This window comes from Albimonas marina, assembly GCF_029223255.1.
Classification (GTDB): Bacteria; Pseudomonadota; Alphaproteobacteria; order Rhodobacterales; family Rhodobacteraceae; genus Albimonas.
Genome location: NZ_JARHUC010000007.1, coordinates 169,121 through 225,497, shown reverse-complemented (window position 1 = coordinate 225,497; position 56,377 = coordinate 169,121). Strand labels below are relative to the sequence as shown.

Sequence of the window (56,377 nt, the reverse complement as noted above, 5' to 3'; positions counted from 1 at the left end):
CCCGCATCCTTCATCGCGCCCAGCAGGCGGGAGAACTGCTTGGCCTCGTCCTCGGTCAGGCGCCAGCCCCACTTGCTCTCGGCCACCAGGTCGGGGGCGGAGGCGGCGGTGGGGATCATCAGAACCCCGAAGCGGTCCGCCATGGTCAGCGCCACGCGCGTCTCGCCCGAGGAGAACGGGCCCAGGATCGCCAGCACGTTCTCGTCCTGCACCAGCGTGCGCACGCCCACCGCGGCCTGCTTGGCGTCGGAGCCGGTGTCGAAGCGCACGATCTCGATCGGCTTGCCGTTGATGCCGCCGGCGGCGTTGATCTCCTCGACCGCGATGTCGAAGGCGTGCACGGCGGGCTCGCCCGGGCCCTTCAGGAAGCCGGTGGTGACGACGATGTTGCCGATCTTGATCGTGTCCTGCGCGAGGGCCGGCAGCGCCCCCAGCGTCAGGGCGGCGAGGCCGGCGGCCGCCGCGAATGTCTTGGCGCGAAGCGTCATGGCGTGGGTTCCCCTGTTGTGCGGTTCGTCTTGGTCTTGCTTGCTTATGCGGGCTCTGCGCCCAGGTAGGCCTCCGCCAGCGCGGCGTCGGCGGCGAGCTCGGCCGCGGACCCCTGAAGGGTCACCCGGCCAAGCTCGAGGACATAGGCGCGCGAGGCGATCTCGAGCGCCATGTGGGTGTTCTGCTCGACCAGCAGGATCGAGAGCCCCTCGGCGTTCAGCTCCTGGATCAGGGAGAACAGCTTTTCGACGAAGAGGGGGGAGAGGCCGAGCGACGGCTCGTCGAGCATCATCAGCTTCGGCCGCCCGATCAGGGCGCGGCCGACGGCCAGCATCTGCTGCTCGCCGCCCGAAAGGACGGTCGCCTTCATGTCGCGACGCTCGGCGAGGTTGGGGAAGCGCTCGTAGACCGCCTCGATGTCCTTCTCCACGCCGTTGTCGCGGCGGAGGTGGCCGCCCATCAGCAGGTTCTCGTGCACGGTCATCGAGACGAAGATCTGCCGCCCCTCGGGCACCAGCATCATCCCCGCCCGCACCCGGTCGGCCGAGCCCGCGTTGGTCAGGTCGCGGCCCCTGAAGCGGATGCGGCCGCCCGAGGGCTTCACCGCCCCCTGCAGCGCGCGCAGCAGGCTGGTCTTGCCCGCCCCGTTGGCGCCCAGCACGGCGACGATCTCGCCCTCGCCGACCGTCAGGTCCAGGGCCTGCACGGCGCGGGTGCGGCCGTAGGTGACGTCGAGCGCCTCGGTTTCCAGCCAGGCGTCAGGCATGGGCGGCCTCCTTCTCGCCGGCGTGGCGGGGGCCGAGGTAGGCCTCCAGCACCTGCGGGTCCTGGTTCACGGTGGCGGTCGGGCCGTCGTAGATCTTGCGCCCGAAGTTCAGCACAACGGCCGAGGTGCACAGGCTGCGCACCAGGCTCATGTCATGCTCGACCACCAGCAGGGTCACGCCGGTGGCGGAGATCTCCAGCAGGAAGTCGCGCAGGGACGCGGTCTCGGAGGCGTTGAGCCCCGCGGCGGGCTCGTCCAGCAGCAGCAGCTTCGGCTTCGCGGCCAGCGCGCGCACCACCTCGATCTTCTTGCGGATGCCGTAGGGCAGCGTCGCCACCACCTCGCCCGGCCGCGTCTCGATGTTCATCGAGGCGAGCAGGTCCTCGGCCTCGCGATAGGCGGCGGAGCGGCCGAAGGTCGAGACGGGGGTCAGGAACTCCCCCCAGCCGCGCTTGCGGGACTGCTGGCCCAGCATCACGTTCTCGACCACCGACAGGTGCGGCATCAGGCGGATGTTCTGGAAGCTGCGCGCCATGCCCAGCCCGATCCGGGAGCGCGAGGGGTAGGCGTCGATCGCCTCGCCGTCCAGCGTGACCGTGCCCACGTCCTGCCGGTAGACCCCGGTCAGGAGGTTGAACATCGTGGTCTTGCCCGCCCCGTTCGGCCCGATCAGGGCGACGCGGCCTCCCTTCGGCACCTCGAACGAGACCTCCGAGATCACGGCGAGGCCCCCGAAGCTCTTGGAGACGTTCTCGACCTTCAGAAGCGGCGCGGTCATTCGGCGGCCTCCGGCGCGGCCTGGGCGCGGGCGCGCCCGGGGTGGGAGATCCGCTCGAGCGTGGTGCGCGTGACCAGCCCCTCGGGGCGGAAGATCATCATCAGAACCGTGGCGACGCCCAGGATCACGTAGCGCCAGGATTCGTCGGGCGGCGTCGCCGCGCCCTCCAGCCCCAGCACCCCGAACACCGTCTCCTTGATCGCGGGCAGGCTGTCGCGCAGCGCCTCGGGCAGGAGGGTGAAGAAGGCGGCGCCGACCAGCGGCCCCCAGGCCGTCTGCGCGCCCCCCAGCAGGACGTAGAGCAGCACGTAGATCGAGAGCGAGGCGTTGAAGACCTGGATCTCGACGAAGCTGTAGGCGTGGGCGTAGAGCGCCCCAGACAGGCCCGCGAGCGCGGCGCCCAGCGCGAAGGCGGTGACGCGCACCATGCGCACGTTCACGCCCATCAGGTCGGCCACCACCTCGTCGTCGTGGACCGAGCGGACCACCAGGCCGAAGCGCGTGGACATCAGCCAGAACACCAGCAGGGCCACGATCACGGCGGCGGCGGCGGGCACCTCCCAGTCGATGAAGGTGGGCACCGGCAGGCCGGTGGCGCCGCCCAGCATCTCGGAGTTCAGGATCAGGCCCGCCACCACCTCGGCGAAGGCGAATGTGCCCAACACCAGGTAGACCCCCTTGAGCCGGAGGATCGGGAAGGAGATCAGGAACCCGATGATCCCGGCGATGATCACGCCGGCCGAGATGGTCACGAACAGGGGCTGGTCGAGCTCCATCGCCAGGTAGGCGGCCGCGTAGGCGCCCAGCGCCTGGAAGCCCGCGCCGCCCAGGTTCAGCTGGCCCGTCGCCACGGCGAGGAAGATGCCGTAGGCGAAGATCACGTTGATCGCGAGGATGGTGATCAGGCCGATCCAGTAGCCGCTCATCACAGCTTCCCCTTGCCGATCGCGTGATGGCCGAACAGGCCCTGCGGTCGGATCAGCAGCGTGATCAGAAGCGCCCCCCAGACGGTCGCCTGCACCGTGTCGGCGCCGGCCCAGTGGATCGTCATCATCTCGATCAGCCCGATGATGACGCCGCCCGCGACGGCGCCCCAGAGGCTGCCGAGGCCTCCGACCACCATCCCCGCGATGGCCTTCGAGCCGATGTCCTCGCCCATCTGCGGGCTGACCTCGCCGTAGTTCACCGCGAAGAGCGCCCCGGCGAGGCCGCAGAGCATCCCCGTCAGCATGAACACCACCGGCACCACGCGCCGCGTCTCGATGCCCAGGATGCCGGCCGCGTCCGGGTTCTCGGCGATCGCGCGCAGCATCCGGCCGACGCGGGAGGATTTCATCATCCACGCCAGCGCCAGCACCAGCAGCACCACCACGATCAGCGACACCACCTGCGGCACCCGCAGGTGGATCCCCGCGAGGCTGAGCGTCAGGTCGGCCGACGGCCCCGGAAAGCGCTGCGCGTCCGAGCCATGCTCGATCCGCACCAGGTTCTCGAGGATCAGCAGGAAGCCGAGCGAGGAGACCAGCGGGATCGCATGCTCGGTCGAATCGCCGTAGCGGGTCTTGAGGTAGCGGAAGGTGAAGCGCTCGACGATCAGCGAGGCGACGATCGAGGCCGCGATCCCCCCCGCCAGCGCCAGCGGCCAGGGCAGCGGGCCCGAGATCCCGAAGGGCAGCCCCCAGTAGGCCAGCGACCAGCCCACCATGCCCGCCAGCATGAACAGCGTGGGGATGGTGAAGTTCAGGAAGTTGAGGATCGAGATGGTCAGCGTGAAAGCCACCGCCACGGTCACGTAGACCGAGCCCAGCATCAGCCCGTTGGCGATCTGCTGCAAAAGAAGCATCAGGCCCGCGCCCCCTCGTTCCCCGCCGCGCGCGCCCGCGAAGCCGCGCCGCAGGTCGCCTGTGCGGAGGTCGCGCGCCTCGGCGACTCGCCCGCCGGTGCGCGTCGGCCCGTCGCAGTCGTCGGCGTCGGTGTATACAAACCCGAGACCTCGCGCCGGGTCGCCGCCGCGGCCGCGCCTCGCCGTTCCGTTGCGGCGCAGCACGCGCGCATGCGCCGGCGCCCGCCCTCGGCCCGCATCGCTTCCGACCCTGATTTCGGCCTCATCCGCACCGTTTCGCCCTTTCCGCCGGGGTTTTCCCGGCTCCTGCACCGTCGTCCGGAGCCTTCGCCGGGCCCACGCCCGCGCCACGGGGCGGCGGAGGTGTGCGCTGCGAAACGCCGGACATTCGCTGACAAGCGCAGTTGAAATGTCCTGACAACTTGTACACGGTGCGAACCGACCCCATTGGAGTCAAGCGAAACATTCGGCAGTCAGCGGCCCGGCGCCTCCCGCGCGGGCGCCTGCCTCCTGGGAAGGAGCCCGCCCCGTGCGCTACGATTTCGTGCCCATCGCCCACCGCAAGCCGCTGAAGTGGCCGAACGGCAAGCGCCTGGCGATCATCCTGACCACCAACTTCGAATACTGGGACCCCGCGCGCGAGGATCCCAAGCCCTTCTATCCCGGCGGCCCCGGCATCGTGGGCGGGGAGCTGGCGGGCGACGTCTACGACAACCCCAACTGGACCTGGCGCGAGTACGGCCAGCGCGTCGGCGTGTGGCGCATGTTCGACGTCTTCGACGCCGAGGGCGTGCCCTCGTCGTGCACCATGAACGCCAAGATGGGGCTGGAGCGGAAGGCCGTGGTCGACGCCGCCGTCGAGCGCGGATGGGAGATCGTGGCCCACAACTACGTGCAGACCGACCTGCTGACCGACTTCCACAAGGACCCCGAGCGCGAGCGCGAGGTCATCCGCGAGACTCTTCGTATTTGCGAGGAGACCACCGGAAAACGGCCCAAGGGGTGGCTGTCCTCGTCCCTGCGGTCCACGCCCAACACGGCGGACCTGCTGGCGGAGGAGGGGATGCTCTACTTCACCGACCTCCTGAACGACGACCAGCCCTACCTGATCCACACGAAGTCCGGGAAGCCGCTGGTCTCGGTCTCCTACACCTCCGAGGTCAACGACTTCACGGTGTTCATGCGCCAGGGCCAGACCTGCGACGGCGGCTTCCACGTGTTCAAGGAGGCGTTCGACTGGCTCTACGCCGAGTCCGAGCACTCCGGCCGCTTCCTCAACATCGGCCTGCACCCCCACGTGATCGGCCAGCCGTTCCGGATCCGGGCGCTGCGCGACTTCATCCGCTACGCCAAGCAGTTCGACGACGTGTGGTTCGCCACCCGCGAGGAGATCGCGACGTGGTATCTGGAGAACCACGAAAGCCACATCCCCACGGCCTGAGACCGTCGCCCGGCGCGGCGACGCGCCGGGCCCCTCTCGCGGAAGGAGTTTCCCCGAATGCTCACCCTCGGCGCCGCCACCATCGAGCGGATCGTGGACATGGACCCCTTCCGCTTCGGCCTGACCCAGATCTTTCCCGACGCCGTCCTGTCCGAGCTGGAGGACGCGCGGGAGTGGCTGGAGCCGCACTCGCTGGATTTCGCGACCGGCCAGGTGCTGCTGGGGGTGCAGAGCCACCTGCTGCGCATCGGCGGCCTGACCATCCTGGTCGACACCTGCGTGGGCGAGTGCAAGCCGCGCCCGAAACGCCCCGACTGGCATGACCGGCGCGACACCGGCTATCTCGACCGCCTCGCCGCTGCGGGCGTGCGGCCCGAGGAGGTGGACGTGGTGATGTGCACCCACCTCCACGCCGACCACGCCGGCTGGAACACGCGGCTCGAGAACGGCCGCTGGGTCCCCACCTTCCCCAACGCCCGCTACGTGATGGGCCGCGCCGAGCTCGACCACTGGACCGCCGAGGAGGCCCGCGCGCCGGGCGAGGCGAACCACGGCCTCTTCGCCGATTCCGTGAAGCCGGTGGTCGAGGCCGGCCTCGCCGAGCCGGTCGAGGAGGGGTTCGAGCTGACCGCGGGCCTGACGCTCTGCGCGCTGCCCGGCCACACGCCTGGCCAGATGGGGCTGGAGCTGGCGCATCCCGGCGGCACCGCGATCTTCTGCGGCGACGCCCTGCATTCGCCGGTCCAGCTGCGCAAGCCCGACTGGTCCTCGGCCTTCTGCACCGATCCCGCGCAGGCCGCCCTCACCCGCCGCGCGATGCTGGAACGCGCCGAGGGCGCCGGCGGCATGATCCTGCCCGTGCACCTGCGCGGCGCCATCGGCTTCCGCCCCGAGCGGACCGGCGACCACTGGCGCCCCGTCTACGTCTGACCCCGAAAGGAGCCCCCATGACCCTCCCCTCCCGCCCCGAAGGATCCCCGTCTTGAGCCGCGTCGCGGTGCTGGGCGGCGCCGGCGGCATCGGCCGCGCGCTGGTCGCCTCGCTGCTGGCGAAGGGCGACGAGGTGCTGGTGCTGGACCTGCCCGCCTCGCTGGAGGCGCATCCCCAGGACTGTCCCGGCATCGACGTCGACGTGACCTCGGAGGCCGCGGTCGCCGACGCCATGGCCGAGGTCGCCCGGATCTGGCCCGAGGGCGTGGACGGGTTCGTGAACCTCGCCGGCTGGAACGCGGTGATCCAGCCGGTCTCCGAGATCCCCACGGCGCATTTCGACGAGGTGATCGAGGGCAACCTGCGCGGCCAGTGGGTGGCGGCGAAGGCGATCCTGCCGCTGATGAAGGACGGGGGGTCGATCGTGCTGATCACCTCCGGCCTCGGCCAGTTCATCCGCCCCGGCTTCGGACCCTACGCCATGTCCAAGGCCGGCGTGATCGCGCTGACCAAGACGCTGGCGCTGGAGTGCGCGCCGAAGCTGAGGGTGAACGCGGTCGGGCCGGCGGTGGTCGACACCGGCTTCATCCGCGGCGGCGCGGGACGCTCGGATGAGAAGGCCGACTCGATCGTGGATCTCGACTTCCACCGGCGCGTCACGCCCCTGGGCCGCGTCGCCCAGCCCGAGGACGTGGCGGGACCGATCCGCTTCCTGCTGGGGCCGGACAGCGGGTTCATGACCGGTCAGGTGCTGTGGGTCAACGGCGGGGCCTACATGCCGTGAAGGCGCGCGGCCGCCGGGGGGGAGCCTCGCCGAGGCGGGGCTCGTCTCGGGGGGCGCTGCGCGCGGGCGCCTGGTGGGGGAAGGGGGGAGGACGCTCCTGACTCACCAAAGAACAGGCGCTTTGCGAGGGCAGCCGGCGTCGCGCCGGGGCGCCTGGATCGTCAGGCGTCGGGGCGGTTGATCAGGCGGTTGGCGGCGAGAAGGGCGCGCGCAGGGGCGGCGCCGGGGGCCGCGGCGAGGAAGCGGGGGCGCCACTCGGGCTTCAGGCCGTCCTTGAAGCGGCGCAGGCCGGTGAAGCTGTAGGTCCTGGCGCCATGTTCGTAGAGCGCGTGGGCGAGCTTCTGCCAGGCGGGGGCGCCGGCGCGGGGGCTGAGGCCGGAAAGCGGGGCCATGGCGAGGTCGAGCCAGGCGACGCCCTCCGCCTGCAGGTCCTGGCACAGGCGCAGGAACAGGAACTCCATGCACTTGGTCGGCACGTCGTCGAGGTGGCGCATCAGGTCGATGGCGGCCTCGTGGCCCGCCTCCGTCTCCATCAGCGTGACGAAGGCGACGATCTCGCCCGCGCGACGCACCACCGCGACGCGGCCCGAGAGGACCCAGTCCCGCGAGAAGGCGCCCAGCGAAAACCCCTTCTCGGCGGCGCCGCGGGCGGCGAGCCAGGCGCCGGAGACGGTCTCGAGGCGGTCGATCTCCCGCGCGGCCTGGTCCGGCGACAGGATCTCGGCGCTCAGGCCGTCGCGCTGGCCGAGGCTGAGGACGCGGCGGTGGGCCTGGCGCTTCGATCCCTCGAGGGTGAAGGCGGCGAGGTCGACGCGCGCCTGCTCCCCCATCTTCCAGAAGCCCAGGCCGGCCTCGGCGTAGAGGGACAGGCGCTCGGGGCCCACCTGGTAGAAGGCGGGGGTGGCGCCGGCGGCGCGGGCGGCCTCGATGAAGGACCAGATCAGCTCGGGCCACAGCGCCTCGGGCCCCACGGGATCGTAGAGGGCGAGCCAGGTCATGCCGCGGGGCGCGTACATGACGAAGCCCTCGCCGTCCTGGGAGAAGTGCAGGCGCTTGTCGCCGGAGAGGGCGAGCTTCGCGGCGGCGACGGGCTGGGCGGCCACGATCTCCCGCGCGCGGGCCAGCGCCTCGGCGTCCGGGGCGCCGCAGAGGGGGGCGCGGGGCGCGGGCAGGAAGCCCAGCAGCGCGAAGGCCGAGGCGACGCCGGCGCGGGCGCCGACGCTCAGCCCCTGGTGCGCCTCGGCCGCCGCGATCAGGGTCTGGGCCTGCGCCTCGACCCCCGAGAGCCGCCAGCTGAGCGCCCCCAGCGCGGTCAGCGCCAGCAGCGAGGCGACCGCGCGGGCGCGGCGGGAGGCGAGCGGCGGCAGGCGCAGCCGGCTCGGGCGGCGGAAGCGCGCACGGGCGAGCAGGAGCGCGCCCGCCAGCGCGAGATGCGCGAGCGCGAGGCCCGGGGCCGCGCGCTGCGCCCCCAGCGCCAGCGCGGCGGCGAGGGCCGCGGCCACCGCGATCCGCCAGGAGAGGTCGAGCCCGCGCGCGAGCCCCTGCGCGCAGGCGACCAGCGCCGCCCCCGCGAGACCCGCCACGGCGAAGGCGCCCGCCTGCTCGGCGGAGGGCGCGCGGGCGAAGACCGAGACGAGGCCCAGGACGAGCGCCAGGGCCGCGAGGCCCCGCGGCGAGGCCTCGCCCGCCAGGCGCAGGGCGGCGGCGACGGGGGCGAGCCGCGCGAGGCGGCGCGCCTCGCCCACCCCCATCGCGACGAGGGCCAGGCTCAGCGGCAGGACGTGGTAGATCAGGCGGTAGAGGACGAGGGCGGCGGCGGCCTCGGCCGGGTCGGTGGAGGACGAGAGGCCCGCGAGGATCACGATCTCGAAGACGCCGATGCCGCCGGGGGCGTGGGACATCACCCCCAGCGCCAGCGCCAGGGCGAAGAGCGGCAGGAAGCCCGCGAAGTCGATCGCGCCCGCGGGCAGCAGCGCCCACAGGACCGCGGCCGCGGCCACCGCCTCGGCCACGGTGACGACCAGCTGTCGGGCCATGGCCAGCCGGAAGCGGGCGGCGGGACGGGCCGCGGGGAAGGGCGCGGTCTCGGCGTCGGCCTGGGCGGCGGCCTGATCCTCGGGCCTTGCGGAGGTCTTGTCGGCGGGCGCGTCCGAGGGGCCGGCGGCGAGACGCGCGCCCCAGCGGCCGCAGGTGGCGAGCGCGCCGAGGGTCGCGCCGATCACGCTCAGCGCAAGAAGCGAGGCGGCCGGCGCGCCGATGCCCAGCATGGCGGCGGCGGGGGCGGGCGACCACAGGACGGCGGCCGAGGCGGTCAGCGCGAGGCCCATGCCGAAGGAGAGGGTGCACAAGGCGACGAGCCGCAGGATCTCTCCCGCGCCGACCCCCATCGGGGCGTAGAAGCGCCAGCGCACCGCGGCGCCGGTGACGGGGCCGAGGCCGGCGGTCTGGGCGATCGCGAAAGCGGCCGCGGCGCCCGGGGCCACCTTGCGCCAGGGGCGCGGCCGGCCCATCGCCGCGAAGCCGGTCCAGTCGTAGAAGGTCAGGGCCAGGAAGCTGAGCGCGGTCGCGCCCAGCGCGGCGGCCAGCCGCCAGCCGGGGGTCGCCTCGATGGCGTGGAGGAGCTGGGCGCGGTCCACGCCCTCGGCGATGCGGGCGACGCCGACGAAGGCCAGCGCCACGATGGCGAGGACGGTCGCGACCGCGATCCGCCGCCGGTTGGCTTTCAGCGCGGCGCGAAGCCCCGCGATGCGATCCGAAATGCCGGAGGTCGTCCCGTCGCCCGCGTCCGCGCGCGGCGACGCCTGGAAGCGCTCGCCCATGATCCACCTCGATCGTCGTCCACCGGGGACCGTCGAGGCCCCACCCACGGGCGACGGCATCGCAGGTAAAAATGAAGGAACCGTCCACATCGGCCGCCGGAACGACGGCGTGGATGGCGTCGAGCGCGCGCGAAAGCGGCCCGGCGCCCCGCCTGCCGGCGGCCGCGCGACGCGCCGCGACGCGGCCTCGCGCCCGGCGCCGGAACCCTGCGAGAGCGCCGGCGCCGGAGGGGCGAGCGTCGCGCAGGCCGCCCCAGGCGCTTGACGCCGGACGCTGGACCGGCCGACGGCGAGAGGCCTCGGGTCAAGCCCGTGGCGCGCCCGTGGCCACGGGCGGCTGGCGGGCGACTCGGTGGGGAGGGCGCGAGGCCGGACCGTCAGGTTGCTCGTGGCGGGCGGACGTGCTCCTTTCGAGCGGAGCCAAGGGACGCGCGAAAATGTGGGCCAGGCTGAGGAAGGTCCTGCCGTGGATCGGGGCTCTGGAGCTGACGATCTGGCTCGCGGCGACGGCCGTGACCCTCTCCGCCGACCTGCCCGGGTTCTTCGCGGTCGAGGGACCGCGCACGGAGGCCTGCTACTGGACCGACGCGCTGGTTCCGGGGGTGACCTGCGGCGCCGACGTGCCGGGCGGGGCCATCTGGGAGACGGTGTACAACCTGCCGCTGTTGGCGATCTACGTGCCGATGTTCGCGCCCTTCGCGCTGCTCGAGGCGGCCATGACCCCCGCCGACCTGCACGGTCTGGCGGTCGCGGCGGGCCTGGTGCTGGCCGCGGTCGCGATCGTGGCGCCGATGGCCGCGCTCGCCTGGGCGGGGATCCGCGGGCTGGCGCGGGGCGTTCGCGCAGGCGTCCGTCAGCTTCGCGGGGCGGGCTGAGCCGGATGCGGAAAGGGGCGCGGTCGGAACCGCGCCCCCTTGGAGTCTCTCAGCGCTCTCGGGGCGATCAGGCGGCCAGGCCGCCGACCTCGTCCAGCTTCTGCAGGTGGAAGTCGACGTCGCCGAACATGCGGTCGATGATCGACAGGCGCTTGAAGTAGTGGCCGATGGAATACTCCATCGTCATGCCCACGCCGCCGTGCAGCTGGATCGACCGCTCGCCCAGCGCCTTCAGCGACCGGCCGACCTGGGCCTTGGCCGCCGAGCAGGCGCGCGAGCGCTCGACCGGGTCCGGGTCGCGGGCGCACATCGAGGCGTACATCGCCATCGACTTGGCCAGCTCCAGCTCGACGAACATGTCCGAGGCCTGGAACTGCAGGCCCTGGAAGCTGCCGATGGCGCGGCCGAACTGCTCGCGCTGCTTGATGTAGTCGACGGTGAGGTTCAGCGCCTTCTCCATCGCGCCCACGGCCTCGGCGCAGAGCGCCGCGATCGCCTCGTCGGCGGCCTGGCGGATCACCGCCATGCCGGTCCCGGGCGCATCGCCCAGAAGCTCGCCCGCGGCGCCGTCCAGCGTCACCTCGGCGGCCTTCAGGCCGTCCTGGGTGTCGTAGACCTGCAGCGAGACGCCCTCGGCCTTGGGATCGACCAGGAACAGGGCCACGCCGTCCTCGTCGCGCACCCCGCCCGAGACGCGGGCCGAGACGATCAGCTTGTCGGCCGCGCCCCCCCACATCACCAGCGTCTTGGCGCCCGAGATCGTCCAGCCGTCGCCGGCCTTCTCGGCCTTGGTCCCGACATGGGCGAGGTCATAGCGCGCCGCCGTCTCGGAATGCGCGAAGGCCAGCTTGCAGGCGCCGCCGATGATCTCCTCGGCCAGCGCCTGGCGCTGGGCGTCGGTGGCGCCGTTGCGCAGGATAGAGGCGCCGATGACGGCGGTCGCCATCCACGGCTCGAGGCAGAGCGCGCGGCCCATCTCCTCCATCACGATCATCACCTCGACGCCGCCGCCGCCGATGCCGCCGTCCTCCTCGGCGAAGGGCAGCGCCAGCAGCCCCTGCTCGGCATAGGCCTCCCAGATCGCGGGGTCGAAGCCCAGCGGCTCCTTCATGTACTTGCCGCGGGTCTCGAAGTCGTAGCGGTCGGCCATGAAGCGGGCGACCATGTCTTTCAGGAGCTGCTGCTCCTCGCTCAGTTCGAAGTCCATCCGCCCCTCACAGTCCCAGAATGGCCTTGGCGATGATCCCGCGCTGCACCTCGGAGGAGCCGCCGTAGATCGTCACCTTGCGGTAGTTGAAGTAGCCCGGCGCGATCGCGTCCGCCCACTCGGGCCCGACGGAGGGCTCGTTCGAGCCTTCGCCCCCGGTGGACTTGGGGATCGCGTAGGGGCCGACCACGTCCATCAGAAGATGGGTGCAGGTCTGCTGGATCTCGGAGCCCACGAGCTTCAGCACCGAGGACGCCGGATGGGGCTTCTTGCCGCCGCGCACCGCGATGTCGGACAGCACGCGCAGCTGCGTCATCTCCAGCGCCTTGAGCTTCACCTCGGTCTCCAGGACCTTCTGGCGGAAGCGCGGGTCGTCCATCAGCGAGCCTTCGCCGACCGGCATCGAGGCCGCCAGCTCCTTGATCCGCTGGATCTTGGCCTTCGAGGCGCCGACGCGGGCGATGCCGATGCGCTCGTTGCCCAGCAGGAACTTGGCGTAGTCCCAGCCCTTGTTCTCCTCGCCGATCAGGTTCGACACCGGCACGCGCACGTCGTCGAAGAAGACCTCGTTCACCTCGACGCCGCCGTCGATGGTCTGGATCGGGCGCACGGTGATGCCCGGCAGGTCCATCGGGAACACGATGTAGGAGATGCCCATCTGCTTCTTGGGCGCGTCCGGATCGGTGCGCACCAGGGCGAACATCCAGTTCGCGTGCTGGGCGTAGGTGGTCCAGGTCTTCTGGCCGTTGATGATGTAGTCATCCCCGTCGCGCACCGCCTTGGTCTTCAGCGAGGCGAGGTCCGAGCCCGCGCCCGGCTCGGAGAAGCCCTGGCAGAACCAGTATTCGCAATCCAGGAGCTTCGGCAGGAAGTGCTTCTTCTGCTCCTCGTTGCCGAAGGTGTAGATCACCGGCCCGACCATCGAGATGTTGAAGCCCTGCGGCTCGGGCGCGTGGTTGAACTGCAGCTCCTCGAGGAAGATGTACTGCTGGATCGGGGTCCAGCCCGGGCCGCCGTACTCGGCCGGCCAGCGCGGCGCGGACCAGCCCTTGGCGGCGAGGATCTTCATCCACTCCACCATCATCTCGCGGCTGGTGCCGCGGCCTTCCTTCACCCGCTCGCGGGTTTCGGCGGGCAGGTTCTCCTGGATGAAGGACCGCACTTCCTTGCGGAAGGCCTTCTCCTCGGCTGTGAACTCGAGTTCCACGGGGGTTTCCTTTCCCTGTCTGTCGCGGAGGCGGCGTTCAGCCCGCCGCCCGCGCGTTCAGCACCTCGTCCCGCAGGGTCTTGCGGGAGTATTTTCCGACCGCCGTGCGGGGCAGCTCCTTGCGGATCTCGACGCCCTGCGGCAGCTCGTGACGGCCCAAGCGCGTGTCGAGGAAGGCCCGGAGCGCCTCGATCGTCAGCGGGGCCGCGCCCTCGCGCAGGACCACGTAGGCCCAGGCGCTCTCGCCGCGGTAGTCGTCGGGCAGGCCGATGACCATCGCCTCGACCACGTCGGGATGCTCCAGCACCGCGTGCTCGACCGCCAGCGGGTATACGTTGTAGCCGCCCGAGAGGATCAGGTCCTTCTTGCGGTCCACCAGGTAGAGGAACCCGTCCTCGTCCGCGTAGCCGATGTCCCCGGTCAGGAACCAGCCGTCGACGAAGCTGTCCGCCGTCTCCTGCGGGTTGTTGTGATAGCCGCTCATCAGCGTGGGCGACTTGATGCGCATCTCGCCGGTCTCGCCCGCGGGGAGGACCTTCCGCGGGTCGTCGACCGAGACGATCTCGATGCGGATGCCGGGGATCGGCAGGCCGATCGTGCCCATCTTGGCGTCGGGCGTGCCGGCGGGAACCATGGTGCCGGCGGCGCCGATCTCGGTCATCCCCCAGCCGCCGCGAAGGCCCAGGCCGGTCAGCGCCTTGATCCGCCGCCAGGTCTCGACCGCGAGCGGCGCGCCCCCCGCCCCGATGGTGCGCAGCGAGGAGAAGTCGCGCGTCTCCACCCCGGGCATGTTGGCGACCGCGATCCACAGCGTCGGGACCCCGCCGGTGGAATGCGGGCGCTTGCGCTCGATCGCGTCCACGAACTTCTCCAGCTCGAACCGCTGGTGGAGGATCAGGACGCCCCCGGTCGCGATGCGCCGGATCATGATCGCCGACAGGCCCATGATGTGGAACAGCGGGCTGATCGAAAGGCCGCGCTCCCCCTCCTCCACCCGCTCGGGATCGTGCTCCCAGGCGTAGCGGTAGAGCTGGGCGGCGGCGGCCAGCGCCTCGTGCGTCAGCACCGCGGCCTTGGGCAGGCCGGTGGTGCCGCCGGTGTATTGCAGCAACGCGGGGTCCGAGGGCGCGACGGGCACCGGCGGCAGGGTGGCGTCGGCCCCCTGCACCAGCGCGTCCCACGACAGCACCCGGTCGTCGGCGGGGACCGGGCCGCCGGTCCCGCCCCAGGCGGCGTCGTCGGCCAGCACCGCCCGCGGCAGCACGCCGGCCGCCAGCAGCTCCAGCGTTCGCTGGGCGAAGGGCGCCTGGGTCAGCGAGACCAGCAGCCGGGCGCCCGAGTCGCGCAGCTTGTGCTCCAGCTCGCGCACGGCATCCAGCGGGCTGAGGTGGGTGACGGCCGCCCCGGCCTGCAGGATGCCGAAGAAGAAGATCGGGTGCAGGACGGTGTTGGGCAGGTAGAGCGCGACCACGTCGCCCTTGCCGATCCCGATCCGCCGCAGCCCGGCGGCGACCCGCGCGCTTTCGCGCGCGAGGCCTTCGTAGCTCAGCTCCCGGTCGTTGTAGTCGATCGCGGTCCGGCCGGCGTAGCGGGCCGTGTATTCCGCGAACAGGTCGTTGAGGGTGGTCGACGCCGGCGCATAGTCCGGGTCGACCCCCTCGGCGTACCACTTCGACAGGGAAGCGGGCGCCCCCATCACGCCGCCTTCGCGCGCGCGGCCGCGTCGGCGGCGAAGGTGGTGTTCTCCTCCGCCAGCCGGGCCAGGTAGGGGCACGGGCGCAGCTCCTCGTCGCCGGTGTTGTCGGCGTAGACGTTCAGCCGCTCGGCGATGTAGGCGGGGCCCACGGCGTCGGCGTAGAACATCGGCCCGCCCTTGCCCATCGGGAAGCCGTAGCCGAACAGGTAGATCACGTCGATGTCGGAGGGACGCAGCGCGATCCCCTCGTCGAGGATCTTGGCGGCCTCGTTGATCATCGAGAACATCAGGCGCTCGAACACCTCCTTCTCGTCGATCTCGCGGCGCTTGATGCCCTGCTCCTTGGCGACCTTGGCGATCAGCGCGTCGACCTCGGGGTCCGGGATCGGCGTGCGGGAGCCTTCCTCGTAGAGGTAGTAGCCCGCCTTGGTCTTCTGCCCGTGGCGGCCCATCTCGTGCAGCGCGTCGCCGACCGGGTCCTTGGCGCCCGTCTCCTGGCGGATGCGCCAGCCGACGTCGAGGCCGGCCATGTCGGACATCTGCAGCGGGCCCATCGCCATGCCGAACTTGGTCAGCGCGCCGTCGACCTCCTGCGGCGAGGCGCCCTCGAGCAGCAGCTGGCGCACCTGCGCGCCGCGGGCGTGCAGCATCCGGTTGCCCACGAAGCCGTAGCACACGCCCACGACCACCGGCACCTTGCCGCCCTTCTTGCCCACGTCCATGGCCGTCTTCAGCACGTCCGGCGCGGTCTTTTCGCCCCGCACGATCTCGAGCAGGCGCATCACGTTGGCGGGCGAGAAGAAGTGCATGCCCAGGACGTCCTGGGGCCGCGAGGTGACCGCCGCGATCTCGTCCACGTCGAGGGTCGAGGTGTTCGAGGCCAGCACGCAGCCCGGCTTGCACTTGGCGTCGAGGTCTTTGAAGATCTTCTTCTTCAGGTCCATGTTCTCGAACACGGCCTCGATGACCATGTCCGCATCGGCCACGTCGTCGAAGTTCGAGGAGGGCGTGATGTTGGCCAGCGCCGCGTCCACCTGCGCCTCGGTCAGGCCGCCGCGGGCCTGGGTGGCGCGGTAGTTCTTCTCGATGATCTTCATGCCGCGATCGAGCGCCTCGGGGTTGAGGTCGATGATCGTGACGGGGATGCCCGCCGAGGCGAAGGACATGGTGATGCCGCCGCCCATGGTGCCGGCGCCGAGCACCGCCATCTTGTTCACGGGCCGGGCCTTCACGTCCTTGGTGACGCCGGGGACCTTGGCGGCCTCGCGCTCGGCGAAGAAGGCGTGGCGCTGGGCCTTGGATTCGTCGCCGGAGACGAGGTCGAGGAAGTACTCCCGCTCCTTCTTCATGCCCTCGGCGAAGGGCAGCGTGACGGCGTTCTTCACCGCCTGCGCGTTCACGGAGGGCGCCTTCAGCCCGCGCGAGCGGCGCAGGAGCTTGGCGGCGGCCTCGTCGAAGGCGGCCATGTCGGTCTCGGGCGCGTCCATCTTCGACAGCGGGCGCAGCGGGGCCTTCTCATCGACCAGCTTCTGGGCGAAGGCGACGGCGCCCTCGACCAGGTCGCCCTCGATGATCGCGTCGATGGCGCCCATCTCACGCGCCTTCTTGGCCGGGATCGGGTCGCCGGTGACGATGGGGCCCAGGGCCGCGACGGCGCCGATCAGGCGCGGCAGGCGCTGGGTGCCGCCGGCGCCGGGCAGCAGGCCCAGCTTCACTTCCGGCAGGCCGATCTTCGCGGTCGGCGCGGCGACGCGGTAGTCGCAGCCCAGCGCCACCTCGAGGCCGCCGCCCAGCGCGGTGCCATGGATCGCGGCGACGACGGGCTTCTGCAGCGCCTCGAACGCGTCGATCACCTCGCCCAGGCCCGGGGCCTGCGGGGGCTTGCCGAACTCGCGGATGTCGGCGCCGGCGTGGAAGGTGCGGCCCTTGCAGGCGATGACGACCGCGTCGACGTCGTCCGAGGCGGCCTTGAGCGCCGCGTCATGCAGGCCCTTGCGCACCGCGTGGCCCAGCGCGTTCACCGGCGGGTTGTCGGATTCCACGACGAGGACGCGACCCACCATGCGGGTCGACGAAATGGGGTCGGACACGAGCTTCTCCTCCCGGCTCATGAAGGCATCCTGCATGCGATTTCTGCATTGCAGAATTTAATTTTGCAGTTTGACGCGAAGGCTAGGAAGTGCTGAATTCCAAGTCAACCGGATTGCGCCGCCCGCACAAGATATGGGCGGACCCCGCGCGGCGCGACGGACGAAGGGAGGCGAGACCGGATGACCCACGAGCCGCCGAACGGCGCGGCGCGCGTCGCTGCGCGCCCCGTTTGCCGCCCTGTTTCCCGCCCCGTTTCCACACGCGCCCCCCGCCCTGCCCCGACCCGGCGGACCCGCCCGTGAGCGCCGACATGCCCGACCCCGTCGCCGAGCCGATTCCCGCCCCCCCGAGCCTGGGCTACCAGGACCGCCACGGGCTGGTGGTGGTCGAGAAGCGCGGGCCCGAGATGTTCGGCCATTTCGACATCACCCCCGATCACCTCAACCGCCAGGGGATCGTGCACGGGGGCGTCTACGCCACCATGCTCGACGCGATCATGACCTCGGCGGGGACCTACGCCGACGGCGCGGCGCGCCGGCGCCCGGCGGTCACCGTCTCGATGACGGTCAACTTCACCGGCCGGGCCAGCGAGGGGCGCGTGGCGCTCCGCTCCCGCCTGGTGCAGCGCACCTCGCGCAGCTTCACCGCCGAGGCCCAAGCCACCGCCCCCGACGGGACGATCCTGGCCCATGCGCTCGGCAGCTTCCGCTACTCCGCCCCGCCGGCCGAGCCGGCCGCGGGCGGCGCCTGACGACCCCAGGGAGGAGAGAGACGTGTTCGACATCAAGGGCAAGGTGGCCATCGTCACCGGCTCGACCAAGGGCATCGGCCTGGCCATCGCCTGGCAATTCGCGCGCTCCGGCGCGAAGGTGGTGATCTCGTCCCGCAAGGCCGACGCCTGCCAGAAGGTCCGCGACGAGATCGCCGACGCCGGCTTCGAGGCCATCGCCATCCCCTGCCACATCGGCGAGCGGGAGCAGCTGGAGAACCTCGTCGCCAAGACCGTCGAGAAATGGGGCCGCGTCGACATCCTGGTCTGCAACGCCGCCTCGAACCCGGTCTACGGGCCCATCTCGGAGCTGCCCGAGGCGGCCTGGGACAAGGTCATGGATAACAACGTGAAATCGCCGTACATCCTGGCGAACAACATCGTGGCCCCGATCATGGCCAAGCAGGGCGGCGGCTCGATCATCATGATCTCGTCGATCGCCGCGCTCCGGGCCTCCGAGACGCTGAGCTTCTACTCGATCTCCAAGGCCTCCGAGGCGCATCTGGCCAAGAACCTGGCGCTGCACTGGGGCCCCAAGGGCATCCGCGTGAACGCGATCCTGCCCGGCCTCGTGAAGACCGACTTCGCCAAGGCGCTGTGGGAGGACCCCGAGCGGCTGGAGCGGATCGAGAACAAGACCCCGCTGCGCCGCATCGGCCAGCCCGACGACATCGCCGGGGTCGCCCACTTCCTGGCCGCCGACGCCTCCGCCTACGTCACCGGCCAGCTGATCGTCGCCGACGGCGGCGAGACCATCTTCTAAGACAGGGAGCACCAAAATGCGTGAAGCCGTCATCGTCTCCACCGCCCGCACGCCGATCGGCAAGGCCTATCGCGGCGCCTTCAACAACACCCAGAGCCAGGAGCTGATCGGCCATGCCGTGAAGCACGCGGTCGAACGCTCGAAGGTCGATCCCTCCGAGATCGAGGACTGCGTGATCGGCGCCGCCATCCAGCAGGGCGCCCAGGGCCTCAACATCGGCCGCCAGGCGGTGATCCGGGCGGGCCTGCCCGACTCGATCGCCGGCATGTCGATGGACCGCCAGTGCGCGTCCGGCATGATGGCCATCGCCACCGCCGCCAAGCAGATCATCGACGACGGCATGACCATCGCGGTGGGCGGCGGGGTCGAGTCCATCTCGCTGTGCCAGAACGAGCATCGCAACGGCTTCCGCGCCGCCGATCCCTGGATCAAGGAGCATGTCCCCGCCCTCTACATGTCGATGCTGGAGACGGCGGAGATCGTGGGCGAGCGCTACAACGTCTCCCGCGACTACCAGGACGAATACGCGCTGCGCTCCCAGCAGCGCACCGCCGCCGCCCAGCAGCGCGGCGCCTTCGACGACGAGATCGTGCCCCTGACCTCGACCATGGCGGTCGTGGACAAGGAGACCAAGGAGGTCTCCTACAAGGAGGTCACGCTCGAGAAGGACGAGGGCAACCGTCCCTCCACCACGCTCGAGAGCCTCCAGGGCCTCGCGCCGGTGTTCAAGAACGGCCAGAAGATCGCCGAGGGCAAGCACATCACCGCGGGCAACGCCAGCCAGCTCTCGGACGGCGCGTCGGCCTCGGTGCTGATGGAGGCCAAGGAGGCCGAGAAGCGCGGCCTGCAGCCGCTGGGCTACTACCGCGGCATCGCGGTCGCGGGCCTGAACCCCGACGAGATGGGCATCGGCCCGGTCTACGCCGTGCCCCGCCTGCTGGAGCGTCACGGCCTGAAGGTGGACGACATCGGCCTGTGGGAGCTCAACGAGGCTTTCGCCGTGCAGGTCCTCTACTCCAAGGACAAGCTGGGCATCCCCGACGAGCTGCTGAACGTGAACGGCGGCGCGATCTCGATCGGCCATCCCTACGGCATGTCGGGCGCGCGCATGGTCGGCCACGCCCTGATCGAGGGCAAGCGCCGCGGCGCCAAGTACGTGGTCTGCACCATGTGCGTGGGCGGCGGCATGGGGGCGGCGGGCCTGTTCGAGGTCGCCTGAACCCATCCGGGACCACGTTTCGAGGGGGGCGCGGGCGACCGCGCCCCCTTCTTGCGTTCCGCCGGCCTCAGGCCAGCAGGAAGTCGGCGGCGTCGAGGTCGCTCGGCGCGAGCGCGCCCTCCGCCCCGTGGATCTCCAGCGTCTCGCCGTCCACGCGCAGGATCAGCGCGTCGCCTCGGCGGTGAAGCTCCAGCGCCTCGACGTCGAGGCCGGGGCCGAAGGCGCGCAGGTCGATGCGGTCGCGGCCGGGCTCGAAATCCTCGATCGCGTCGCGGGCGCCGTCGGCCGCGAGCACGAACACGTCCGCGCCCTGCCCGCCGGTCAGCCGGTCCTCGCCCGCGCCGTCCGTCAGCCGGTCGTCGCCGCGCCCGCCGCGCAGGTCGTCGTTGCCTCGCCCGCCGAGCAGCCGGTCGTCGCCCGCCCGCCCGCGCAGCGCGTCCTCGCCCGCGTCGCCGCGCAGCCGGTCGTCGCCGGGCGTGCCGGCGCCGGCTTCCTGCGGCGCCCGGACGGCCGCCGACGAGACGCCGACCCCCGCGCCCGCGCCGCCGACGTCCGCGCCCGCCCCGCCTCCGGCCGGGCCCGCGGCCGAGCCCCCAGCGGCGCCCTCGACGCCCCCGATTCCGGAGAGCTTCAGCTCGCCCTTCCACGTGTCGAGCCCCAGCAGACGGGCGCGCACCACGTCGCCGTCCGCATCCTCGAGCCGGGCGGAGACGGCGATCATCACCGAGTTGACAGCTTTCAACTTCTGGTTGAAGCCGACCGCCGCCGCCGACTTGAACGTCCCCTCCAGCCCCCGGATCGAGAGCTCGCCGGTCGGGCCCTTCACCGCGACGGCCGCCGGATCGACGTTCTCGGGCAGGTTTTGGCCGCGGAACTGGTAGACGCCGGTGCGCAGGTCCTCGCCGCTCTCGACGCCCTCGCGGGCCAGCGGGTCGCCGAAGGCGAGGGCGCCGTCGCGGCCCAGTTTGTCGAGCCGGCCGAGCTTCGGGGGCGTGAAGCCCGGGTCGAAGGGCGTGCCCTCGATCGCGAAGCTGATCTCATAGGCGGTCCTGGCGCGGACCGGGTCGAGGCGGCCTTCGGCACGCTCCCATGTCGCCCGGCCCGAAACCGTCACGATGCCGGCCTGCGCGTCGATCTCGATGCGCGGCGCCCCATTCGGCCGTCTGGCCATCTTCCCGAATCCTTGCCGAGAAATCCCCCCGGCGCGTGCTATCGGGCCTTCCCTACCGGCGCGCAAGCGGGGTCTTCAGCCGGCGCGGGCCGCGCGCACGATGTCGCGGGCGAGCGCCGCCGCCTCGGCGTCGTCCAGCGCCGCCTCGCCCCCGGTCAGCGCCTGCCAGCCGGGGAAGGAGAGCGCCAGCGCCAGCGCCGCGGCCATCCTCCGGCGGGGCTCCGGCGCCTCGGGCAGGTCCGGCGCCAGCAGAGTGGAGAGCGCCTCCATCCGCGCCTGGAACCCGGCCACCGCCTCGGCCATCGCCGGGACCGCGGGGGCGTCGCGCAGCACGTTCGCGATCATCGCCGTGTTGGCCCGGTAGAAGCCGTAGAGCGCGGCGAAGCCCGCCTCGCGCCGCGCGTCGGGGTCGGCGACGCCGGAGAGCGGCGCGAGGTCGGGCATCGGGTTCAGCTCGGCCCACAACGAGGAGCAGGCGGCGAACAGCGCCTCGTCGTCGGGATAGTGGCGATAGACCGTCGCCCGGCGCACCCCCGCATGTTCGGCCACGGCGCTGATCGAGGTGCGCGCCGGCCCCAGCGTGCCGTGCAGGATCATGGCGCTTTCGGCGATCCGGCGGCGCGTCTCGGCCTCCTGCTCGGCGCGGAGGCGTTTGCGGTAGGGGCGAGTTTCATCGGACATGCGTGTTCGATCAATATTGACAGGCGCCCCCGCGAGGGCCAAGGATTTCGATAGACACCACTGTACCTCGAAAGGAGAGGGCGATGGAAGACGACGCGAAGGCCCCGCGGGTGATCGGCCCGCAGGACGGGGAGCTGGGCTTCCTGGGCACCATCGGCGTGCGGTTCCTGGCCTCGGGCGCGGACACCGGCGGCGGGTTCAGCCTGGTCGAGCACCCGATGTCGCCGCGCGCGCTGGCGGCCCCCCTGCACCGGCACGTGAACGAGGACGAGTACAGCTTCGTGCTCGAGGGCCGCGTGGGCGCGCTGCTGGGGGACGCGGTGCGGGTGGCGACGCCGGGCGACCTGGTGTTCAAGCCGCGGGGCCAGTGGCACACGTTCTGGAACGCCGGCGACGCCCCGGCGCGGATCCTCGAGATCATCGCCCCCGCCGGGTTCGAGCAGTTCTTCAAGGCGCTGTCGGACATGGGCGGGGTGACCGGGGCGGATCCGGCCGAGGTCGCGGCCCTGTCGGCGCGCTACGGGCTGGAGATGGACTTCGCCTCGGTCCCCGGCCTGTGCGAGCGCTTCGGCCTGGTCTTCCCGGGCGAGCGGCTGACGCCCAAGGGCTGGTCGCCCGTCGATCCGCGCAGCCATCGCGCCCCGGCCTTCCCGAAGGCGCCCGAGCGCGTCGGGGCCTGAGCGCCTGACCGCCGAAACGCAGGGGGCGCTCGCCTGGCCGCCGGGGCGCAGCAGCGCCCCCTGAAAAGACCACGGGCGGGCGAGGCCTGCGCCTCGCCCGCCCGCGGGCCCAGCCAGAGCGCGCTCCGGTCGGGGAAACGGTCCGGGCCGGGAGGGTCGGGGGCGTGGGGCACCCCGACCCGGGCTGGCCCGGTCCGTTCGGCGCGTCAGAGCGCCTGCAGGTTGACCGCCGAGGACTTGCCGCGGCGCTTGTCGACCTCGATCTCGAAGCCGATCTTCTGGCCCTCGTTCAGGCCCTTCAGGCCCGAGCGCTCGACGGCCGAGATGTGGACGAACACGTCCTTGCCGCCGTCCTCAGGCTCGATGAAGCCGTAGCCCTTGGTTCCGTTGAACCACTTAACCGTACCCGTCATCATGGTGATGTCTCCTTCTACCGGGCGCCCATCCGCGCCGCGCCGACCAGGCCGCGACGACGAATCCAGAACGGCCCCGCCGCTGGGGAGCTTGGCGAGGCCGGAATGCGTCCGGGGCCCTGGACGGGCGCGGGAACGATCTCGGCGAGGCCGGGGGCCGCGAAAATCTGCAAGGGGGTCTTTCGTTCGTCGCGGCGGCGGCCCTCGGGCCTGCCGGCGACAGGTTGGCGTGCCGCGCGCACCGACGCGGTTCTTCGACCGGGGTTCCGGGGCGGCCTTGCGGACGCCTCCCCCGGGCCGGCGCTACGCCCGGCCTCCCGCTCTTGCGGCGGTGCGATCGGACGAGGGGCGCGGGCTTCGGAGGGGTCCCTGAGCCCGCAGCGCCTGCTTCCGAATTCTCACAGGTCGGCGTTTCCGGCAAGCGGTTTTGCACGCCCGCCGGGTCAAACGTCTGGTTTCTCACACGCGCGTCACGTCGGCGCCGCGCCGTTCGGGGGCGTCCGGGCGGAAAAACGCGAGTCGGCGACGAATCGCTCTGCAGCGGCTCGAATCAGCTCCCGCGCGCGGTTTGGAGCGCGCTCCACACCCGAACGGGCGTCGCGGGCATGTCGAAGTTCTCGACCCCGGCGCAGGCCAGCGCGTCGCGCACCGCCGACATTCCCGCCGACAGCGCCCCGACCGAGCCCGCCTCCCCCACGCCCTTGGCGCCCAGCGGATTGATCGCGGTCGGCATGCCCTCGGCGAAGGCGCAGGCGATGGGGGGCAGGTCCGCGGCGCGGGGCATGGCGTAGTCCATGAAGCTCGCCGACAGGACCTGGCCGTCGGGATCGGCGACCACCTGCTCGAACAGCACCTGGCCCAGCGCCTGCACCACGCCGCCCTGCACCTGCCCCTCGGCCATCTGCGGATAGATCACGTGGCCGATGTCCTCGACGCCCGTGTAGGCGGCGATGCGGCAGGCGCCCGTCTCGGGGTCGATCTCCACCTCGCAGACATGGCAGCCGTTGGGATAGGTGCAGTCCGACGGCTTGAAGGAGCCGCGCGCGGTCAGCGCCATGTCGCGCGCCTCCGCCGCGCGGGCAATCTCGGCCAGCGTCATGGCGCGGTCGGTGCCGGCGATGCGCACCGCGCCGTCGGCGTATTCGAGATCGGCGATCGCGACCTCCATCGCCTCGGCCGCGCGTTCCTTCGCGGCCTCGATCACCTTCGCCACCGCCTCGCGCACCGCGGGGGCGCCGGTGGTCATGGCGGCCGAGCCGCCCATGCCCTTGCCCACCTCCAGCGCATCGGTGTCGGCCTGCACGTAGTCGATCAGCTCCTCGGAGACGCCGAGCTGCGCGGCCGCCAGCCCGACCATCGCGGTCTCGAGCCCCTGCCCCGCCGACATCACCCCGACCGCGAGCCGGATGCGGCCGTCGGTCCCGATCGTCGCCTCGGAATGGTCGGGGGAGACGACGCCGAAGGGGCCGCCCGCGACCTCGATGCAGTTGGCCACGCCCAGGCCCCGCAGCAGGCCCTTGGCCTCCGACTCCGCGCGCCGCGCAGGGAAGCCCGCGAGGTCGGCCGCCTGCGCCGCCTGCTCCATCACCGCGGGAAAGTCGCCGCTGTCGTAGGAGAAGATGAAGCCGGTGTCCCAGGGCATCGCCTCGGGCGGGACCAGGTTGCGCCGGCGCAGCTCGACCCGGTCGAGGCCGAGCTCCCGCGCCGCCTGGTCGATGGCCATCTCGACGAGGTAGGTCGCCTCCGGCCGACCGGCGCCGCGGTAGGGGGCGGAGGGCGTGGCGTTGGAGAAGACGCCCACCACCTGCCCCGCCGTGACCGGCAGCCGGTAGGTGCCCGAGACGCCGCCGAAGTTCCCGATCGCCACCAGCGAGCGGCCGGAGACGTAGGCGCCCACGTTGGGCGTCAGGCGCGCGCGCAGTGCGGTGAAGCGGCCCTCTGCGTCGAGGCCCAGCTCCGCCTCCGCCAGCATGTCGCGCCCCGGCTCGTCCGAGAGCAGCGCCTCGGAGCGGGTGGCGGTCCAGCGCACGGGGCGGCCCAGGCGCAGGGCGGCCCAGGCGCAGAGGATCTCCTCGCGCAGGGGGCCGGACTTCATGCCGAAGCTGCCGCCCACGTCGGGGGCGATCACGCGGAACTCCTCGGCCGGGCGCTTGAGGATCGCGGCCAGCGCGCCGCGCATCGAGGGCGCGTTCTGGATCGAGGCCCAGACCGTCAGCCGCCCGTCCGCGCCGGGGGAGGCGACGCAGGCGCGCGGCTCCATCGTGGCGGCGGCGACGCGGCTGACGTGGCTGCGCAGGCGGGTCACGTGGGCGGAGGCGGCCAGCGCCTCGCCCGCCGCGGCCCAGTCGCCCTTGGCCCAGACGTAGGCGATGTTGCCGGGGTGGTCGTCCCAGACCAGCGGCGCGCCCTCGGCCCGGGCGTCGTCGAGGGTCAGGACGGCGGGCGTCTCGTCGACGTCGAAGCTCACGGCCTCGGCCCCGTCGGCGGCGGCGTGGGCGGTCTCGGCCAGGATCATCGCCACCGGCTCGGCGGCATGGCGCAGGCGGTCGGCGACGAGAAACGGGCGCGGCGTCTGGGTCCACAGCCGCTCCCCGGTCCCGTCGGGCTCGACGCCCTTCACCTTGGCGGGGACCGAGAACGGGTCGATCCCGTCGGCGGCGAGGTCGGCCGCGGTCAGCGCCGCGACGACGCCCGGGATCTCCAGCGCGGCGGAGACGTCGAGGTCGCGCAGCGCGCCGCTGGCCTGGGGGGCGCGGGCGAAGGCCACGTGCAGCGCGCCCTCCACCTTCACGTCGTCGGAATAGCGGCCCCGGCCGGAGGTGAATCGGACGTCCTCGCGGCGTCCGCGGCGCTGGTCGGTCATCGGGGAGGCTCCTTCGATCGGGGGACCGTCGGCGAATGGGAGGCGCGGGCCCGCAGGGCGCGGGCGCGGGAGCCGTCCGGTCGGCGAAGGTCGCGGGGGGCGGCCGCCGGGCGGATCCGGGGGCATGAAGGCACAAGGGGGCGGCGATGGCCAGAGCCTTCGCCGCCCCCCGTCAGGTCCGGGCGTCCTTCCCTAGCGGGAGAAGAACAGCTCGGGCAGGTAGAGCGCGATCGAGGGGAAGATCACGATCAGCGCCAGCCCCAGCAGCGTGACCAGCACGTAGGGGATGACCGAGGCGTAGATCTCGCCCATGCCGATGCCCGGAGGCGCAACGCCCTTCAGGTAGAAGAGGTTGAAGCCGAAGGGCGGGGTCATGTAGCCGACCTCCATCATGATCACGAACAGGATGCCGAACCAGATCGGGTCGAAGCCGTTGGCCGCGATGATCGGCAGGAACACCGGCAGCGTGATCAGCATGATGCCCACGGGATCGAGCACCATGCCCAGGAAGAACAGCACCGCCATCATGAAGGCGAGACCGCCGTACTTGCCGCCCGGGATCAGCTCGACCACGTCCGAGATCAGCGCCTGGGCGCCCAGCGCGGTGTAGGCCGCCGAGAAGGCGTGCGCGGCGAACAGGATCCACATGATCATCGTGGTCAGCTTCAGCGTCGCCTTGGCCGAGTCCGAGATGTTCTTGAAGGTCAGCTGCCGGTTCACCGCCGCCGCCACCATGGCGCCGAAGACGCCGATGGCCGCGGCCTCGGTCGGCGTCGCGAAGCCGCCGAAGATCGAGCCGAGCACGATGAAGACGATGAACAGCGGCAGGATCACCGCGGCCAGCGACTTCAGCTTCACGTCCCAGCCCGCGCGCTCCTCCGGCGGCAGGGCCGGGCCCATCGAGGGCTGAAGCCAGCAGCGCACGGCGATGTAGATCGAGACCAGCACGAACAGCAGCAGCCCCGGCCCGATGCCCGCCGCGAAGAGCCGGCCGACCGAAACCTCGGTCTGAAGGGCATAGAGCACCATCAGGATCGAGGGCGGGATCAGGATCCCCCAGCCGCCGCCGGCGTTGATCGCGCCCAGCGCCATCTTGGAGTCGTAGCCCCGCTCGAGCATCCGCGGCAGGGCGATGGTGCCCATGGTGACCACGGCCGCGCCGGAGATGCCGCACATGGCCGCGAAGATCGCGCAGATCGCCACGGTGCCGATGGCGAGACCGCCCCGGATGCCGCCCCACCACACGTGCATCATGCGGTATAGATCATGCGCCACGCCTGATCGTTCGAGCATCATCGCCATGAAGACGAACAGGGGGATGGCCACGAGCGTGAAGCTCGACATCGAGTCCCAGAGCTTCGAGGCGATCAGGTAGAACGCCATGTCCCCCCACTTCCACCACAGGAAGATCGAGGACAGGCCGCCGAGCACGAAGGTCAGCGGGGTTCCCAGGAACAGGAAGAACAGCAGCGCCCCGAAGAAGATCAGGGTCATCAGTTCGACGCTCATGCCTCGCCCTCCTCGCCGTGGGCCGGACCCTTGGTCGCGGGGGCGCCGTAGATGTCGTCAGGGATGGGCAGGCCCATCAGCACCCGCACGTCCGCGACGATGCGCACGATCCCCTGGAGGAACAGCAGCAGCGCGGAGACGGGAATGAAGAACTTCACGAACCAGATCTGCGGCTTCCAGGCCGAGTTCGAGCGCTCGAGCTTCTCGTAGCTCTCGATCGCGAGGTCGAGGCCCTGCCACAGCAGCACGCCCACGAACAGCAGGAACAGGAAGCAGGTGGACAGGTCCGCCAGCGCCTTCCGCTTCGGGCTGAAGTTTCCGTAAAAGATGTCGACGTTGACGTGGCCGCGCTCGGCCAGCAGCCAGCCGCCGGCGATGGTGCCGTAGACGGCGAAGACCAGCTGCGCGGTCTCGGACGTCCAGATCAGCGGGCGGCCGGCGAAATAACGCATGACCACGTCGCACAACAGCAGCAGGAACAGCGGGATCACCACCCAGGCGGCGATCCGTCCGATCCATCGGTTGAGCGAGGTGATCGCTCGGGCGAAGGAGGCGAACATGGGACCTCGGGAACTGCACGGTCCGGCGCGGGGCCGGAACCGGGTCGGCGGGGGGGACCGCCCGCGCCCCGGGGGGAACGGGCGGCGGATCTTCGGAGGCGCCCCTGGGGACCGGACGCCTCGGGCCGCGGCGCGCGGGCCGCTTGGGGCGCGGCTCAGCCGCGCTCGATGCCGAGCTGGGACATGAACTCGTTCAGCCGGTCCGCGGCGGTGGCGGCGGCCTCCGAACGCTCGGCCTCCCGCGCAAGGATCTCGGCCGAGGCCTTGGCCATGCGCTCCTGCACGTCGTCGGGGAACTGCATCACCGTCACGCCCTGGTTCTCGACCCCGTCCTTGATGGCGAGGGTCTCGAGGAGCTGGTACTCGGTGGTGCGCGCGTAATAGCGCTCCTCCAGCAGGGCGGTCAGGTGCAGGCGCAGGTCGTCGGGCAGCGCCTCCATCGCGTCGGCGTTGAACACCCAGGCGTCGGAGCTGAAGGCGAGCGCCGGCTTCATGTGATACTTGCACACCTCCCACAGCGAGAGGGTCTTGGCCCCCACCGCCGCGCCGTAATGGGCCCCGTCGACCACGCCCGTGGACAGCGCCTGGTAGAGCTCGGAGGTCGGCACGAAGCTGGGCGAGGCGCCCGCGGCCGCGAGGTAATCCAGAAGCGCGCCCGAGGCCCGCAGCTTGAGCCGCGAGAAATCCTCGGCGTTCTCGATCGGCGCCTTCAGGATCAGCTCGGTCGGGTAGGACTTCTCGGCCTTGTAGATGACGCCGTGCTTCTCGGTCTCGGCGCTCATCATCGCCTCGATGCCGAGGTTCTTCTGCAGATGGCTCTGCTGCCAGTAGTCCTGGAGCGTGCCCGGAATGCCGTAAGCGAAGGCCGAGACCGAGGAGACGTCGGCCATGTAGGAGGCCGAGGACGTCCCCGCCTGCGCCACGCCGCGCGAGACGATGTTGAAGATCTCCGGCCCCTTGGCCAGCTCTCCCGCGCCGAACAGCTGCCAGCGGAAGCGGCCGTCGGTGCGTTCCTCGAGCATCGAGGCGAGCTTGCCGAGCGAGCCGTCGAAGGACGACGAGGCCTTGGGCCAGACGGCCTGGACGCGCCATTCCACCTCGCCGGCCGCGATGGCGGGGCCGATCAGGGCCGGGGCGGCGAGCGTGACGGCCCCGGCGCCGGCGGCGCCCTTCAGCCATGCGCGGCGGGTGGCCGAGCGGGGCCCGGGGGTCGTGTTCTGGGTCATGGGTCTCCTCCCCTGGCGAACCGGTCTTCGCGCCGGTTGCGCATGACGCAGGCTCCGCCCGTCGCCGGGCGGAGCCGCGCCTGGTCCGCCCCGCGCTGCGGCGGGGCGGCGATCACGTCGGCGCGCCTCAGGTGTAGCCGAGGTCCTTCATCAGGGTCCGCAGGTTGTCCGCGCAGGTGGCGGCCTTCTCGGACTTCGCGGCCTCTTTCTCGATGATGTCGCTCGAGGCCTTGGTGAACAGCTCCAGCACGTCGTCGGGGAACTCCTCGACGGTGATGCCCTCGTTCGCCACGCCCTCCGACAGCGCCTTCGCCTCGAGGTGCATGTACTCGGCCGAGCGCAGGAAGTAGCGCGTCTCGATCGCCGCGTCGAAGATGGTGCGGATGTCGTCGGGCAGCGCCTCGACCGCGTCGGCGTTGAAGATCCACGCGTCGTCGGTGAAGCCGAGCGGCGGGCGGTAGTGATGCTTGCACACCTCCCACAGCGACATCGACTGGGCGCCCTGGGCCGCGCCCCAGTGGGCGCCGTCGACCACGCCGGAGGAGAGCGCCTGGTAGAGCTCGGAGCCCGCGATGTAGCTCGCCGAGGCGCCGGCGGCGGTCAGGTAGTCGAGCATGGTGCCCGAGGAGCGCAGCTTCAGACCCTGGAAGTCCTCGACCGAGTTCACCTTCTTCGACACGACCAGCTCGGTCGGGTAGGCCTTCTCGGCCTTGTAGATGATGCCCTTCTCGGCGAGCTCGGAGGCGAACAGCTCCTCGACGCCCATGTTCTTGATGTAGTGCATCTGCTCGAGCGCGTTGCGCAGCGTGCCGGGGATGCCGTAGGCGAAGCCCGAGCAGGTGCCCTCGTTCTCGTAGTAGGAGGCCGAGCCCGTGCCCATCTGCACGATGCCGCGCTGGGTGATGGCGAAGATCTCGGGGCCCTTGGCGAACTCGCCGGCGCCGAAGAGCTCCATCTTGAAGGCGCCGTCGGTCTTGTCCTCGAGGATCGAGGCCAGCTTCACCAGGCTGTCGTTGAACGACACGGACGCCTTGGGCCAGTGCGACTGGACCCGCCAGGTCACCTGACCCTGGGCGATGGCCTTGCCGATGAAGGCGGGGGCGGCGACGCCGATGGCGGCCGCGCCGCCCAGCATCCCGCGACGGCTGACGCCGCGCGATTCGTTGGTCATGATGTCCTCCCAGTATCGCGCCGCGTCCCGTTGCCTGCACGGCGCTTTGCGACATTCAGACCATCGTCCTGCCGGCCAGTCAACAAGGATCAAACAGCGGTTTCAAACTCGCCCCTCCCCGGGAGGGGATCGCGGAATTTCGTCGCGCGATGATAAGGTTGGCGAACAGTGCTCTGAAAACGCTGCGTCAGACGGCGGGCGCGCGGGATCGCGCGGCGCCGCGCGGCGGACGGCCGTCGGATCGATTTTCGTATTGATTTGAAACCTTGTAGTGGCGCGACGGTTGCCGGTCGCCAACGTCTCCGCACGGCCCCGGTCGGCGACGCGCCGCCGGGCCGTGGGGCGCGGCCGAACGCGAGCCGCCCCCGGGACGACCCCGCGGGGAGGCGCGGGGAACCGGCCCGAGGCCCCGGACGCCGGAGGGCCGCCCCTCCGTCCGGGGCCTGTCCGCCGCCCGCGTCGGGGGGCGGCGCGGGCCGGATCAGCGCAGCCCGTCCTCGCCGGTCACGTCCCAGGCCTCGAGCCCGCCCATGCGGCTGTGGACGCGCCCGCCCTGCGCCATGACCAACGCGAACAGGATTTCTCCGGCGCGGGGACCGTCGGGCAGGCCCACCTCCATCGCGTCGAAATGGGAGCGGACGTAGGCCGCGTTCACGTGGCCCAGCGGCACGTCGAGCCGCGCGCCCAGCCCGCCCACCTTCATCGCCGAGGGCACGATCGCCTTCGAGGGGCTGACCAGCCCGCGCATCGCGTAGCCGCCGGGCACGTGCCACAGGGCGCCGTGCTCGATCTCGCCGCCCTCGCCGACGATGGCGCCCTTGCCGTAGGCGTCGACCTTGTCGGGGCCGCCCATCGCCTCGACCAGCCGCTCGGACATCATCGCGCCCAGGGGCTTGAGGTCCTCCATCGCGCCCTGGATGTCCTCGACCCAGCGGCCCGCGAAGGGGTTCGAGACGATGGCCAGCATCGCCGCGCGGCGGCGCGGGGTCTCGGGGGCGGGGCCGCCTTCGTGGAAGATCTCCTCCACCGTCAGCGCGGTGCGGCGGATGCGGAACTCGGCCATTCTCTCGGTTTCTCCCCTCGGGTTCTTCAATCGATCTCGGCGGACGAGAGCGGGCCGCAGACCCGGGTCTCGTCCTGCAGGAACAGGGCGGCGGCCTGGATCAGGCCGCGGGCGCGGAAGCCCTCGGCGACGGCGAGGCCGGCGTCGAGCGCGCGGGCCGCGTCCTCGGGCGGCAGCTCGCCCACGGCCAGCGTCACCAGCCGCTCGCCCAGGTCGCTGTCGGGGTCCTCGTCGCAGGCGGGGCCGCGGCGCACGGCGGGGTGGCCCGGCAGGTCGACGGCGTTGGCGATCAGGGTGGCGGCGGCGTCGGCGAGGGCCGCGTTGGGGGCGAGGACGGTCACCGCCTCGGCCACGCCCATCGACAGGCTGCGCCCGCCCCGGCCGGAGGTGGCGATGCCCCGCGTAGGATCGCCGTGGCGCACCACGGCGGAGCCGGCGTTCCTCGCCCGCTCGCCCACCGCCAGCGCGGCCACCAGCTCCTCGCCCGGCGCGACGTGCAGGGCGACGTCGCCGCCGTCGTTGACGTAGGCCTTGCGCAGCGTGCGGCCGCGGGTCATCGCAGCGAGCACCTCGTCGGCCACGGCGCCGGCGACGGCGGCCATGGGGGTGACGAACCCGGTGGCGAAGGGCAGCGTGGCGGCCAGCATCCGCCGCGCCACCGCGCCCTCGAGCGGGGGCGGCGCCGCGGGGTCCAGCGGCGCGCGCAGGAGCGGCAGCTCGGCCACCAGTTCCTCGAGCAAACCGTCGAAGCGGCGGGCGGCCTGCAGCAGGGCCGCCTCGGCCTCGGCGTCGTCGCCGTCGGCCTCGATCACCAGGTCGATGGGGCCGTGATGCAGGTGCAGGCGGCGGCCGTCGGGCAGCATCCGGCCCTGGGGGCCGGAGGTCTGCGTGCCGAAGCCGCGGGGGACGTGGGGCTGGGCCTCGTCCCCGACCGGGCCGCTCATTTCCCCCGCGGCGGCCACGCCGGGCCGCCCTTCGCGCCGAGGGATCGCGAGGCGTCGCCATACTCGCCGCCGCGCGCCAGCACGTCCTCGACCGGGCGGATCGCGCCCTCGTGCCCGCCCATGCGGGCGTAGGCCTCGCGGGGCAAGGTGAATTCCAGCGGCGCCACCAGCGCCGGCGTCGGCACGTAGCCGAAGCTGCGCTCGGGCAGGGTCGAGACGTCGACCATCATCGTGATGCCTCCTCCCGGCCAGACGTAGACGGGCGCGCCGCCGCAGGTCAGCGTGGTCTCGGTCCCCTGGACCGAGCGCGTCAGCCGCACCGGGTTGCGGGTGACGCCGGCGCGCAACGAGCCGCCGGCGCCCCCCATGAACAACACGGTGCACAGCGCCGGCTCGCAGTTCTCGGCGATGATCTCGACCGGCTCGCGCAGCGCCTCGGGCAGAGGCGCGGGACGGGGGACGAGGTCGTCGTCGAGGACGAAATAGGCGTGTTGCTCGCCGGTGGTAGAGACCATCAGCAAGGTCAGCCCCGGACGGGCGCCTTTCTTCGGGTTCCAGGGCCCCAGGATCTTCAGCGGATCGTCGACGTTGGTGCCGCCCCAGCCGGTGCCGGGCTCGGCCACGCGGAAGTAGCGGCCGGGGGTGGAGCGCCGTCCCAGAATCTTGATGCCGGTGTCGGGCCAGCCGATCTCCTTGCCCGCCTGGTGCTCGGAGACGACGCCGGTGATGTGGTCGTCGACCACCACCACCTCGTCCACCAGCCCCTGCCACTGGGTCGCGAACATGCCGATGGTGGCCGAGCCGCAGCCGACCCGCATGCGGGTTTCACGCACGCCATTGACGATGGGGGCCTGGCCGGACTGGACGACGACGGTCTCGCCGTCGTCGATGGTCAGCTCCACCGCCTCGCCGTTGCACAGCGCCAGCAGAGTCTCGCAGGTCACCCGGCCCTCGGCCTTCTCGCCGCCGGTGAGGTGGCGCACGCCGCCGAGGCTCAGCATCTGGGAGCCGTATTCGGCGGTGGTGACATGCCCCACCGGCTCGCCCTTCGCGCGGACCGTCGCGGTCTCGGCGCCCAGGTGGCGGTCGGTGTCGATCTTCACCTTCACGCCGCAGTAGGAGAAGATCGCCTCGGTGACGACGGTGACGAGGTCGGCGCCCTCGACCTCGCGGCTCACGATGAACGGGGCGGGCTTGTAGTCGGGGTAGGTGGTGCCGGCGCCGATGGCGGTGACGAAGCGGTCGGCGTCGAGGACGATCTCGCCGTTCCAGTCGGCGGCGAGGAAGGGGACCACGCTGTCGCCGGCCGCGATCCGGCGGTCGAGCACCGTCAGCGGGTCGCAGCGCACGATCTTGCCGCCCAGGTTGGCGTAGCGGTCGCAGGCGCCGGTCTTGCCCTCGGCCACGTAGCACATCACCGGGCAGGCGTCGCAGCGGATCTTCTCGACCTTGCGGCGCGTCTCGGGGGCGGGGTCGGAGGCGTCCATCATGGCTCCTTGCTCCCGGCGGGGGTCGGGGCGGCGGGCCGCGGGAGGTCCCGGGTCGGGCCCGGGACGCGCGGGGGGCGCGCCGGCGCGCGCGGCCGGCGCGCGGCGCCCCGGGCCTGGCCCGGGGCCTCGCGCAGGCGGGCGGCGGGGATCATCGCCGGGCCCCCTTCGCGGCGTCGATGGCGGCCTTCACCCGGTGCGGCAGGGCCGGCAGGCGGTCGATCTCGGCCCCGCAGGCGTGGCGGACCGCGTTGAGGATCGCGGGCGCGGTGGGGATCAGGGCGTGCTCGCCCAGGCCCTTGGCGCCGTAGGGGCCTTCGGGGTCCGGCACCTCGAGCAGGATCGTGCGGATCGATGGCATGTCGGAGGTGGTGGGGATCAGGTAGTCGTGCAGGTTCTCGGTCCGGCCGGGGATGAACTCCTCCATCAGCGCCATGCCGAGGCCCTGGGCGATCCCGCCCTCGATCTGCCCTTCGGCGAGCATCGGGTTGATGACGCGGCCGAGGTCATGGGCGGCGGTCATCGCGATCACCTTCACCGTGCCGAGCGCGAGGTCCACCTCGACCTCCGCCATCTGCGCGCCCCAGCCGTAGACGGCGTAGGGGGCGCCCTGCCCGTTCGCGTCCAGCGGCAGGGTGGGGGGGTCGTAGGTCTCTTCGGCCGAGAGGGCGTAGCCGTGGGCGTCGACGGGCAGGCGCGAGAGGTCGCTGCGGTGGGTCTGGCCGGCCTCCTCGACGACGATCTCGCCGGCGCCCAGGCGGATCGCGGCGGCGTCGCCCATGTTCGCCAGGCGCAGGATCGCGCCGCGCAGGGCCTCGCCGGCCAGCCGGGCGGCGTTGCCGCTGACGAACGTCTGGCGGGAGGCGGAGGTCTTGCCGCAGTCGGGGGTCAGGGCGGTGTCGGGGCCGACCAGCTCGAACGTCTCCGGCGCCACGCCCAGCGCCTGGGCGCAGATCTGCGGGATGACGGTGTTCGAGCCCTGGCCGATGTCCGTGGCCCCCTGGTGCAGGCGCAGCCGGCCATCGGGCGTCACCCCCACCCGCATGGTGGAGGGGTTGGGCAGCGAGGTGTTGCCGCAGCCGTACCAGCACCCGGCGACCCCGACGCCGCGGGGGCGCTCGGGGTGGGCCAGCGTCCACTCCACCGCGCGGGTCTTCGCCTCCGCCCAGTCCTCGCGCAGCGCCTCGAGGCAGGGGCCGATGCCCACGCCCTTCAAGCGCTGGCCGCAGACCGTCGGCTCGTCGTCGCGCAGGGCGTTGAGGATGCGGAACTCCAGCCGGTCGAGGCCGAGCTGCTCGGCGAGGTCGTCGTAGAGCCGCTCCTGCACCAGCGCCGCCTGGGGGACGCCGAAGCCGCGGAAGGCGCCCGAGGGGGTGACATGGGTGTGGATCGCCCGCGCCTCGGCCCGGTAGTTGGGCGTGCGGTAGGGGCCGGAGGCGTGCACCGGCACCCGGTTCGCCACCGTCGGCCCCCAGGAGGCGTAGGCGCCGGTGTTGAAGTCGGCATCGAAATGCATGCCGCAGATCCGCCCCTCGGCGTCCGCGCCGAGGGTGGCGGTCATCCGGGCGGGGTGCCGCTTGGTGGTCGAGGCGAGCGACTCGCGCCGCGTGAACTCCAGCCGGCAGGGCCGGCCGGTGGCCAGCACGGCCAAGCCCAGCAGCGGCTGCACCGAGAGGTCGAGCTTCGAGCCGAAGCCGCCCCCTGCCGCGGTGGGGATGATGCGCACCTTGGCGGGGTCGAGGCCCAGGGTCTGCGCCGTGTCCTCCTGGTCCATCACCGGGGCCTGGGTGCAGGCCTGGATCACCAGCGTCTCGCCGTCGAGCCAGGCGCAGCCGGCCTCGGGCTCGATGTAGGCGTGCTCGACATGGGCGGTCTCGATTGTGGCGGTCGCGGTGACGGCGGCGGCGGCGAGGCCCGCGGCCGCGTCGCCCTGCGCCACGAAGCCCGCGGTCATCAGGTTGCCCGGCCGGTCGGGATGCAGGGGCGCGGCCGTCTTCGCGGTCTCGGGGTCGAGGGCGTGGGGCCGCTCGGTCCAGGTCACCGGGAAGGTCGAGAGGTCGAGGGCGGCCAGCGCCTCCGCCTCGCCCACCACCAGCGCCACCGCCTCGCCCCGGAAGCGGGCGGGAGAGGGGGCGAGCGCGGGCTGGTCGGCGAAGGGCGGAATCACGCCGAAGCGGTTGGAGCCCTTCACGTCGGCGGCGGTCAGCACCGCCGCGACGCCCTGCGCCTCGGCCCAGGCCGCCAGGTCCCCGAACGCGAAACCGGCGTGGTGATGGGGGGAGCGGATCACCCGCACCAGCAGCGCCCCTTCCGGCGCGGCGTCGGCGCCGAAGCGCTCCTCGCCCGTGACTTTCGGGGCGCCGTCCAGCCGCTCGATCCGCGCGCCGACGGGGGCGCCGGCGGGCGCGGGCGCGGGGGCGGCGCCGGGGGTCTCGCGCCAGGCTTCGCAGACCGCGTCGATGATCTTGGCGTAGCCGGTGCAGCGGCAGAGCACGCCGCCCAGCGCCGCCTCGGCCTCGGCGCGGGTGGGGCGCGGGGTCTCGGCCAGCAGGGCGGTCGCGGTCATCAGCATGCCCGGCGTGCAGATCCCGCACTGCGCCGCGCCGTGGCGCAGGAAGCTGCGCTGGAGCGCGTCGACGTCGGGGCCGCCCAAGCCTTCGACCGTGCGCACCTCGCGCCCCTCCGCCTGGGCGGCGGTGGTCAGGCAGGCGCAGACCGGCGCGCCGTCGAGCAGCACCGTGCAGGCCCCGCAGTCGCCCGCGTCGCAACCCGACTTCACCCCCAGCGTCCCCGTCGCGCGCAGCGCGTCCGACAGGCGCCGCCCGGGCGATACGGGAAGCGAGACGGCCTGCCCGTTGAGGGTCAGCGACAGGCCGGGCGCGGCGGCGTCGAGGCTCATGCGGCGGTCTCCATCAGGGGCCGGCAGGCGGCGGCGAGCGCGCGGCGCGCAAGCTCCGGCGCCGCGGCGCGGCGGTAGCCGGCGTCGGCGCGCACGTCGTCGATGGGCGCGAGGGCGGCGGCCACCAGCTCCGCCTCCAGCGCCGCGGGAAGCGCCTCGGGGGCGAGGTCGACGAGGGCCGCCTCCGCCGCCCCCAGCCGAACGGCGACGGGGGAGCACGACCCGACCGCGAGCGCGACCGAGACGACGCGCCCCTGCGCGACCACCACCCGCGCGGCCGCCATGCCGATCGAGATCACCAGGTGCGCCCGGGCGCCCAGCTTCTCGAACGCCCCCTGCCCCGCCAGCGCGGCGGCGGGGACATGGACCGCCACCAGCAGCTCGTCCGCCGCCAGCGCCGTGCGGCGGGGGCCTTTCAGGAACGCCGACAGCGGCAGGCGCCGGCTCCCGCGCAGGGAGGCGAGCTCCACCTCCGCGTCCAGCGTCAGCAGCGGCGGGACCGAATCCGCGGCCGGCGAGGCGTTGCACAGGTTCCCCGCCACGGTGCCGCGGTTCTGGATCTGGGCCGAGCCCACCACCCGCGCCGCCGCCTGCAGCCCGGCGCAGGCCGCCGGCAGGGGCGCCTTCGCGACCGCGGTCCAGCTCGCCGCGCCGCCCAGCCGCAGGCCCGCGTCGGAGAGCGTCACGCCCTGCATCTCGGCCACCGCGGTGACGTCCAGCACCGGGCCGCGCAGCTCGCGCGCCTCGGTCGCGGCCAACAGGTCGGTGCCCCCGGCCAGCACCGTGCGCCCGCCCTCGGCGCGCAGCGCCAGGGCGCGGGCGAGGTCGACGGGGCGCTCGTAGCTCATGGGACCCTCGGGGGCTGGTCCCCGCGCGCGCGGAACGCGGCGCGCGGGGTTCGTTTGCATGCCAACGAAAGCCTGCGCCCGACCGCCCCGCCCTGTCAATCGCCCAGTCGCGGCGCGGCGCGCCACGCGCGCCTCCGCCCCCTGCCAACTTGCCGCCGTTCGCTTGCCGCTCGGTCGGCAGGCCTGTCCTTTCCCTCGAACCTGCGCTAGGGGAGAGGGAAACCGCAGCAAGCGGGGGAGGAGAGCAAGTGACCGCGGCGACCACAGCGACGACGGGCGAGGAACCGGCCGATGCGGCGGGCGCCTACCGCCTGACCTCGCAGGCGGGGCACCTGCTGCGCCGGGCCAACCAGCGCCACCTGGCCATCTTCGCCGCCCGCATGCCCGAGCTGACGCCTCGCCAGTTCGCCGCGCTCGCCAAGCTGCACGAGGAAGGCCCCGCCTCCCAGAACCAGCTGGGGCGCGCCACCTCGATGGACGCGGCGACGATCAAGGGCGTGATCGACCGGCTCGCGAAGCGCGCCCTGGTGCGGACCGAGCCCAGCCTCGAGGACCGCCGCCGCCTGATCGTCTCGCTGACCGAGGAGGGCGCCGCCCTCTTCGCCCAGGTCGCCCCCGTGGCGCTGGAGATCACGCAGGAGACGCTCGCCCCGCTCGACCCGGAGGAGCGGCGCGTCCTCGTCGCCCTGCTCGACCGGATCTCCTGACGGACGCGCGCGCCCTCCGCCCCCCTTCCCGTTCCCAGCGCCCTTCGGAGCCGGCTCGATGAACGACATCGCCAAGCGCGTCTACGACCACCAGTGGAAGATCGACCCGATCGTCCGCTCGGTCATCGACACCGACTTCTACAAGCTGCTGATGGCGCAGACGGTGTTCCACAACCACCCCGACGTGCGGGTGACGTTCAGCCTGATCAACCGCTCCGACGACGTGCCGCTGGCGCGCCTGATCGACGAGGCGGAGCTGCGCGAGCAGCTCGACCACGTCCGCACCCTGAAGCTGACCCGGGGCGAGAGCACCTGGCTGCGCGGCAACACCTTCTACGGCAAGCGCTGGATGTTCGAGCCCGCCTTCATGGAATGGCTGGAGAACTTCCGCTTCCCCGAATACCGGCTGGAGCGCCGCGGCGACCAGTACGAGCTGACCTTCGAGGGCCCCTGGATCGAGGCGATGATGTGGGAGATCCCCGCCCTCGCCATCCTGATGGAGCTGCGCACCCGCGCGGTCCTGCGCGGCATGGGCAAGTTCGAGCTCCAGGTCCTCTACGCCCGCGCCATGACCCGCATCTGGGAGAAGATCGAGCGGCTGCAGGCCCTGCCCGGCCTGACCATCTCGGATTTCGGGGCGCGGCGGCGGCACTCGTTCCTGTGGCAGGACTGGTGCGTGCAGGCGATGATCGAGGGGCTGGGCCCGCGCTTCACCGGCACCTCGAACTGCCTGATCGCGATGCGGCGCGACATCGAGGCGATCGGCACCAACGCCCACGAGCTGCCGATGGTCTACTGCGCGCTGGCGGGCGACGACGACGCGGCGCTGGCGAGCGCGCCCTACAAGGTGCTCGAGGACTGGCAGAAGGACTACGAGGGCAACCTGCGCATCGTGCTGCCCGACACCATCGGCTCGAAAGGCTTCTTCGCCCATGCGCCGGAGTGGATCGCCCGCTGGACCGGCGCGCGCATCGACTCGGGCGACCCGGCCGAGGGCGCCGAGACCGCCATCGCCTTCTGGAAGCGCCACGGCGAGGACCCGCGCGAGAAGCGGATCATCTTCTCCGACGGGCTCGACATCGACGTGATCGAGGATCTGCACGCCCGGTTCGCGGACCGCACGAAGGTCAGCTACGGCTGGGGCACGCTGCTGACCAACGACTTCCGCGGGCTGGCGCCGCGCGACGGGCTCGCGCCCTTCAGCCTGGTGTGCAAGGCGGTGTCGGCGAACGGGCGGCCCTGCGTGAAGCTCTCGGACAACCCGGTCAAGGCGACGGGCCCGGCCGAGGAGATCGCCCGCTACAAGCGCGTCTTCGGCGTGGGCGAGCAGGCGGCGCGGCCGGTGATGGTCTGACGCGCGGCTCCTTCGCCGGCCGCGGGTTCGCGTCGGGTTGACGCACGTCAAGGCGCGGTCTCCGCGGAGGGCGCATGAGATCTCCGGGTCCGCGCGGCGGGCCCCGAAGAGGAGATCGCCTGATGACCTGCAACGTCGGACCGCTCGACCGCACGATCCGCTTCATCCTGAGCGTGTTCCTGCTGGCGCTGGCCTACATCACGCTCGAGGGCGCCTGGGCCTGGGCCGCGCTCGCGGTCGGCCTGGTGATGCTGGCGACGGCCGCCGCCCGCTTCTGCCCGCTCTACCTGCCGTTCCGGTTCCGCACCTGAACGGCCCGCGCGCCGGAGCCGGCCGGATCAGAGCCGCCCCAGCGCGAACAGCCCGCTGTTCGCGAGCCCGTCGAGCATGAACTGCACGGCGAGCCCCGCCAGCAGCACGCCGAAGACGCGGGCGATGACGTGCACGCCGGTGCGCCCCAGCAGGCGCTGAAGCTGGCTGGCGAGCATCATCGCCGCGAAAGCCACGCCCAGCACCGCCAGCACCGCGATGACCACGGCCGCGCCCTTCTCCCAGTCGCCATGGGTCTCGGCCATCAGCAGCACCACCGCGCCCATCGCCCCGGGCCCTGCCAGCAGCGGCGTGCCCAGCGGGAAGACCGAGATGTCGGGGCGCGAGCGCGCCTCGCGCGTCTCCGCCTCGGTGGTGGAGGTGGCGCCGGAGGGGCGGGCGAAGACCATGTCGATGGCGATCAGCAGCAGCAGGATGCCGCCCGCGATGCGCAGGGCCGGCAGCGAGATGCCGAAGAGGTCCAGCGCCGAGTCCCCGAAGATCGCGAAGGTCATCAGGATCAGCGTGGCGATGGCGAGGCCGCGCAGCGCGGTCCCCAGCCGCTCGCGCGCGGTCTGCCCGGCGGTGAGGGTGGCGAAGACGATGCCGACGTCGAGCGGCCCGACGGTCGCGAACATGGTGGCGAAGGCGACCAGCAGCGTCTCGTGCATCCCTCGGCCCCTCCGCGCCCCCGTTGCGAGGTCGCCATGCTGCCAGCCCACGCCGCCCGAGCGCAACCCGCCGCGCAGGCGCCGCGTCTCCCGTCGCGCCCGCGCCGGAGGCCCCGCCCGCGGCGCGCCCGCCCCGGCGCTCCGGCGCCCCCCGTCTCTCCGCCAGCAGTCCCGGGCGCCCGCGGCGCGCCGCCTGCGGCCCTCGCGAAGCGCCTGTTCTCCGGAGCCGTCTCTCGCTGATGCCGTAAAGAGCGACTCGGCGGGAGGGGTCCAGGATCGCGAAGCGACCCCGCCCTTGGGCGGGGCTTGTCCTTGACCCCTCCCGACGAGTCGCTCAGGCATCAACAGTGAGAGGCGGCTCCGGAGGACAGGCGCGGCCCTGTTCTTTGGTGAGTCAGGAGCCCGCCGGAGGCTCCCGCCCTCCCCAACCCGAGCGCACCGCCTGCAAGAGGCCCAAGCCCGCCCGCAGGGCGCCTCCGCCCCCGCTCGCCGCCGCTCTCAGCCAATCCGCCGCAACGCCTGCGTCGCCTCGACGTCCACCGCTCCGTCCGCGCACAACGCCACGCGATAGACCTCGCGCGCGGCCTGCCCGCTCACGCGGCCCAGCCGCACGTCCTCCGCGACGAGCGCCGGATCCCGCGCCGCCGGATCGCCGTAGCCGCCGCCGCCGGGCGTGCCCACGCGCACCCGGTCGCCGGGGCCCATGGGGATGTCCTGCTCCTTGGAGAGGTGAGGCGGCACGTGGATCTCGCCGCCGCGGATCACCTCGACCGTGTTCGGCGCCCCGTCGCGGCCGCCCAGCGCGCCCGGCGGGCCGAAGCGGCCGTGGTCCATGACGAAGGAGGCGCGCGCCTCGCCGCGCCTGAGCTCGATCTCGTAGCTCAGGCCGAGGCCGCCGCGATGCTCGCCGGCGCCGCCGGAGTCCTCGCGGAGCGCGTATCGGCGGTAAAGCACGGGAAACTGCTGCTCCATGATCTCCACCGGCGGCGCCTTGGAGATGCCGATGGTCGAGCAGCCGTTGGCGAGCCCGTCGCCCCCCGCGCCGCCGCCGTAGCCGCCGCCCGAGAGCTGGTACATCACGAAGCCGCGCCCCTTCTCGGGGTCGAACCCGCCCAGGCCGAAGTTGCCCGAGGTGCCTGCGGGGGCCGCCGTCACCCGCCCGGGGATCGCCTTCACTAGGGCCGAGAACACGGCTTCCGCGATCCGCTGGGAGGTCTCGGCCGCGCAGCCCGAGACGGGGCGCGGGTAGCGGGCGTCGAGGAAGGTGCCCTCGATGCCCGTGACGTGCAGCGGCTCGAAGGCGCCGGCCGAGATCGGCACGTCGGGGAAGATGTGGCGCACCGCGAGGTAGACCGCCGAGAGGGTGGTGGCGCGGACCGAGTTCATCGGGCCGGTGCAGGGCGCCGACGAGCCGGTGAAGTCGAACTGCAGGTCGTCGCCCTGCCGCTCGACCGCGCAGCGGATCTCCAGCGGCTCGTTCACCACGCCGTCGCTGTCGACATGGGCGAGGCCTTCCCAGCGGCCCTCGGGGATCTCGCGCACATGCACGCGCATCTGGGCGGCGGCGCGGCGGCGAAGCTCGGCGATCGCGGCCTCGACGGTGGCGTCGCCGTAGCGGTCGAGCAGTTTCTCCAGGCGGTCGGCGCCTACTTGCAGCGCGGCGGCCTGGGCCTTCACGTCGCCGATGCGCTGCTCCGAGACGCGGATGTTGGAGCAGATGATCGCGTAGATCTCGGGGTCCAGCACGCCCTTCTTGAACAGGCGCACGGGCGGCAGGCGCAGGCCCTCCTGCTCGACCGCCGTGGCGGAGGCGGAGAAGCCGCCGGGCACCGCGCCGCCGGTGTCGGGCCAGTGGCCGGTGTTGGACAGCCAGCACCAGATCTTTCCGTTCCGATAGAAGGGCTTGGCGAAGCGCACGTCCATCAGGTGGGTGCCGCCCAGGTAGGGGTCGTTGACGATGTAGACGTCGTCGGGCTCGGGCGCGGCGGTGACGCCCTGGCGGATCCGCTCCAGCAGGATGCGGGTCGATTCCTGCATCGCGCCGACGAAGACCGGCAGGCCGTTGGGACCCTGGGAGATCAGCGAGCCGTCGTCGGCCGCGTAGATCCCGTCGGCGCGGTCGTTCGCCTCAGCGATGATCGGGGAGAAGGCGGCGCGGGTGAAGGCGAGGTCCATCTCCTCGCACACCTGGCTGAGGCCGGCCTGGATCACCGAGAGGGTGATGGGGTCAAGCTCGATGCTCATGCGGGAACCTCGATCATCAGGTTGCCGTCGGCGTCCCCGGTCGCGCGGCAGCCGGGGTCGATCACGAGGGTCGAGTCCAGCTGCTCGACGATGGCGGGGCCGGTCAGGACCGCGTCGGCGGGCAGCTTCTCGCGGCGGTAGACGGGCGCGTCGTGCCAGCCGTCCTCGAACCAGACGCGGCGGGCGCCGGTCTGCGCCTCGGGCAGCGTGGCGGCCCGGCCCTCGGCGGGGATCAGCAGGGCGAGGTCGATCTCGGGGCGCAGGCCGACGATGGAGGCGTTGAGGTTGACCAGCGCGGGGCGGATCTCGGGCAAGTCCACGCGGAAGCGGTCCCAGTAGGCGCGGGCGAAGCGCTCCTGGATCTCTTCGCGCGACGGCGTGGCCGAGGGCAGCGCGACCCGCAGAAGGTGTGTCTGACCGATGAACTGCATGTCCGCCGAAAAACTCTCCTGCACCTCGCGGACCTCGACCCGCTCCTGCCCGATCAGGTCGCGGCCCTCGGCGGCCTGGCGGGCGAGGATGGCGTGGACCTGGTCCATGTCGGCGGCGTCGAGCGGCTGGTTGAGCGTGTTGACGAAGTCATGGCGGATGTCGGCGACCACGCAGCCCAGCGCGTTGGTGATGCCGGGGCGGGCGGGGACCAGCACGCGGCCCACGCCCAGCTCGCGGGCCAGGGCCACGGCGTGCAGGGGCCCGGCGCCGCCGAAGGCGAAGAGGGCGAAGTCGCGGGGGTCCTCGCCGAGGCTGAGCGAGACCATGCGGATCGCGCCGGCCATCTTGGCGTTGGCGACGCGGATCACGGCGGCCGCGGCGCCCTCGGCGTCGAGGCCGAGCGGGCCGCCCAGCTCCCGCGTGAAGACCTCGCGCACCGTCTCCAGCGACACGCCCCCCTCGACCGCGTTCAGCCGCGAGGGATCGAGGCGGCCGAGGATCAGGTTGGCGTCCGAGATCGTGGGCCGGGTCCCGCCGCGCCCGTAGCAGATCGGCCCGGGCTGGGCGCCGGCGCTCTCGGGCCCGACCTCCAGCAGGCCTGCGGCGTTCACATGGGCGATCGAGCCGCCGCCCGCGCCCACCGTCCTCACGTCCACCATGGGGACGTGGATCGGCATGGCGTATTCGACCTCGATCTCGTTCGAGACCGCCGGTTGCGCGCCCTTGATCAGGGCCACGTCGGTCGAGGTGCCGCCCATGTCGTAGGTCAGCAGGTTCGGCGCGCCCGCCCGACGGCCCGTGTAGGCGGCGGCCATGACGCCCGAGGCGGGGCCCGACATCACCGTCTTGGCGGCCTCGCGCGCCACCAGCCGGGCCGAGACCATGCCGCCGTTGCCGTTCATCACCAGCAGGTCGCGGGCGTAGCCGCGGTTGGCGAGCTCCCCCGCCAGCCGGTCGACGTAGCGCTGCAGCAGCGGCTGGACCGAGGCGTTGACGGCCGCGGTCACGCCCCGCTCGAATTCCCGGGACTCCGACAGGAGCGCGTGGCCGAGGGTGACGTAGGGGTTGGGCCAGAGCTCGGCCAGGATCTCGCCGGCGCGCAGCTCGTGGGCGGGATTGGCGTAGGCGTGGAGGAAATGGACGACGACGCTCTCGCAGCCGGCGTCCAGCAGGGCCCGGGCGGCGGCGCGCAGGGCGTCCTCGTCGAGCGGGGTGAGGACGGCGCCCGAGGCGTCCATCCGCTCGGGGACCTCGAGGCGCAGGTCGCGGGGGATGACGGGGACGAACTTGCCGACCATCCCGTAGGCCTGCGGGCGGGTCCGGCGGCCCAGCTCCAGCACGTCGCGGAAGCCCTGGGTCGTGATCAGACCGGTTTTCGCCAGCCGCCGCTCGAGCACGGCGTTGGTGGTGGCGGTGGTGCCGTGGACGATCAGGTCGAGCGCGGCGGGGTCGGCGCCGGCGGCGTCCAGCGCGCCCAGCACGCCGCCCGCCTGGTTCTCGGGCGTCGTCGGGACCTTGGCGAGGCGCACGGTTCCCGCGCCCTCGTCCAGCATCACCAGGTCGGTGAAGGTGCCTCCGACGTCGATGCCTGCGACCACGCTCATCGAGTGTTCTCCGTTCGTCGTGCCGGCGGGGAGGGAGGCGCCGCGTCGACGCCTCCGCCCGTGGGTTCGGGTGCGCCCGCGGCGCGTCGCGGGCGGGGCGCCGCTGGGCGCGGGCCGCCCCGGGCGCAGGTCATGCGATGCGCCGCGGGCGGGCGGGCCGCCACGGGCGCGACGGTCGACGCGGCGCCTCCGCGCAAGGGCTCAGACGCCGACATGGGCGTGCAGAAGCTCGGGGTCGGCGCGCAGGGCGGCGGCCTCGACCGTCTCGGCGGTGCGGCCGTTGTCGAGGAAGGTCACCCGGTCGGCGACCGAGAGGACCGCGTCGGCCCGCTGCTCGACCAGCACGATGGCCACCCCGCGGGCCTTCATCTCGACCGCCGCCTCGCGGATCAGGGCGATCATCGAGGGCTGGAGGCCCTCGGTCGGCTCGTCCATCAGCAGGACCGAGGGCTCGAGGCACAGGGCGCGGGCCATCGCCAGCATCTGCTGCTCCCCGCCCGAGAGCGTGCCCGCCCGCTGGCGCAGGCGGTCGCGCAGGCGGGGGAACATCGCCAGCATGCGCTCGCGCACCTCCTCGCCGGTGCGGCGGGTCATCAGGCCGATCTCGAGGTTCTCGGCCACCGTCAGCTCGGCGAACAGGCGCCGGCCCTGGGGGACGTAGCCGATGCCGCGCCGGGGGATCTCGTGCGGCTTCAGGCCGACCAGTTCCTGCCCGCCCAGCTTCACCGAGCCGGCGCGCACGGGCACGAGGCCCATGATCGCCTTCATCGTGGTGGTCTTGCCGGCGCCGTTGCGGCCCATGACGCACAAGATCTCTCCCGCGCCGACCGAGAGCGACACCCCGCGCAGCGCCTGCACCTTGCCGTAGAAGGCGTCGATGGCGGAAACCTCCAGCATCCCCTCAGCCCCCCAGGTAGGCGCGCTGCACGGCGGCGTCGGCGTGGATCTCGGCGGGCGTGCCCTCGGCCAGCACCGCGCCCATGTCCAGCACGGTGATGCGGTCGGCGAGGCTCATCACCACGTCCATGTTGTGCTCGATCAACAGGACGGTCGCGTCCTTCGCCACGTCGCGCACGACCTGCTTGAAGCCCTCGATCTCGCCGTCCGAGAGGCCCTGCGTCGGCTCGTCCAGGATCAGCAGGCGGGGCTTCTGGGCGAGGCCCATGGCGATCTCGAGCAGGCGCTGGTGGCCGTAGCTGAGGTCGCCGGCGGGCTGGTCGAGGCGGTCGTGGAGGTCGACGCGGGCGAGCGCCGCCTCGACCTCGGCGGAGAGCGACTCGCCGGGCTTCAGGCGCCGCTGGACGGCGAGCGCCACGTTGTCGAAGACCGTCAGGTTCGCGAAGATCGAGGTGATCTGGAAGGTGTAGGCCATGCCGCGGGACATGCGGGCGTGGGCGGGCAGCTTGGTGACGTCCTCGCCGGCGAAGGTCACGCGGCCTTCGGTGGGGCGGATCCGGCCCGCCAGCAGGCCCACGAAGGTGGACTTGCCGGCGCCGTTGGGGCCGATCAGGGCGCGGATCTGGCCCGCGGGCAGCGAGAAATCCACGTGGTCCACGGCGCAGAGGCCGCCGAACCAGCGGGTGACGCCCTCGGTCGACAGCAGCGGAGCGGTCACGGCAGCCACGGCAGCGCCCTCTTGCGAAGCTCGCCCAGCAGGCCGGCGGGCGCGAAGAGCGTCAGCGCCACCAGCACCGCGCCCGCGATCAGCATGTAAGCGTCGGTGATCCCGCTGGAGAGGTCGATCAGGTAGAACATGAAGGTCGCGCCCAGGAGCGGCCCCAGCACGGTGCCCGCGCCGCCCAGCAGCACCCACAGCAACGGCAGGATCGAGTACTGGACCGAGCCGAAGGTCGCCCCCACGTAGCCGAACAGCAGCCCGTAGGCCGCCCCGGCCATCCCGCAGAGCGCGCCCGAGACCACGATGGCCCCCAGCTTGTAGCGGGCCACGTCGTAGCCCAGCATCCGGGCGCGCTCCTCGTTCTCGCGGATCGCGACCAGCACCCGGCCGGCGGGCGAGCGCACCAGCGCCAGCACCGCGAACATCGCGACGCAGAACAGCAGCCACGCCGCCAGGTAGCGCACGTCCGCGTTCGAGAGGTCGAAGCCCAGGAAGGTCCGCGCCTCCTGCGCGATCACGAAGCCCTCGTCCCCGCGGGTGTACTCCACGAAATAGAGGATCGAGAGATAGCCCGCCTGCGCGAACATCAGGGTGACGATCATGAAGGCCACGCCCGCGGTGCGCAGCGCCAGCGCCCCGACCACCGCGGCGACCAGCGCGCCGGTGAAGATGCCCAGCAGGAAGGCGGGCTCGGCCGCCAGCCCGAGGTGCTGCATCGGCAGGCCCATGCCGTAGAGCCCGGCCGCGAAGAACAGCGCGTGGCCCAGGCTGAGGAGGCCCGTGTAGCCGAACATCACGTTGTAGCCGAGCGCGAAGATCGCCAGCGTCAGCACGCGCGCCATGGCGCCGTGGTGGTAGTCGGGCAGCGCGAAGTTCGCCGCCAGCAGCAGCAGCGCCACCGCGACATGCAGCGCGCCGGGTTTCGCCAGGCCGCTCATGCTGGCTTCGCTCCGAACAGGCCCTGCGGGCGGAACACCAGCACCATCGCCACCAGCAGCGTCGCCAGGATCTTTGCGAGGGTCGGCGAGAAGAACACCGAGATGATGCCGTCGGACATGCCGATCAGCAGGGCCGCCAGCACGGTGCCGCGGAGCGAGCCGAGGCCGCCGATGATCACCACGATGAAGCTCAGCAGCAGGGGATCGCCGCCCATCAGGTAATGCGCCTGCTGGATCGGCACGATCAGCACGGCGGCCACGGCGGCGAGGCCGGCGCCGATGGCGAAGGTCAACGCGAAGACCTTCTCGACGGGAATTCCAAAAGCCTGCGCCGTCTCGCGGTCGAACTGGGTGGCGCGCATCACCAGGCCCAGGCGGGTGCGCGACAGCACCAGCCAGACCCCGATCAGCAGCACGACGGCGGCGCCGATCACGAACAGCTTGTAGGAGGTCGTCGACAGCCCCCAAGGCCAGTAGAGCGCCAGCCCGTTCTCCCCCCACTCGACCCACGGCAGCGCCAGGCGGTGGTTGAAGGGCGGCAGCACCGGGCGCGCGTCGGGGCCGAAGCCCATCAGCGTCGCCTGCTGGATGATGTAGAGCAGGCCGATGGTGGCGACGATGGTCCGCTCGGGGTCGTAGCCCACCCGCTCCAGCACCAGCCGGTCGGCGGCCCAGGCGAGCGCCCCGACCGCCAGCGGCGCGAACAGGAGCGCCGCGGCGAAGCCCAGCCAGGCGGGGGCGCCCAGGGTCTCGTCCACGAAGGTCGCGACGAACCAGCTGGCCACGGCGCCCAGCATGAAGAACTCGCCATGGGCGACGTTGACCACGCGCATCACGCCGAACACCAGGCTCAGGCCCAGCGCGGTGAGCGAGAGCACGGCGGCCAGCACCGCGCCCTCCAGCGAGGCCAGCAACAGGTAGGGGCCGAAGTCCATGAGGGGTCAGGAGGCTCGTTCGAGGGCCGCGGGGCGCCGGCCCGCCCCGAAAGGGGGCGCCGGCCCGCGGCGAGGGTCCGGGGAGGGCGCCGCTCCGCCCCCGGACGGGCGCGGAGCGGGCGCGGCGCGCCCCGGCCCGCAGGCCGGCGCGCGCCGCGGCGTCAGAACGACATCGTCGTGTAGTCGACCTCGTCGGGATACATGCCCGCCTCGATCGCCGCGGTGTGCTGGAGGACCAGCTTCCCGCCCTCGACCTTCGAGACGTACTGCGGCCCGAACACCTGGTGGGTCTTGCCGTTGAACACCTTGGCGCCCTGGGGATGCGCCTCGGACGCCGGCATGTCCTTCATCGCCTCGACCGCCTCGACCAGCTTCTGGCGATCCTGCGGACCGGCGTAGCCCGCGGACTCCATGCCCGCCTTGATGACGTGCAGCGTCTCCCAGCAGCCGAACATGTGGGCGTAGGTCGAGACGTCCTTGGCGTCGGAGACCGAGGCGCCGTTGGCGTCGCAGCCCACACGCTCGCGGTAGAAGGCATCGAACTGGGGGCCGCCGTCCTGGGCGTAGCGGGGCATCCCCTCCCAGAAATAGGTGCCGTCCAGGAACTCGAGGCCGGGGTTGTTGAGGTCGGTCGCCTCGAGGCTGTCGATGAAGCCGAAGATCTCGGGGCGGGAGGGGCCGAAGAACTCGCCCAGCTCCTTCACGAAGGTCAGGACCGCGGGGCCGACCATGACGTGGTAGAGCACCTCCGTCTCCCGCGGGATCTGCGGGAAGTACTTGGTGAAGGAGGTCTCGGTCGGCGGGATGGCGATCTGCTTGATCACCTCGGCGCCCTGGGCCTGCATCGCGGCGGTGAAGAAGTCGCGGTGGTCGTGGCCGAAGGCGTAGTCGGGGAAGACCATCGTGGCCTTCTTGCCGAGGTTCTGGCTGACGAAGGGCGCCATGGCCGAGACCTGGCTCTTCACGTCGGTGATGCCGGGCTGCAGGGTCCAGCGGTTCAGCGCGCCCGAGGCGACGTGGTGCCCCTCGGAGACGACGAAATAGGGGATCTTCAGCTCGCCCGCGCGGGGGGCCGAGCCCATCACCACGTGGGAGAAGAGGGTGCCGTAGGCCACGTCGCAGCCGGCCTGGGTGGCCAGCTTCTCGACCACCTCGGCGCCGCGCTTGGGATCGGTGCCGTCGTCCTCGGCCACGATCTCGACCGGGCGGCCGTTGATGCCGCCCTGCTCGTTGATCAGGCCGGCGGCCGCGGTGGTGACGCGGTCGTACCAGCGGCCGTAGGCGGCGCCGATGCCGGTGCGGTGGACCTGGAAGCCGATCTTGATGGGGGCCGAGCTCTGCGCCTGGATGTAGGGCACGAAGCCGGGCATCGCGCCCAGGCCGACGCCCGCCGCGCCGACGCCCGCCAGGCCCTTCAACGCCGAGCGGCGCGTCAGACCCCCGGCCGTCGCGGCCGGTCCCGTGCTCTCGATCTTCGCCGCCGCCCCGGGCGCGGATTTCTTCACGTTCTCGGACATCGGACCCTCCTCTGTCGGTCCCCGGCTGCGCGCCGGTTTTCTAGGCTCAGACTGTGTGTGTGCAAACGACTTGTCCAGCGTTTTCGCACCCGCCCGTTCAGGCGCCCTTCGGAGCGGCAAGGAGCCACAAACCGAACAGCGTCGCCAGCACCATGAACCCCGCCAGCGGGATTTGCGAGCGCGCGGCGCGGCGGGCGGAGCCGAAAAGCTCCAGCGCCGCGGCATGGGCGACGAAGACCCCGATCACGTGGCCCGCGACGATGGCCGCGGCCTGCGCCAGCCAGATCGGCCGCACGTCGTCGACATGGTTGAAGAAGGAGGTGGTGACCCGGTGCACGTCGAAGCCGGTCAGGTTCCAGCCCAGGTGCAGCGGATCGCCCAGCGCCGCCCACAGGTACTGCGCCTGCACCAGCGCCACGGGGATGTAGTGGGCCACGTGGTAGCCCGCCGCGATGGGAACCAGCGACAGGCCCAGCCGCGCGAAGGCGGGGCCGAAGCCCGGCTGCGCCGGATCGCCCGGGCCCGGCGGCCCGGCCAGCGCCCGGCCCGCCGCCACGCAGGCCGCGCAGGCCGCGCCCAGCAGGACGACGGCGCCGGCGAGCCCCGACAGCGACTGGACCACCACCGCCGAGCGGCCGGGAAACTCCAGCGGGTTCACCCCGATCCAGCCGAGCCAGACGTAGGTCTCGTTCATCCCGTCGAACATGCCGGCGCCCAGCGCCGCCAGCGCGAAGCCCGCGGCGCCTGCGCCGGCCAGCGCGCCGGTCCCGGTCTCGACCAGCCGCGCGCCGGGCAGGCGCAGGGCCAGGCGCCCGCCCTCGTCGCGCAGCGGCGCGTGGGCGGCGAAGAGCGAGAGCCAGACGCCGAAGCCCTCCCCCCGCTCCAGCCAGTCCTCGCCGAAGAGGAGGGCGAGCGCCACGTGCAGGACCCACCACAGCGCCAGCGCCGCGGCGGCGCGGGCGGGATCGAACGGGGCCGGGTCGGCGAGCGCGAAGGCGACCACGACCAGCCAGAAGGCCGCCGCCGGCCACAGGCCCAGCCGCGCGGGCAGGCGCAGGGGCGGGGGGCGGCCGCCCATGAGGCGCGCGCGGATCTCGCGCACAGGCGCACGGAAGGGCGAGACCCAGGCCCACAGGTCGCCCCCCAGCAGCATCAGCGCCGGCAGCAGGATGTAGAGCCCGCACCACAGGCCCAGCGAGGCGAGGTTCTCCAGCGGATCCCGCGGCCCGAACAGCCCCAGCGCCACGAGCAGCCAGAGCCCCAGCGCCGAGGCGAGCCCGGTCAGCCGCTCGCCCCCCCGCGGCGCCGGGACCGGCAGGCGCAGGGCGCGCGAGGCGGCCCGCGCCCAGGCCGGCGGCGCCAGCGCCAGCGCCAGCGCCGAGGCTGCGACCGCCGCCGCGCCGGCGGGGATCCAGTAGTCGGTGGGCAGCAGCAGCGCCACCGCCCCCTCCGAGACATGCGCCGCCGCCGGCCCGGCCGCGAGGGTCGCGGCGAGGCCCGCCGACAGAGCCGCCGCGCCCCACCGCTTGCCCGTCAGCGCGCCCGTGGGTGCGCCCGAGCGCAGGCGGCGGCCGGGGCCCGGCCGCGCGGCGCGCGGCTGCGGCGCCCGTGCGCCCGCTCGGGCGCTGGAAGAGATCGGTTTCCCCATACCGGCACTCCGCGCGATCCCGCCTCGCGGAGCAACCGACGGCTTGTCGCGGGGGCGGCCCCCAGCTCCGCCTCCAGCGCCACCGCCCTGCCCCGTCTCCGCCGTCCCGCCGCGTCTGCGACGCGCACCGCCCTCCCCCCAGGCGCCGCGTCGACCGTCCCGCCCGTGGGATCGGCGCCGCCCGCGGCGCATCGCGGGCGGCGCGCCCGGGGCGACGGCCGCCCCGCGGCGCCCGGCCGGCCCTGCGCCGCGGGCGGCACGGCGCGACCCGCGCGACGGTCGACGCGGCGCCCCCTTGAACGGGCGCCGCGATTGCCCGAGGCTCGCCCCACCCCGCCTTCCCAGACCGGAGCCCCGGATGCCCGCCGACAGCGCCCTGATCGTCATCGACCTCCAGAACGACTTCTGCCCCGGCGGCCTGCTCGCCGTCGCCGGCGGCGACGAGATCGTGCCCGCGGTCAACGCGATGCAGGCCGAGCACGCCGCCGTCGTGCTGACCCAGGACTGGCACCCGGGGGACCATTCCTCCTTCGCCGCCAACCACCCCGGGGCCGAGCCCTTCTCGATGATCGAGGCGCCCTACGGCCCGCAGGTCCTGTGGCCCGTCCACTGCGTGCAGGGCACGCCCGGCGCGGAGTTCCACCCCGGCCTCGCCACCGAGCGCGCCGACCTGGTGATCCGCAAGGGCTTCCGGCGCGAGATCGACAGCTACTCCGCCTTCTTCGAGAACGACCACGAGACGCCGACCGGCCTCGCGGGATACCTGCGCGAGCGGGGGATCGCGGACCTGGAGTTCTGCGGACTGGCCACCGACTTCTGCGTGCGCTGGTCGGCGGTGGACGCGGCGCGGCTTGGGTTTCGGGCCTCGGTCCGGCTCTCCGCCTGCCGGGCCATCGACCTCGACGGCTCGCTCGCCCAGGCGCTCGAGGAGTTGCGCGCCGCGGGCGTGACGCTGACCGAGGGCTGAGCGCCCGCTCCCCCCTTCCCAGGTCGTCGTCCCGGACGACGCCTGCGCCCCGCGCCGGGCGCAGGATCGGCCGGGCCGCGTCCCGCCTCGCGCAACGCCCCCGCCTTGCGCGCCCCTGCGCGCTTGCGCGGGCTGGCGCTTGGGCGCGAGACCGGCGAGTATCCGACCGGCCGGCAGGCTTGCCGCGCCGACCCCGACCGTCCCGCGCCCGATGCGCGGCGGGCCGGGCACGAACGAGACAGGAGGGAAGATGACCGCACATGACGCGCGCCTGGTGGGCGCCTACGAACTGCCGTACCGGCACGCGCCGGACAAGTCGCTGGCGCAGATGCAGGCCGAAGCCGCGCTGGGCGCGGTGGCGGACGCGGGGCTCTCGCTGAAGGACGTCGACGGCTTCTTCTGCGGCGGCGACACGCCCGGCATGGGGCCGATGAGCCTGATCGAGTACCTCAACATCACGCCGCGCTACGTCGATTCGACCGAGACGGGCGGCAACTCCTACGTCTCCCACGTGGCGCGGGCCGCCCGGGCGATCGACGCCGGCCTGTGCGACGTGGCGCTGATCACGCTGGCGGGCAAGCCGCGCACGCCGGCCAAGGGCACCCGCCCGATGACCGACTCGAACAAGCCCGACCAGGACTTCGAGCTGACCTACCACCCCACCGTGCCCAGCAACTACGCGCTGGCCGCGGCCCGGCACATGCACGAATACGGCACGACCTCCGAGCAGCTGGCCTGGATCAAGGTCGCGGCCTCCCACCACGCGCAGCACAACCCCCACGCCCTGCTCAAGGACGTGGTGACGGTCGAGGACGTGCTGAACTCGCCGATGGTCGCCTCGCCCCTGCACCGCTTCGACTGCTGCGTGATCACCGACGGCGGCGGCGCGCTGATCCTGGCGAAGTCGGAGATCGCGAAGCGCCTGGACCGTCCCTCGGTGAAGATCCTCGGGACCGGCGAGGCGGTGAAGCACCAGGGCGCGGGCGACATCGACCTGACCTTCACCGCCGGCCGGTGGGCGGCCGAGAAGGCCTGGAAGGAGTCCGGCTGCACCCCCGACCAGATCCAGTACGCCTCGATCTACGACAGCTTCACCATCACGGTGCTGCTGGAGATCGAGGACCTGGGCTTCTGCAAGCCGGGCCATGGCGGCGGCTTCGTGGCCGAGGGCAACCTGATCTCGGGCAAGGGCAAGCTGCCGTTCAACACCGACGGCGGCGGCCTGTGCTCGAACCACCCGGGCAACCGGGGCGGCATGACCAAGGTGATCGAGGCGGTGCGCCAGCTGCGCGGCGAGGCGCATCCGGCCGTGCAGGTCCCCGACTGCGCCCTGGCGCTGGCCCATGGCACGGGCGGGAGCCTCGGCACCCGTCACGGCGCCTCGACCCTGATCCTGGCGCGGGAGGACTGATCCATGGCCGAAGACCACAAGATGCCCTACGCCGATCCCTGGATGCTGCCCGAGACCAAGGGCTTCTGGGAGGCGTGCAACGAGGGCAGGCTGGTGATCCGCACCTGCAAGGACTGCGGGCGCGGCCACCACTTCCCGCGCGCGATGTGCCCGCACTGCTACTCCGACAACCTCGAGTGGAAGGAGAGCGACGGGACCGGGACGATCTACTCGTTCACCGCCCAGCAGGTGAAGGGCGGGGGCAAGTACGTCTACGCCTATGTCGAGATCGCCGACCGGGTGCGCGCCATCACCAACATCGTCGACTGCGATCCGGATGCGCTGCAGATCGGGCAGAAGGTGAAGGCGGTGTTCAAGCCCTCGGCCGGCGGCCAGAACATCCTGCTGTTCACGCCCGCCTGACGGCGCGACGTCTTCGCAAGACCATGGCGGGGGGCTTCGGCCCCCCGTTCGCGTTCCAGGCGCCTGACGCGGAGGCCCCGGCCCGGCGCGGTCGGCCCTCGCGTCCGCTGCGCGGCCGCATCGCCCCGCCCGGCCGTCCCCGTCGCGGGGCCGACGGGCACGGGGCGGTTCCGTTCCAGAGGTGGAATTCGGGGGAGGCGCCCGGCCCGGGGGCGGCGCGGACGGCCGCGCGGCCGAGCGCTCACGCTCGCCCGCGGGGCGGGCAAGATGCTGGGAACCTGATCTTTCTCGATGAGGGTGGTGCCGGTGAAGGGACTCGAACCCCCGACCCCATCATTACGAATGACGTGCTCTACCAGCTGAGCTACACCGGCGACCGGCGGCCGATCTAGCCGAGGCGCCGGGGCTTGGCAAGCCTTGCGTCGCGGCTTTCGCCACGACAGGCGCCGCGACGCCGCGCCCCCTTCGCCCCGGCCCCCGCAGCGCCTGGGTCGACCGCCGCCATCCCCCGCCTCGCGGCGCGGCCTCGCGCGGCGGCGGCGCGCGGGCGGCGCAGGGACGGCCGGCGCGGAGTTCCGTTTGCGACGGCCGCCCGCACGGTTGACCCTTTCGCCGGGGAAATCTTCGAGGAACCATTTCCATGCCGCTCGCGTTTTCGTCCTCCGCGATCGCGCAGGACGCCTCGCCCGCCGTCGCCCCTGCTCGGAGGGCCGGCGCATGAGCTTCGCTCTCCTGTCCGGCGCCGGCGCCGACTTCCCGCCCGAGATGGAGTTCGAGAACGCCGTGGGAACCGGCCTCGGCGGTCTCGCGGTCCTGTTCAGCGAGAACCCGGTCGGGGGCGACGACGGGACCACCGCCTTCACCGTGGGCCTGTTCGACCGGAGCGCGGACGGCGGGCCGGAAAAGGTCGGCGACGACATCCCCGTGGCCCTGGTCGCCAGCGACGATCCCGTCACGGGGCGGGTGGTCTCGGGCCCCGATGGCGGCTTCCTGGTGATGATCCGCAGCGTCGAGGGCGCGGTCGCCGCGGCGAAGACGACCTTCGACGTCCTCGCCTTCGACGCGCTGGGCGAGCAGACCGGCCAGACCTCGACGACCTTCGACGGCAAATACCAGCTCTTCCAGCTGACCGAGCGCGCCCGCGGCTCCGACGCGCCCGACTGGATCTTCGCCGAGCCGTTCCGGGGCGAGCTCCTGCAGCTGAGCGTCTCGACCGGCGTCGTCTCCAGGATCGCGGACCTGGCCGAGGTTTCGCCGGGCCTGGCGCTGTCCGACGGAACCCTGGTCGACAGCGAGTTTCCCTTCCTCGACATCGACTTCAGCCAGGACTGGGCGATGCGCACCCTGCCCGGCACGGGTCCCGCGGACGTGTTCCGCTTCTCCGGGCTGGGCGAATTCTCCGGCCCCTCCGTCTTCGCCTCCGGGCAGACGCTGGCGGCGCTGACGCTGAGCTCGCTCGCGGACATGCGCCTGATCGTGGCGAAGCCCGGCGAGACGCCCGACGCCGGCGTCGCGCGGATCCGCTTCGACCCGGCGATCGACGCCTTCGCCAACATCGTGGCGGTGAAGGGCGTCGGCTACCTGGTGGTGGGGATGCAGAGCGACCGCGCGGCGGGCGGCCTCGCGCAGACGGTGCTGGTCGATTTCGACGGCGACGTGATCCAGCGCACGACGTTCGCGGGGCTGATCGACCCGGACGCGGGCGACGTCGCCGTCGCGACGCTGGAGCGGGCGGCGGACGATCCGATCCGCCTCGCCCTCCTGCAGGAGATCGCCGAGTTCGACGGCGCCGCGTCCCGCGACGTCTCGAAGGGCGAGGTGCTGACGCTGAGCCCCAAGGTCGACGTGACCGGCACGACCCGCGACGACCTGCTGCTGGGCTTCGACAAGGACGACGAGATCCGCGGCGCGGCAGGGAACGACTCGATCGCGGCGGGCGCGGGCGACGACCTCGTGCTGGGCGGCGCGGGCCGGGACCGGATCGACGCGGGCGCGGGCACCGACCAGGTCGAGGGCGGCGACGACGCGATCTTCGGCGAGGGTGGCGCGGACCGGATCGCCGGCGGCTTCGGCGCCGACGACCTGACCGGCGGGGGCGGGCGCGACCGCTTCGAGTTCGAGAGCCTGTCCGACAGCCGCGGCGAGCGGATCGACGAGATCCTCGACTTCTCCCGCGCCCAGGGCGACCGGATCGTGCTGAAGGACATCGACGCGAAAAGCGGCTCGCGCCGCCACGACGCCTTCCGCGTCATCGGCGACGACGACTTCCACGGCCGCAAGGGCGAGCTGCGGGCCGAGGCGACGGGCGACGGCGTCTTCACGGTGCAGGGCGACGTGAACGGCGACGGCGTGGCGGACCTGGAGATCGCGGTCACGCTGGCGACCGGCGGCGCGATGGGGGCCGGGGACTTCATCCTCTAGGCCCCTG

At 72.6% G+C, this 56,377-nt stretch carries 48 protein-coding genes and 1 tRNA gene (1 of these 49 only partly in view); 16 read left to right on the top strand and 33 right to left on the bottom strand.

Annotated elements, in window-relative coordinates:
* The 5 genes in view from P2H44_RS19405 to P2H44_RS19385 are tightly spaced (at most 44 nt apart) and all read right to left on the bottom strand, a layout consistent with a single transcriptional unit that may run on beyond the window.
* Positions 1-488, bottom strand: partial view of an ABC transporter substrate-binding protein gene (locus P2H44_RS19405; RefSeq protein ID WP_275766129.1) — the 5' portion only. Its footprint begins 706 nt before the window's first position; 488 of the gene's 1,194 nt are visible here — the first part of the coding sequence; the start codon lies at positions 486-488; the stop codon falls past the left edge of the window.
* A 44-nt stretch (positions 489-532) separates the two neighbouring features.
* Entirely contained in the window at positions 533-1,255 is a 723-nt protein-coding gene (locus P2H44_RS19400; RefSeq protein WP_275766127.1) for an ABC transporter ATP-binding protein, read from the bottom strand.
* Positions 1,248-2,033, bottom strand: a complete 786-nt coding sequence (locus tag P2H44_RS19395) for an ABC transporter ATP-binding protein (RefSeq protein ID WP_275766124.1) — start codon at positions 2,031-2,033, stop codon at positions 1,248-1,250. Before P2H44_RS19395 ends, P2H44_RS19400 begins: the two co-directional genes overlap by 8 nt.
* Positions 2,030-2,959 (bottom strand): branched-chain amino acid ABC transporter permease, encoded by a 930-nt coding sequence (locus tag P2H44_RS19390; protein ID WP_275766122.1) that lies wholly within the window; start codon positions 2,957-2,959, stop codon positions 2,030-2,032. The genes P2H44_RS19395 and P2H44_RS19390 overlap by 4 nt, the downstream gene beginning before the upstream one ends.
* Positions 2,959-3,876: a branched-chain amino acid ABC transporter permease gene (locus P2H44_RS19385; RefSeq protein WP_275766120.1), complete on the bottom strand. Its 918-nt coding sequence runs from the start codon at positions 3,874-3,876 to the stop codon at positions 2,959-2,961. Before P2H44_RS19385 ends, P2H44_RS19390 begins: the two co-directional genes overlap by 1 nt.
* 529 nt (positions 3,877-4,405) lie before the next feature.
* On the opposite strand from P2H44_RS19385, the gene P2H44_RS19380 reads away from it, so the two are divergent.
* The 3 genes from P2H44_RS19380 to P2H44_RS19370 are packed head-to-tail and all read left to right on the top strand — an operon-like array spanning position 4,406 to position 7,031.
* On the top strand, positions 4,406-5,317 hold the full coding sequence (locus tag P2H44_RS19380) for a polysaccharide deacetylase family protein (RefSeq protein WP_275766118.1): 912 nt from the start codon (positions 4,406-4,408) through the stop codon (positions 5,315-5,317).
* Between the two features lie 57 nt (positions 5,318-5,374).
* A complete protein-coding gene (locus P2H44_RS19375) occupies positions 5,375-6,247 on the top strand; it encodes an MBL fold metallo-hydrolase (RefSeq protein WP_275766116.1) in 873 nt (290 codons plus the stop codon).
* A 52-nt stretch (positions 6,248-6,299) separates the two neighbouring features.
* Complete coding sequence (locus P2H44_RS19370) at positions 6,300-7,031, top strand: SDR family NAD(P)-dependent oxidoreductase (protein ID WP_275766114.1); 732 nt, start codon at positions 6,300-6,302, stop codon at positions 7,029-7,031.
* A 161-nt stretch (positions 7,032-7,192) separates the two neighbouring features.
* On the opposite strand, the gene P2H44_RS19365 is transcribed toward P2H44_RS19370, so the two are convergent.
* Positions 7,193-9,850: a phosphatidylglycerol lysyltransferase domain-containing protein gene (locus P2H44_RS19365; protein ID WP_275766113.1), complete on the bottom strand. Its 2,658-nt coding sequence runs from the start codon at positions 9,848-9,850 to the stop codon at positions 7,193-7,195.
* Between P2H44_RS19365 and P2H44_RS19360 the strand changes: the two genes are divergently transcribed.
* A complete protein-coding gene (locus tag P2H44_RS19360) occupies positions 9,849-10,115 on the top strand; it encodes a hypothetical protein (protein WP_275766110.1) in 267 nt (88 codons plus the stop codon). The two genes, P2H44_RS19365 and P2H44_RS19360, sit on opposite strands and share 2 nt — an antisense overlap.
* 172 nt (positions 10,116-10,287) lie before the next feature.
* Positions 10,288-10,725, top strand: a complete 438-nt coding sequence (locus P2H44_RS19355) for a hypothetical protein (RefSeq protein ID WP_275766108.1) — start codon at positions 10,288-10,290, stop codon at positions 10,723-10,725.
* Between the two features lie 67 nt (positions 10,726-10,792).
* Here the strand turns inward: P2H44_RS19355 and P2H44_RS19350 are convergent, their stop codons facing one another.
* Genes P2H44_RS19350 through P2H44_RS19335 form a run of 4 tightly spaced genes read right to left on the bottom strand, consistent with a single transcriptional unit; the run spans position 10,793 to position 16,925 of the window.
* Positions 10,793-11,932 (bottom strand): acyl-CoA dehydrogenase family protein, encoded by a 1,140-nt coding sequence (locus P2H44_RS19350; RefSeq protein ID WP_275766107.1) that lies wholly within the window; start codon positions 11,930-11,932, stop codon positions 10,793-10,795.
* A 7-nt stretch (positions 11,933-11,939) separates the two neighbouring features.
* Positions 11,940-13,139, bottom strand: coding sequence for an acyl-CoA dehydrogenase family protein (locus P2H44_RS19345; RefSeq protein WP_275766104.1), 1,200 nt, complete (start codon positions 13,137-13,139; stop codon positions 11,940-11,942).
* 37 nt (positions 13,140-13,176) lie between these two features.
* Positions 13,177-14,835 carry an AMP-binding protein gene (locus P2H44_RS19340; protein WP_275766101.1) on the bottom strand — a complete coding sequence of 553 codons (1,659 nt, stop codon included), beginning with the start codon at positions 14,833-14,835 and terminating at the stop codon, positions 13,177-13,179.
* Complete coding sequence (locus P2H44_RS19335; RefSeq protein WP_275766099.1) at positions 14,835-16,925, bottom strand: 3-hydroxyacyl-CoA dehydrogenase NAD-binding domain-containing protein; 2,091 nt, start codon at positions 16,923-16,925, stop codon at positions 14,835-14,837. The genes P2H44_RS19340 and P2H44_RS19335 overlap by 1 nt, the downstream gene beginning before the upstream one ends.
* Positions 16,926-17,224: 299 nt before the next feature.
* Between P2H44_RS19335 and P2H44_RS19330 the strand changes: the two genes are divergently transcribed.
* From P2H44_RS19330 to P2H44_RS19320, 3 genes are read left to right on the top strand one after another with little or no spacing between them, the layout of a single operon-like run.
* A complete protein-coding gene (locus P2H44_RS19330) occupies positions 17,225-17,677 on the top strand; it encodes a PaaI family thioesterase (RefSeq protein WP_275766096.1) in 453 nt (150 codons plus the stop codon).
* Between the two features lie 22 nt (positions 17,678-17,699).
* A complete protein-coding gene (locus tag P2H44_RS19325; protein ID WP_275766094.1) occupies positions 17,700-18,458 on the top strand; it encodes an SDR family NAD(P)-dependent oxidoreductase in 759 nt (252 codons plus the stop codon).
* A 16-nt stretch (positions 18,459-18,474) separates the two neighbouring features.
* On the top strand, positions 18,475-19,677 hold the full coding sequence (locus P2H44_RS19320; protein ID WP_275766092.1) for an acetyl-CoA C-acyltransferase: 1,203 nt from the start codon (positions 18,475-18,477) through the stop codon (positions 19,675-19,677).
* Positions 19,678-19,744: 67 nt separating this feature from the next.
* Here P2H44_RS19320 and P2H44_RS19315 read toward each other — a convergent pair whose 3' ends face one another.
* Positions 19,745-20,848 (bottom strand): M10 family metallopeptidase C-terminal domain-containing protein, encoded by a 1,104-nt coding sequence (locus P2H44_RS19315; RefSeq protein WP_275766090.1) that lies wholly within the window; start codon positions 20,846-20,848, stop codon positions 19,745-19,747.
* A 75-nt stretch (positions 20,849-20,923) separates the two neighbouring features.
* A complete protein-coding gene (locus tag P2H44_RS19310) occupies positions 20,924-21,529 on the bottom strand; it encodes a TetR/AcrR family transcriptional regulator (protein WP_275766088.1) in 606 nt (201 codons plus the stop codon).
* Between the two features lie 83 nt (positions 21,530-21,612).
* Between P2H44_RS19310 and P2H44_RS19305 the strand changes: the two genes are divergently transcribed.
* Positions 21,613-22,209 (top strand): cupin domain-containing protein, encoded by a 597-nt coding sequence (locus tag P2H44_RS19305; protein WP_275766086.1) that lies wholly within the window; start codon positions 21,613-21,615, stop codon positions 22,207-22,209.
* 206 nt (positions 22,210-22,415) lie between these two features.
* On the opposite strand, the gene P2H44_RS19300 is transcribed toward P2H44_RS19305, so the two are convergent.
* From P2H44_RS19300 to P2H44_RS19250, 11 genes are all read right to left on the bottom strand, one after another.
* A complete protein-coding gene (locus P2H44_RS19300) occupies positions 22,416-22,625 on the bottom strand; it encodes a cold-shock protein (protein WP_275766083.1) in 210 nt (69 codons plus the stop codon).
* A gap of 547 nt (positions 22,626-23,172) precedes the next feature.
* Entirely contained in the window at positions 23,173-25,485 is a 2,313-nt protein-coding gene (locus P2H44_RS19295) for a xanthine dehydrogenase family protein molybdopterin-binding subunit (protein WP_275766081.1), read from the bottom strand.
* 192 nt (positions 25,486-25,677) lie between these two features.
* The gene (locus P2H44_RS19290; RefSeq protein WP_275766078.1) at positions 25,678-26,994 is read right to left on the bottom strand and encodes a TRAP transporter large permease; all 1,317 of its coding nucleotides are present in this window, start codon (positions 26,992-26,994) and stop codon (positions 25,678-25,680) included.
* Positions 26,991-27,554 (bottom strand): TRAP transporter small permease subunit, encoded by a 564-nt coding sequence (locus P2H44_RS19285; RefSeq protein WP_275766077.1) that lies wholly within the window; start codon positions 27,552-27,554, stop codon positions 26,991-26,993. Before P2H44_RS19285 ends, P2H44_RS19290 begins: the two co-directional genes overlap by 4 nt.
* A 155-nt stretch (positions 27,555-27,709) precedes the next feature.
* Positions 27,710-28,780 carry a TRAP transporter substrate-binding protein DctP gene (dctP, locus tag P2H44_RS19280; protein WP_275766076.1) on the bottom strand — a complete coding sequence of 357 codons (1,071 nt, stop codon included), beginning with the start codon at positions 28,778-28,780 and terminating at the stop codon, positions 27,710-27,712.
* Between the two features lie 127 nt (positions 28,781-28,907).
* The gene (gene dctP / locus P2H44_RS19275) at positions 28,908-29,951 is read right to left on the bottom strand and encodes a TRAP transporter substrate-binding protein DctP (protein WP_275766075.1); all 1,044 of its coding nucleotides are present in this window, start codon (positions 29,949-29,951) and stop codon (positions 28,908-28,910) included.
* Positions 29,952-30,432: 481 nt separating this feature from the next.
* Complete coding sequence (locus P2H44_RS19270) at positions 30,433-31,014, bottom strand: amino acid synthesis family protein (protein ID WP_275766073.1); 582 nt, start codon at positions 31,012-31,014, stop codon at positions 30,433-30,435.
* A 26-nt stretch (positions 31,015-31,040) separates the two neighbouring features.
* A complete protein-coding gene (locus tag P2H44_RS19265) occupies positions 31,041-31,958 on the bottom strand; it encodes a UPF0280 family protein (RefSeq protein ID WP_275766072.1) in 918 nt (305 codons plus the stop codon).
* Positions 31,955-33,448 (bottom strand): 6-hydroxynicotinate reductase, encoded by a 1,494-nt coding sequence (locus P2H44_RS19260; protein ID WP_462976308.1) that lies wholly within the window; start codon positions 33,446-33,448, stop codon positions 31,955-31,957. The genes P2H44_RS19265 and P2H44_RS19260 overlap by 4 nt, the downstream gene beginning before the upstream one ends.
* Before the next feature lie 148 nt (positions 33,449-33,596).
* Positions 33,597-36,344, bottom strand: coding sequence for a molybdopterin-dependent oxidoreductase (locus P2H44_RS19255; RefSeq protein ID WP_275766070.1), 2,748 nt, complete (start codon positions 36,342-36,344; stop codon positions 33,597-33,599).
* Positions 36,341-37,192 (bottom strand): FAD binding domain-containing protein, encoded by an 852-nt coding sequence (locus P2H44_RS19250; protein ID WP_275766068.1) that lies wholly within the window; start codon positions 37,190-37,192, stop codon positions 36,341-36,343. The genes P2H44_RS19255 and P2H44_RS19250 overlap by 4 nt, the downstream gene beginning before the upstream one ends.
* A gap of 248 nt (positions 37,193-37,440) precedes the next feature.
* Between P2H44_RS19250 and P2H44_RS19245 the strand changes: the two genes are divergently transcribed.
* From P2H44_RS19245 to P2H44_RS19235, 3 genes are all read left to right on the top strand, one after another.
* Positions 37,441-37,899 (top strand): MarR family winged helix-turn-helix transcriptional regulator, encoded by a 459-nt coding sequence (locus P2H44_RS19245; RefSeq protein WP_275766065.1) that lies wholly within the window; start codon positions 37,441-37,443, stop codon positions 37,897-37,899.
* 58 nt (positions 37,900-37,957) lie between these two features.
* A complete protein-coding gene (pncB, locus tag P2H44_RS19240; RefSeq protein WP_275766062.1) occupies positions 37,958-39,253 on the top strand; it encodes a nicotinate phosphoribosyltransferase in 1,296 nt (431 codons plus the stop codon).
* 122 nt (positions 39,254-39,375) lie between these two features.
* Complete coding sequence (locus P2H44_RS19235) at positions 39,376-39,564, top strand: YgaP family membrane protein (protein WP_275766061.1); 189 nt, start codon at positions 39,376-39,378, stop codon at positions 39,562-39,564.
* Between the two features lie 27 nt (positions 39,565-39,591).
* On the opposite strand, the gene P2H44_RS19230 is transcribed toward P2H44_RS19235, so the two are convergent.
* The 9 genes from P2H44_RS19230 to P2H44_RS19190 all read right to left on the bottom strand — a co-directional run bounded on the left by P2H44_RS19230 (position 39,592) and on the right by P2H44_RS19190 (position 50,962).
* On the bottom strand, positions 39,592-40,233 hold the full coding sequence (locus P2H44_RS19230) for a MarC family protein (RefSeq protein ID WP_275766059.1): 642 nt from the start codon (positions 40,231-40,233) through the stop codon (positions 39,592-39,594).
* A gap of 498 nt (positions 40,234-40,731) precedes the next feature.
* Complete coding sequence (locus P2H44_RS19225) at positions 40,732-42,477, bottom strand: hydantoinase B/oxoprolinase family protein (RefSeq protein WP_275766058.1); 1,746 nt, start codon at positions 42,475-42,477, stop codon at positions 40,732-40,734.
* Complete coding sequence (locus P2H44_RS19220) at positions 42,474-44,513, bottom strand: hydantoinase/oxoprolinase family protein (RefSeq protein ID WP_275766056.1); 2,040 nt, start codon at positions 44,511-44,513, stop codon at positions 42,474-42,476. Before P2H44_RS19220 ends, P2H44_RS19225 begins: the two co-directional genes overlap by 4 nt.
* Positions 44,514-44,714: 201 nt before the next feature.
* Positions 44,715-45,410: an ABC transporter ATP-binding protein gene (locus P2H44_RS19215; RefSeq protein WP_275766053.1), complete on the bottom strand. Its 696-nt coding sequence runs from the start codon at positions 45,408-45,410 to the stop codon at positions 44,715-44,717.
* A gap of 4 nt (positions 45,411-45,414) precedes the next feature.
* On the bottom strand, positions 45,415-46,137 hold the full coding sequence (locus P2H44_RS19210; protein WP_275766051.1) for an ABC transporter ATP-binding protein: 723 nt from the start codon (positions 46,135-46,137) through the stop codon (positions 45,415-45,417).
* The gene (locus tag P2H44_RS19205; protein ID WP_275766050.1) at positions 46,125-47,069 is read right to left on the bottom strand and encodes a branched-chain amino acid ABC transporter permease; all 945 of its coding nucleotides are present in this window, start codon (positions 47,067-47,069) and stop codon (positions 46,125-46,127) included. Before P2H44_RS19205 ends, P2H44_RS19210 begins: the two co-directional genes overlap by 13 nt.
* Positions 47,066-48,004, bottom strand: coding sequence for a branched-chain amino acid ABC transporter permease (locus P2H44_RS19200; RefSeq protein WP_275766049.1), 939 nt, complete (start codon positions 48,002-48,004; stop codon positions 47,066-47,068). The genes P2H44_RS19205 and P2H44_RS19200 overlap by 4 nt, the downstream gene beginning before the upstream one ends.
* 161 nt (positions 48,005-48,165) lie before the next feature.
* Positions 48,166-49,521, bottom strand: coding sequence for an ABC transporter substrate-binding protein (locus P2H44_RS19195; RefSeq protein ID WP_275766046.1), 1,356 nt, complete (start codon positions 49,519-49,521; stop codon positions 48,166-48,168).
* 97 nt (positions 49,522-49,618) lie between these two features.
* The gene (locus tag P2H44_RS19190; RefSeq protein WP_275766044.1) at positions 49,619-50,962 is read right to left on the bottom strand and encodes a hypothetical protein; all 1,344 of its coding nucleotides are present in this window, start codon (positions 50,960-50,962) and stop codon (positions 49,619-49,621) included.
* A 565-nt stretch (positions 50,963-51,527) separates the two neighbouring features.
* On the opposite strand from P2H44_RS19190, the gene pncA reads away from it, so the two are divergent.
* From pncA to P2H44_RS19175, 3 genes are all read left to right on the top strand, one after another.
* Complete coding sequence (gene pncA, locus P2H44_RS19185; protein WP_275766041.1) at positions 51,528-52,136, top strand: bifunctional nicotinamidase/pyrazinamidase; 609 nt, start codon at positions 51,528-51,530, stop codon at positions 52,134-52,136.
* A gap of 250 nt (positions 52,137-52,386) precedes the next feature.
* A complete protein-coding gene (locus P2H44_RS19180; RefSeq protein ID WP_275766039.1) occupies positions 52,387-53,547 on the top strand; it encodes a thiolase domain-containing protein in 1,161 nt (386 codons plus the stop codon).
* Positions 53,548-53,550: 3 nt separating this feature from the next.
* Positions 53,551-53,949 carry a Zn-ribbon domain-containing OB-fold protein gene (locus P2H44_RS19175; RefSeq protein WP_275766036.1) on the top strand — a complete coding sequence of 133 codons (399 nt, stop codon included), beginning with the start codon at positions 53,551-53,553 and terminating at the stop codon, positions 53,947-53,949.
* 298 nt (positions 53,950-54,247) lie between these two features.
* On the opposite strand, the gene P2H44_RS19170 is transcribed toward P2H44_RS19175, so the two are convergent.
* Positions 54,248-54,323: transfer RNA gene (locus P2H44_RS19170), tRNA-Thr, on the bottom strand.
* 343 nt (positions 54,324-54,666) lie between these two features.
* Here P2H44_RS19170 and P2H44_RS19165 point away from each other — a divergent pair.
* Complete coding sequence (locus P2H44_RS19165; RefSeq protein ID WP_275766034.1) at positions 54,667-56,370, top strand: calcium-binding protein; 1,704 nt, start codon at positions 54,667-54,669, stop codon at positions 56,368-56,370.
* The last annotated feature ends 7 nt before the right edge of the window (positions 56,371-56,377 follow it).

Coding starts and splice junctions, on each gene's coding strand:
- P2H44_RS19230 (WP_275766059.1), bottom strand. CDS start 40,233: ATGCACGAGACGCTGCTGGTCGCCTTCGCCACCATGTTCGCGACCGTC.
- P2H44_RS19350 (WP_275766107.1), bottom strand. CDS start 11,932: ATGGACTTCGAACTGAGCGAGGAGCAGCAGCTCCTGAAAGACATGGTC.
- P2H44_RS19340 (WP_275766101.1), bottom strand. CDS start 14,835: ATGGGGGCGCCCGCTTCCCTGTCGAAGTGGTACGCCGAGGGGGTCGAC.
- P2H44_RS19220 (WP_275766056.1), bottom strand. CDS start 44,513: ATGAGCGTGGTCGCAGGCATCGACGTCGGAGGCACCTTCACCGACCTG.
- P2H44_RS19235 (WP_275766061.1), top strand. CDS start 39,376: ATGACCTGCAACGTCGGACCGCTCGACCGCACGATCCGCTTCATCCTG.
- P2H44_RS19255 (WP_275766070.1), bottom strand. CDS start 36,344: ATGAGCCTCGACGCCGCCGCGCCCGGCCTGTCGCTGACCCTCAACGGG.
- P2H44_RS19385 (WP_275766120.1), bottom strand. CDS start 3,876: ATGCTTCTTTTGCAGCAGATCGCCAACGGGCTGATGCTGGGCTCGGTC.
- P2H44_RS19285 (WP_275766077.1), bottom strand. CDS start 27,554: ATGTTCGCCTCCTTCGCCCGAGCGATCACCTCGCTCAACCGATGGATC.
- P2H44_RS19360 (WP_275766110.1), top strand. CDS start 9,849: ATGATCCACCTCGATCGTCGTCCACCGGGGACCGTCGAGGCCCCACCC.
- P2H44_RS19310 (WP_275766088.1), bottom strand. CDS start 21,529: ATGTCCGATGAAACTCGCCCCTACCGCAAACGCCTCCGCGCCGAGCAG.
- dctP (WP_275766075.1), bottom strand. CDS start 29,951: ATGACCAACGAATCGCGCGGCGTCAGCCGTCGCGGGATGCTGGGCGGC.
- P2H44_RS19315 (WP_275766090.1), bottom strand. CDS start 20,848: ATGGCCAGACGGCCGAATGGGGCGCCGCGCATCGAGATCGACGCGCAG.
- P2H44_RS19195 (WP_275766046.1), bottom strand. CDS start 49,521: ATGTCCGAGAACGTGAAGAAATCCGCGCCCGGGGCGGCGGCGAAGATC.
- P2H44_RS19200 (WP_275766049.1), bottom strand. CDS start 48,004: ATGGACTTCGGCCCCTACCTGTTGCTGGCCTCGCTGGAGGGCGCGGTG.
- P2H44_RS19355 (WP_275766108.1), top strand. CDS start 10,288: ATGTGGGCCAGGCTGAGGAAGGTCCTGCCGTGGATCGGGGCTCTGGAG.
- P2H44_RS19305 (WP_275766086.1), top strand. CDS start 21,613: ATGGAAGACGACGCGAAGGCCCCGCGGGTGATCGGCCCGCAGGACGGG.
- P2H44_RS19260 (WP_462976308.1), bottom strand. CDS start 33,448: ATGATGGACGCCTCCGACCCCGCCCCCGAGACGCGCCGCAAGGTCGAG.
- P2H44_RS19265 (WP_275766072.1), bottom strand. CDS start 31,958: ATGAGCGGCCCGGTCGGGGACGAGGCCCAGCCCCACGTCCCCCGCGGC.
- pncA (WP_275766041.1), top strand. CDS start 51,528: ATGCCCGCCGACAGCGCCCTGATCGTCATCGACCTCCAGAACGACTTC.
- P2H44_RS19295 (WP_275766081.1), bottom strand. CDS start 25,485: ATGACCGACCAGCGCCGCGGACGCCGCGAGGACGTCCGATTCACCTCC.
- P2H44_RS19365 (WP_275766113.1), bottom strand. CDS start 9,850: ATGGGCGAGCGCTTCCAGGCGTCGCCGCGCGCGGACGCGGGCGACGGG.
- P2H44_RS19180 (WP_275766039.1), top strand. CDS start 52,387: ATGACCGCACATGACGCGCGCCTGGTGGGCGCCTACGAACTGCCGTAC.
- P2H44_RS19270 (WP_275766073.1), bottom strand. CDS start 31,014: ATGGCCGAGTTCCGCATCCGCCGCACCGCGCTGACGGTGGAGGAGATC.
- P2H44_RS19400 (WP_275766127.1), bottom strand. CDS start 1,255: ATGCCTGACGCCTGGCTGGAAACCGAGGCGCTCGACGTCACCTACGGC.
- P2H44_RS19320 (WP_275766092.1), top strand. CDS start 18,475: ATGCGTGAAGCCGTCATCGTCTCCACCGCCCGCACGCCGATCGGCAAG.
- P2H44_RS19215 (WP_275766053.1), bottom strand. CDS start 45,410: ATGCTGGAGGTTTCCGCCATCGACGCCTTCTACGGCAAGGTGCAGGCG.
- P2H44_RS19395 (WP_275766124.1), bottom strand. CDS start 2,033: ATGACCGCGCCGCTTCTGAAGGTCGAGAACGTCTCCAAGAGCTTCGGG.
- dctP (WP_275766076.1), bottom strand. CDS start 28,780: ATGACCCAGAACACGACCCCCGGGCCCCGCTCGGCCACCCGCCGCGCA.
- P2H44_RS19250 (WP_275766068.1), bottom strand. CDS start 37,192: ATGAGCTACGAGCGCCCCGTCGACCTCGCCCGCGCCCTGGCGCTGCGC.
- pncB (WP_275766062.1), top strand. CDS start 37,958: ATGAACGACATCGCCAAGCGCGTCTACGACCACCAGTGGAAGATCGAC.
- P2H44_RS19225 (WP_275766058.1), bottom strand. CDS start 42,477: ATGAGCATCGAGCTTGACCCCATCACCCTCTCGGTGATCCAGGCCGGC.
- P2H44_RS19290 (WP_275766078.1), bottom strand. CDS start 26,994: ATGAGCGTCGAACTGATGACCCTGATCTTCTTCGGGGCGCTGCTGTTC.
- P2H44_RS19390 (WP_275766122.1), bottom strand. CDS start 2,959: ATGAGCGGCTACTGGATCGGCCTGATCACCATCCTCGCGATCAACGTG.
- P2H44_RS19165 (WP_275766034.1), top strand. CDS start 54,667: ATGAGCTTCGCTCTCCTGTCCGGCGCCGGCGCCGACTTCCCGCCCGAG.
- P2H44_RS19205 (WP_275766050.1), bottom strand. CDS start 47,069: ATGAGCGGCCTGGCGAAACCCGGCGCGCTGCATGTCGCGGTGGCGCTG.
- P2H44_RS19375 (WP_275766116.1), top strand. CDS start 5,375: ATGCTCACCCTCGGCGCCGCCACCATCGAGCGGATCGTGGACATGGAC.
- P2H44_RS19175 (WP_275766036.1), top strand. CDS start 53,551: ATGGCCGAAGACCACAAGATGCCCTACGCCGATCCCTGGATGCTGCCC.
- P2H44_RS19300 (WP_275766083.1), bottom strand. CDS start 22,625: ATGATGACGGGTACGGTTAAGTGGTTCAACGGAACCAAGGGCTACGGC.